This is a genomic window from Clostridioides sp. GD02377 (assembly GCF_045899875.1).
GTDB lineage: Bacteria > Bacillota > Clostridia > Peptostreptococcales > Peptostreptococcaceae > Clostridioides > Clostridioides difficile_A.
On record NZ_JBJODA010000014.1, the window covers coordinates 1 to 57,671 of the forward strand.

At 28.7% G+C, this 57,671-nt stretch carries 54 protein-coding genes (1 of these 54 running past the window's edge); 12 read left to right on the plus strand and 42 right to left on the minus strand.

Annotated elements, in window-relative coordinates; translation table 11 throughout:
- From Q3304_RS13115 to Q3304_RS13130, 4 genes are all read right to left on the minus strand, one after another.
- Positions 1-722: lantibiotic immunity ABC transporter MutG family permease subunit (locus Q3304_RS13115; protein ID WP_407815439.1), on the minus strand; the 722-nt coding region annotated here is incomplete at its 3' end.
- Entirely contained in the window at positions 719-1,489 is a 771-nt protein-coding gene (locus Q3304_RS13120; RefSeq protein ID WP_407813765.1) for a lantibiotic immunity ABC transporter MutE/EpiE family permease subunit, read from the minus strand. The genes Q3304_RS13120 and Q3304_RS13115, both read right to left, overlap by 4 nt.
- Positions 1,486-2,190 (minus strand): lantibiotic protection ABC transporter ATP-binding protein, encoded by a 705-nt coding sequence (locus tag Q3304_RS13125; protein ID WP_219673711.1) that lies wholly within the window; start codon positions 2,188-2,190, stop codon positions 1,486-1,488. Before Q3304_RS13125 ends, Q3304_RS13120 begins: the two co-directional genes overlap by 4 nt.
- Positions 2,191-2,448: 258 nt before the next feature.
- On the minus strand, positions 2,449-2,961 hold the full coding sequence (locus Q3304_RS13130) for a hypothetical protein (RefSeq protein ID WP_407813764.1): 513 nt from the start codon (positions 2,959-2,961) through the stop codon (positions 2,449-2,451).
- A 204-nt stretch (positions 2,962-3,165) separates the two neighbouring features.
- Here Q3304_RS13130 and Q3304_RS13135 point away from each other — a divergent pair, with 204 nt between their 5' ends.
- Together Q3304_RS13135 and Q3304_RS13140 are read left to right on the plus strand one after the other, a co-directional pair.
- Positions 3,166-3,423, plus strand: coding sequence for a hypothetical protein (locus Q3304_RS13135; RefSeq protein WP_054275797.1), 258 nt, complete (start codon positions 3,166-3,168; stop codon positions 3,421-3,423).
- Between the two features lie 119 nt (positions 3,424-3,542).
- Positions 3,543-4,166, plus strand: a complete 624-nt coding sequence (locus tag Q3304_RS13140) for a uracil-DNA glycosylase family protein (protein ID WP_074179994.1) — start codon at positions 3,543-3,545, stop codon at positions 4,164-4,166.
- 231 nt (positions 4,167-4,397) lie between these two features.
- Here Q3304_RS13140 and Q3304_RS13145 read toward each other — a convergent pair whose 3' ends face one another.
- From Q3304_RS13145 to Q3304_RS13155, 3 genes are all read right to left on the minus strand, one after another.
- Positions 4,398-5,177, minus strand: a complete 780-nt coding sequence (locus tag Q3304_RS13145; RefSeq protein ID WP_407813763.1) for an EFR1 family ferrodoxin — start codon at positions 5,175-5,177, stop codon at positions 4,398-4,400.
- A gap of 68 nt (positions 5,178-5,245) precedes the next feature.
- Positions 5,246-5,671, minus strand: a complete 426-nt coding sequence (locus Q3304_RS13150) for a MarR family transcriptional regulator (protein ID WP_074179993.1) — start codon at positions 5,669-5,671, stop codon at positions 5,246-5,248.
- An 11-nt stretch (positions 5,672-5,682) separates the two neighbouring features.
- Positions 5,683-6,435 carry a flavodoxin family protein gene (locus Q3304_RS13155; RefSeq protein WP_407813762.1) on the minus strand — a complete coding sequence of 251 codons (753 nt, stop codon included), beginning with the start codon at positions 6,433-6,435 and terminating at the stop codon, positions 5,683-5,685.
- A gap of 162 nt (positions 6,436-6,597) precedes the next feature.
- Between Q3304_RS13155 and Q3304_RS13160 the strand changes: the two genes are divergently transcribed.
- Positions 6,598-6,984, plus strand: coding sequence for a BlaI/MecI/CopY family transcriptional regulator (locus Q3304_RS13160; RefSeq protein WP_054269009.1), 387 nt, complete (start codon positions 6,598-6,600; stop codon positions 6,982-6,984).
- 2 nt (positions 6,985-6,986) lie between these two features.
- Positions 6,987-8,786, plus strand: a complete 1,800-nt coding sequence (locus Q3304_RS13165) for a BlaR1 family beta-lactam sensor/signal transducer (protein WP_407813761.1) — start codon at positions 6,987-6,989, stop codon at positions 8,784-8,786.
- Positions 8,787-9,212: 426 nt separating this feature from the next.
- On the opposite strand, the gene Q3304_RS13170 is transcribed toward Q3304_RS13165, so the two are convergent.
- Together Q3304_RS13170 and Q3304_RS13175 are read right to left on the minus strand one after the other, a co-directional pair.
- Positions 9,213-11,897 (minus strand): EAL domain-containing protein, encoded by a 2,685-nt coding sequence (locus Q3304_RS13170; RefSeq protein WP_407815440.1) that lies wholly within the window; start codon positions 11,895-11,897, stop codon positions 9,213-9,215.
- 650 nt (positions 11,898-12,547) lie between these two features.
- The gene (locus tag Q3304_RS13175) at positions 12,548-14,569 is read right to left on the minus strand and encodes a penicillin-binding transpeptidase domain-containing protein (RefSeq protein ID WP_407813759.1); all 2,022 of its coding nucleotides are present in this window, start codon (positions 14,567-14,569) and stop codon (positions 12,548-12,550) included.
- Positions 14,570-14,967: 398 nt separating this feature from the next.
- On the opposite strand from Q3304_RS13175, the gene Q3304_RS13180 reads away from it, so the two are divergent.
- Positions 14,968-15,546, plus strand: a complete 579-nt coding sequence (locus Q3304_RS13180) for a TetR/AcrR family transcriptional regulator (protein WP_407813758.1) — start codon at positions 14,968-14,970, stop codon at positions 15,544-15,546.
- Complete coding sequence (locus tag Q3304_RS13185) at positions 15,539-16,198, plus strand: CatA-like O-acetyltransferase (protein WP_407813757.1); 660 nt, start codon at positions 15,539-15,541, stop codon at positions 16,196-16,198. Before Q3304_RS13180 ends, Q3304_RS13185 begins: the two co-directional genes overlap by 8 nt.
- A 118-nt stretch (positions 16,199-16,316) precedes the next feature.
- On the opposite strand, the gene Q3304_RS13190 is transcribed toward Q3304_RS13185, so the two are convergent.
- The 5 genes from Q3304_RS13190 to Q3304_RS13210 all read right to left on the minus strand — a co-directional run bounded on the left by Q3304_RS13190 (position 16,317) and on the right by Q3304_RS13210 (position 20,404).
- A complete protein-coding gene (locus tag Q3304_RS13190; protein WP_407813756.1) occupies positions 16,317-17,366 on the minus strand; it encodes an ABC transporter permease in 1,050 nt (349 codons plus the stop codon).
- A complete protein-coding gene (locus tag Q3304_RS13195) occupies positions 17,366-18,106 on the minus strand; it encodes an ABC transporter permease (protein WP_407813755.1) in 741 nt (246 codons plus the stop codon). Before Q3304_RS13195 ends, Q3304_RS13190 begins: the two co-directional genes overlap by 1 nt.
- 4 nt (positions 18,107-18,110) lie before the next feature.
- On the minus strand, positions 18,111-18,869 hold the full coding sequence (locus tag Q3304_RS13200) for an ABC transporter ATP-binding protein (RefSeq protein WP_167639796.1): 759 nt from the start codon (positions 18,867-18,869) through the stop codon (positions 18,111-18,113).
- Positions 18,870-18,969: 100 nt separating this feature from the next.
- Positions 18,970-19,695 (minus strand): PadR family transcriptional regulator, encoded by a 726-nt coding sequence (locus tag Q3304_RS13205; protein ID WP_054268982.1) that lies wholly within the window; start codon positions 19,693-19,695, stop codon positions 18,970-18,972.
- A gap of 103 nt (positions 19,696-19,798) precedes the next feature.
- Positions 19,799-20,404, minus strand: a complete 606-nt coding sequence (locus Q3304_RS13210; RefSeq protein ID WP_407813754.1) for an MBL fold metallo-hydrolase — start codon at positions 20,402-20,404, stop codon at positions 19,799-19,801.
- A 179-nt stretch (positions 20,405-20,583) separates the two neighbouring features.
- Here Q3304_RS13210 and Q3304_RS13215 point away from each other — a divergent pair, with 179 nt between their 5' ends.
- The 3 genes from Q3304_RS13215 (at position 20,584) to Q3304_RS13225 (ending at position 23,178) form a co-directional block, all read left to right on the plus strand.
- Positions 20,584-21,222 carry a TetR/AcrR family transcriptional regulator gene (locus Q3304_RS13215; RefSeq protein ID WP_407813753.1) on the plus strand — a complete coding sequence of 213 codons (639 nt, stop codon included), beginning with the start codon at positions 20,584-20,586 and terminating at the stop codon, positions 21,220-21,222.
- A gap of 112 nt (positions 21,223-21,334) precedes the next feature.
- Complete coding sequence (locus Q3304_RS13220; RefSeq protein ID WP_407813752.1) at positions 21,335-21,997, plus strand: response regulator transcription factor; 663 nt, start codon at positions 21,335-21,337, stop codon at positions 21,995-21,997.
- Complete coding sequence (locus tag Q3304_RS13225; RefSeq protein ID WP_407813751.1) at positions 21,997-23,178, plus strand: sensor histidine kinase; 1,182 nt, start codon at positions 21,997-21,999, stop codon at positions 23,176-23,178. The genes Q3304_RS13220 and Q3304_RS13225 overlap by 1 nt, the downstream gene beginning before the upstream one ends.
- A gap of 193 nt (positions 23,179-23,371) precedes the next feature.
- Here Q3304_RS13225 and Q3304_RS13230 read toward each other — a convergent pair whose 3' ends face one another.
- The 5 genes from Q3304_RS13230 to Q3304_RS13250 all read right to left on the minus strand — a co-directional run bounded on the left by Q3304_RS13230 (position 23,372) and on the right by Q3304_RS13250 (position 29,340).
- Complete coding sequence (locus tag Q3304_RS13230) at positions 23,372-26,032, minus strand: ABC transporter permease (RefSeq protein ID WP_407813750.1); 2,661 nt, start codon at positions 26,030-26,032, stop codon at positions 23,372-23,374.
- Positions 26,029-26,712 carry an ABC transporter ATP-binding protein gene (locus Q3304_RS13235; protein WP_054275778.1) on the minus strand — a complete coding sequence of 228 codons (684 nt, stop codon included), beginning with the start codon at positions 26,710-26,712 and terminating at the stop codon, positions 26,029-26,031. The genes Q3304_RS13230 and Q3304_RS13235 overlap by 4 nt, the downstream gene beginning before the upstream one ends.
- Before the next feature lie 147 nt (positions 26,713-26,859).
- Positions 26,860-27,366: a GNAT family N-acetyltransferase gene (locus tag Q3304_RS13240; protein ID WP_407813749.1), complete on the minus strand. Its 507-nt coding sequence runs from the start codon at positions 27,364-27,366 to the stop codon at positions 26,860-26,862.
- Between the two features lie 291 nt (positions 27,367-27,657).
- Positions 27,658-28,596, minus strand: a complete 939-nt coding sequence (gene blaCDD, locus Q3304_RS13245; protein ID WP_407813748.1) for a CDD family class D beta-lactamase — start codon at positions 28,594-28,596, stop codon at positions 27,658-27,660.
- A gap of 27 nt (positions 28,597-28,623) precedes the next feature.
- Complete coding sequence (locus Q3304_RS13250; protein WP_407813747.1) at positions 28,624-29,340, minus strand: hypothetical protein; 717 nt, start codon at positions 29,338-29,340, stop codon at positions 28,624-28,626.
- A 331-nt stretch (positions 29,341-29,671) separates the two neighbouring features.
- Here Q3304_RS13250 and Q3304_RS13255 point away from each other — a divergent pair, with 331 nt between their 5' ends.
- A complete protein-coding gene (locus tag Q3304_RS13255; RefSeq protein WP_407813746.1) occupies positions 29,672-31,915 on the plus strand; it encodes an ATP-binding cassette domain-containing protein in 2,244 nt (747 codons plus the stop codon).
- A gap of 261 nt (positions 31,916-32,176) precedes the next feature.
- Here the strand turns inward: Q3304_RS13255 and Q3304_RS13260 are convergent, their stop codons facing one another.
- The 3 genes from Q3304_RS13260 to Q3304_RS13270 form a co-directional block, all read right to left on the minus strand.
- Positions 32,177-34,291 carry a HelD family protein gene (locus tag Q3304_RS13260; RefSeq protein WP_407813745.1) on the minus strand — a complete coding sequence of 705 codons (2,115 nt, stop codon included), beginning with the start codon at positions 34,289-34,291 and terminating at the stop codon, positions 32,177-32,179.
- Positions 34,292-34,369: 78 nt separating this feature from the next.
- Positions 34,370-35,224, minus strand: coding sequence for a helix-turn-helix transcriptional regulator (locus Q3304_RS13265; RefSeq protein ID WP_054268971.1), 855 nt, complete (start codon positions 35,222-35,224; stop codon positions 34,370-34,372).
- Between the two features lie 214 nt (positions 35,225-35,438).
- Positions 35,439-36,335 (minus strand): LysR family transcriptional regulator, encoded by an 897-nt coding sequence (locus Q3304_RS13270; RefSeq protein WP_407813744.1) that lies wholly within the window; start codon positions 36,333-36,335, stop codon positions 35,439-35,441.
- Between the two features lie 120 nt (positions 36,336-36,455).
- Here Q3304_RS13270 and Q3304_RS13275 point away from each other — a divergent pair, with 120 nt between their 5' ends.
- Entirely contained in the window at positions 36,456-37,778 is a 1,323-nt protein-coding gene (locus tag Q3304_RS13275) for an MATE family efflux transporter (RefSeq protein WP_407813743.1), read from the plus strand.
- 64 nt (positions 37,779-37,842) lie between these two features.
- On the opposite strand, the gene Q3304_RS13280 is transcribed toward Q3304_RS13275, so the two are convergent.
- The 10 genes from Q3304_RS13280 to Q3304_RS13325 form a co-directional block, all read right to left on the minus strand.
- Complete coding sequence (locus Q3304_RS13280; RefSeq protein ID WP_219673834.1) at positions 37,843-38,199, minus strand: VOC family protein; 357 nt, start codon at positions 38,197-38,199, stop codon at positions 37,843-37,845.
- 256 nt (positions 38,200-38,455) lie between these two features.
- Positions 38,456-39,877, minus strand: a complete 1,422-nt coding sequence (gene nhaC / locus Q3304_RS13285) for a Na+/H+ antiporter NhaC (protein WP_407813742.1) — start codon at positions 39,875-39,877, stop codon at positions 38,456-38,458.
- Positions 39,878-39,906: 29 nt separating this feature from the next.
- On the minus strand, positions 39,907-40,971 hold the full coding sequence (gene orr / locus Q3304_RS13290) for an ornithine racemase Orr (RefSeq protein WP_231301300.1): 1,065 nt from the start codon (positions 40,969-40,971) through the stop codon (positions 39,907-39,909).
- On the minus strand, positions 40,956-42,365 hold the full coding sequence (locus Q3304_RS13295) for a GlmL-related ornithine degradation protein (RefSeq protein WP_074179984.1): 1,410 nt from the start codon (positions 42,363-42,365) through the stop codon (positions 40,956-40,958). The genes orr and Q3304_RS13295 overlap by 16 nt, the downstream gene beginning before the upstream one ends.
- A complete protein-coding gene (gene oraE / locus Q3304_RS13300) occupies positions 42,355-44,562 on the minus strand; it encodes a D-ornithine 4,5-aminomutase subunit OraE (RefSeq protein ID WP_407813741.1) in 2,208 nt (735 codons plus the stop codon). Before oraE ends, Q3304_RS13295 begins: the two co-directional genes overlap by 11 nt.
- Positions 44,556-44,930, minus strand: a complete 375-nt coding sequence (locus Q3304_RS13305) for an ornithine aminomutase subunit alpha (RefSeq protein ID WP_021382945.1) — start codon at positions 44,928-44,930, stop codon at positions 44,556-44,558. Before Q3304_RS13305 ends, oraE begins: the two co-directional genes overlap by 7 nt.
- 77 nt (positions 44,931-45,007) lie before the next feature.
- Positions 45,008-46,441 (minus strand): 2-amino-4-oxopentanoate thiolase subunit OrtB, encoded by a 1,434-nt coding sequence (gene ortB / locus Q3304_RS13310; protein WP_176702550.1) that lies wholly within the window; start codon positions 46,439-46,441, stop codon positions 45,008-45,010.
- The gene (gene ortA / locus Q3304_RS13315) at positions 46,434-46,742 is read right to left on the minus strand and encodes a 2-amino-4-oxopentanoate thiolase subunit OrtA (RefSeq protein WP_243194156.1); all 309 of its coding nucleotides are present in this window, start codon (positions 46,740-46,742) and stop codon (positions 46,434-46,436) included. The genes ortB and ortA overlap by 8 nt, the downstream gene beginning before the upstream one ends.
- Before the next feature lie 34 nt (positions 46,743-46,776).
- Positions 46,777-47,844, minus strand: coding sequence for a 2,4-diaminopentanoate dehydrogenase (gene ord, locus Q3304_RS13320; protein WP_407813740.1), 1,068 nt, complete (start codon positions 47,842-47,844; stop codon positions 46,777-46,779).
- A gap of 228 nt (positions 47,845-48,072) precedes the next feature.
- Entirely contained in the window at positions 48,073-49,446 is a 1,374-nt protein-coding gene (locus Q3304_RS13325) for a sigma-54 interaction domain-containing protein (protein WP_407813739.1), read from the minus strand.
- A gap of 268 nt (positions 49,447-49,714) precedes the next feature.
- On the opposite strand from Q3304_RS13325, the gene Q3304_RS13330 reads away from it, so the two are divergent.
- On the plus strand, positions 49,715-50,545 hold the full coding sequence (locus tag Q3304_RS13330; RefSeq protein ID WP_407815441.1) for an MBL fold metallo-hydrolase: 831 nt from the start codon (positions 49,715-49,717) through the stop codon (positions 50,543-50,545).
- Between the two features lie 199 nt (positions 50,546-50,744).
- On the opposite strand, the gene Q3304_RS13335 is transcribed toward Q3304_RS13330, so the two are convergent.
- From Q3304_RS13335 to Q3304_RS13380, 10 genes are all read right to left on the minus strand, one after another.
- Positions 50,745-51,068 (minus strand): hypothetical protein, encoded by a 324-nt coding sequence (locus Q3304_RS13335; protein ID WP_243194158.1) that lies wholly within the window; start codon positions 51,066-51,068, stop codon positions 50,745-50,747.
- Between the two features lie 16 nt (positions 51,069-51,084).
- Complete coding sequence (locus tag Q3304_RS13340) at positions 51,085-52,392, minus strand: M20 family metallopeptidase (RefSeq protein ID WP_407813738.1); 1,308 nt, start codon at positions 52,390-52,392, stop codon at positions 51,085-51,087.
- Between the two features lie 62 nt (positions 52,393-52,454).
- Complete coding sequence (locus Q3304_RS13345; protein ID WP_054268951.1) at positions 52,455-52,934, minus strand: L-2-amino-thiazoline-4-carboxylic acid hydrolase; 480 nt, start codon at positions 52,932-52,934, stop codon at positions 52,455-52,457.
- A 46-nt stretch (positions 52,935-52,980) separates the two neighbouring features.
- A complete protein-coding gene (locus Q3304_RS13350; RefSeq protein WP_054268950.1) occupies positions 52,981-53,829 on the minus strand; it encodes a PTS system mannose/fructose/sorbose family transporter subunit IID in 849 nt (282 codons plus the stop codon).
- Entirely contained in the window at positions 53,829-54,584 is a 756-nt protein-coding gene (locus Q3304_RS13355) for a PTS sugar transporter subunit IIC (RefSeq protein ID WP_021383017.1), read from the minus strand. Before Q3304_RS13355 ends, Q3304_RS13350 begins: the two co-directional genes overlap by 1 nt.
- A gap of 26 nt (positions 54,585-54,610) precedes the next feature.
- Positions 54,611-55,099, minus strand: a complete 489-nt coding sequence (locus Q3304_RS13360) for a PTS system mannose/fructose/N-acetylgalactosamine-transporter subunit IIB (RefSeq protein WP_407813737.1) — start codon at positions 55,097-55,099, stop codon at positions 54,611-54,613.
- Between the two features lie 17 nt (positions 55,100-55,116).
- Entirely contained in the window at positions 55,117-55,518 is a 402-nt protein-coding gene (locus tag Q3304_RS13365; protein WP_054268947.1) for a PTS sugar transporter subunit IIA, read from the minus strand.
- 2 nt (positions 55,519-55,520) lie between these two features.
- Positions 55,521-56,018 (minus strand): PTS sugar transporter subunit IIB, encoded by a 498-nt coding sequence (locus Q3304_RS13370; RefSeq protein WP_054268946.1) that lies wholly within the window; start codon positions 56,016-56,018, stop codon positions 55,521-55,523.
- 23 nt (positions 56,019-56,041) lie between these two features.
- Positions 56,042-56,494: a PTS sugar transporter subunit IIA gene (locus tag Q3304_RS13375; protein ID WP_222153459.1), complete on the minus strand. Its 453-nt coding sequence runs from the start codon at positions 56,492-56,494 to the stop codon at positions 56,042-56,044.
- Positions 56,495-56,675: 181 nt separating this feature from the next.
- Positions 56,676-57,671 carry the final stretch of a sigma-54-dependent transcriptional regulator gene (locus tag Q3304_RS13380; RefSeq protein ID WP_407813736.1) on the minus strand. Its footprint extends 1,503 nt past the window's final position, so only the last 996 of its 2,499 coding nucleotides appear in the window; its start codon lies off the right edge, out of view; its stop codon occupies positions 56,676-56,678.

Below are 57,671 nucleotides of genomic sequence, written 5' to 3' on the forward strand. Positions count from 1 at the left end.
AATATAATCAGACCTATTACTACAGCTACAAAATGTATAGTAGCTGATTGTATCATTTCAGAATAAATCACATCATTTGGAATATTCCCAGTTCCTTTAATAAAATAAGTTCCTGGAAGCATACCCAATTTTACTGGCCATGTCCAAGGTACAAATGGGCCAATTTTTGAGCCCACATTTGTTAGACCAAGTATTGCTGCCATTAAAATTCCACCAATACTAATACCAATAGATGCACCCATTCCCCATGCAAAACTAACCCAAAGATGAATAGCTAATAGTGGAAGCATCCCAATCACCACAAGTCCTGCTGCTGACAGAAATAACCTTATTGTTGCTCCATATGGCACTGCAATATTCATACCTATACAGAGTATCAATGTAGCAATAAATGTGCATACAGTTAAGCAAAACAGAAGAAAAAGAAATTTTCCAAGATATAATCTAACACGAGAAATACCTATGCATAAAAAACCATTGAAATTTCCAGCAAGCTCTTCCTCATATACTATAAATCCAGATAAAATACCTACTCCAATAGGAATGATGAATACAGTCCATACGGTAAAAAATCCTTCAAAAGCAAATGATTGTGTACTCCCAGATTTTATTGCAAGATAGGCAACCACACATAATGAAAAAATAACAGGCATAAAAAGAGTAAGCCATCGGACGGCTGTTCTCTTTGTTCGAAGCCATTCTGATAATAAGAGTTTTATCATTTGTCATCCCTCCTACTAAACCAAACTGCAGTAAGTGCTGTTAATACTAGAAAAACAACCAAAGAAACAACAATCCCAATAGGAATTACTGAAGTATTCAAAAGTGGGTCTCCAGCTTCTAATATAGTACCATTAGGATGTAAGTTAAGGATTGGACACACTATCCTAATTGCCCAACTCCATGGTACTGCAATCCAAAATGATTTTGTCGCAGCAAGGACACCCAATATCATTCCTAAAAATCCAACTCCCATGCTTAGGAACATACCTTTCCACGTAGCAAGCAATAACTGAATTGGAAGTATAGCAAGAGAGACAACCCAACATACAATACTTGCCTCTATAATCTGCCCAAAAGGAATTGGTCCAGCTTTCAATATTAAACCAGTTATAATTGTTACAACTATTAAAACTAGTGTTGAAATAAAACTGTAAACTGCCATCGCCATAACTTTATTAATCCAAAGCATCATAGGAGACACATTGCGTGTACGTAAAGCACGATAATTTCCAGCTTTTTTTTCCTGTGCAGCTACCAAAGTAGCAAACAGTGCAAATCCAATAGACAGAAACATAAATGACCACCAATTAAAAATTAATGCTAAAAGACTTTGCCACGCCCAAGAATTTGATTGAGATAATGGATTTTGCATAAGTGTTGATTGCATTATAAGTGCATACGCTGCAAAAGATACTGGGAAAAAAATAATAAGTTTTCCCATAAATGTTCTTTTATACTTTAAAAGTTCTGATTGTAAAGCATTCATCTGTTTTGTCCTCCTTTAAGAATAACATCTGTAAAAAATTCTTCTAGATTTTCATTTGGGTCAGGTATTCCTTGAAATAGTAATCGTCCTCCATTTATAATTCCTATATTATCTACAACTTGAGCAACCTCTGAAAGAATATGGCTAGAGAGAATTACAGTTATACCTTTTTTTGGAAAAGAAGCAATCAACTCACGAAGTTCTTGAATTCCAAAAGGGTCAAGCCCATTAGTTGGTTCATCTAGTATTAACAGTTCTGGGTCACTCAAAAGTGCAATAGCTATTCCTAACCTTTGTTTCATCCCCATAGAAAATTGTGAAGCTCTCTTCTTCCCTGTGTTTTTCAAGTTTACTATTTCTAATACCTCATAAATTTTATCTTTAGGAATTCCCAAAATTTTCGTATGTACTAATAAATTTTCCTCTGCTGTAAGATTCCCATACAAAGAAGGGGATTCTATTAAGGCACCAATTTTTGCAAGAGATTCTCGCTTCCAAAGTTTCCTATCAAAAATAATACGTCCATCTGTTGGACGAAGAAGACCAACAAGCATTTTAAGTGTGGTAGACTTCCCTGCACCATTTGGACCTAAAAGACCATAGATACTGTTTCGCTCAATTTGCAAAGAAACATTGTTAACTGCCATTTGTTCCCCATATCTTTTTGATAAATTTTTTGTTTCAAGAATTAAATCTTTCATATTTATTTCTCCTTTCTTGTAATTCATTAATTTCTGTTACTAAGAGAATACTAACATGAAAAAATAACAATTCTATAACAGCTATCAGTTTTAATAAATTTTAAATAAAAAAATAGAGTTGCCAATTTTATTTTGACAACTCTATCTAAATTTATGTTTAACATTTATATTAGATTTAAACTTAATTGTATTATACTTAAACTTATTCCCTATAATTATACTAGCCTTAAATTTATTCTATAATTTTTAAATCATGTACTAATCTATTAATTCATATTTCTTTAGACATCTAACATAGTTTGCTACTAGATAATAATTATTTATATCATATTTATCTAATCCTCTAAAGGCAGTTATCTCATCATTAAGCTCATCACTACCCTCTACAAATACACATCCTGTTTCAAATTTCATACCCACTGTAATTGGACAACCACTATAGATTTCTTCTTGTGCATCGTATAATTTTTTTGCATTCCCTTCATTTTGAATTGTAAATACAATAGGCTTTAATTCTGCATTATTGGTAATCTTTTCTGAGAAAGGCTTATTTAATTTAATATTATTGATAATTACATCCTTGAACTCTTCTGAATTTTCTTCCTTTACAGTATATTTTTGTTTTAAAAACTCTATTACTTCTGAAATAGGTTTAGAATTTACTTTTAAAGTATCTTTATATTTTTCATATACCGATTTCCATTGTTCAATCTTTTCTTGAGATACTTCTTTAGTATATGTACTTACTTTTTCTTGTGATATTTTTTTCATTAAGATTTCTCCTTTGAGTCTATGTAATCACATTTACATATTTTATTTAAAATTATATATCTGTAACTTATTCATTTTGTTACTAGTATAATACTCTTAAAAACTTTACAAATCAATTTAATTTTGCTACCTTTTATTTATAACAACTTATAGTCCATTTCTCAACTATTTTCAATAACTTACTTTTATAAGGAGGTTTTCTTTATGATTTTAAATAGAATTGAGCTTTTCCGAGGATATTCTTTAGATAGATTTAATGAGATATGCAGTATATTGTCAGTAAATAAAATTAAATATAAGTATAAAGTAAGGAACAATACTTACTCTAAAGGGTCTTTTTCAAATAAAATGATTCTTGGAAATTTAGGGCAAAAAGAAGATTTTTCTTATGAGTACTCAATTTATGTACATAAAGATGACTATGAACAAGCAGATGCTCTAATAAATTCTAAATTTAGATAAGGTTATTAATTAAACATGACATTCTGTTGTCGTATTTGATATGTTATTATATTTTAAAATTATATACTTTAAAACTATTTTTATAGTATTTAAAGCTTTAAACTAAGGAGATACATTATATGAAAATAAATATAAAATCAACTTTAAATGAATTTATTAAGCAGAATAATCTTTTTGATAACGACAAAATAACATCATATCTTCCTAATATAACAATAGACACAGATACCATAAAAACTATCATGATTAATGAAGTTGTACCAAATAACCCTAATGATGATTTTTATAGTATAGATGAAGATGCTGATTACTTAAAAACCACTATCCCTTTATTCAACAATGCAGGTATAGAAGTATCTAATATAAATGATATTTTAGATATGGGTATCTATATAACCAATGCAGTAAAACTCCCTAAATCGGAATATACAATAACTAGTGACACAATTAAATTACACATGCCTATTTTAGAAGAGGAAATTAAATTATTCGATAATTTAGAAGTAGTGATGTTGATGGGAGATGTTGCAAAAAAATCTTTTAACATGATTACTAAAAAACATACAAAAAAGAATGCTATCCCTTCTATCTCAACATATAAACTTCGTAACAATGAACTTTATTATGATAAATTAAGAATATTTCCATCCTATATCATGACTGGTGGAAACATATTGATTGAAAAGTCAAAGTTTGAAATGGCATCAGAGGATATAAAAAAAATGGTTGAGATTATAAAATAATAGATACCAATTTAAATAAACAATAAGCGCCTCAAAAACTTTTATTTATGAGGCGCTTTTATCTTCATGTTAATAATCTTATATATTTATATATCATTCTTTTTAATCTCTACTATATTATATGATTACATATTACTATTTATAATCCTCTCATAAGATTACTGTATTTTTCTCTTTATTACTCTAAAATTTTTATTTAATAAGATAGTTATTAATACAAGTTAAATATATCTACTTATCTAAAAACATCTCCTTAACAGTAACATCTGGATGATGATACTTCTTTCTATCTGTTAAAAACGATTTTTTTATATTTATAGCCTCTTTTGGACACCAGTGAAAACAAGCTAAACATCTTTCACACTCATTACCCCATTTTGGCTTTTTAGCAACTATACTTATATTGTCTACAGGACAAACCTTTTTACATGTCCCACATCCATTACATTTACTCTCTGCAAAAAATTTAGTAGTTGCAATTTGCATATTCTTCCCTACTAAACGAAGCATAACACTATCTATATATGACTTTAAATTATTCTTTCCTTCTATACTTCCATTTTCAGAATTATTGATATACTTTGCAATCTCAGATACTCTATTAGTTAAATTTCTTAATCTCTCTTCTTCAACATCTAAAGGTGTTGTCAAAGCGTTGCCAGGCATATCAATTATAAAACCAGCTGATAATTTTTTGCCCTTTTTCTTAAGCAACTTATCTATAGTAAACAAACTATGTCCAGCTACTCCATTACAAGTGGCAATAGCATATATATGAGTATTACTATTAAAATTTAATTTATCTACAAAAGATTTTACTATATCAGGAGCATTAGCAAAATACACAGGAAAAACGATTATTAGTACATCTTCATTTATATCTATATTTTGCTTTTTTCTATGTATAGCTAATGGTATTACTTCCTTATTTTCATTTAACATCCCTTTTAAAGCCTTTGAAACTACTAAAGAGTTCCCTGTCCCAGAAAAATAATAAATCTTAGAACTCATTCTTATCCCTCTTTCTATCATTTTGTATCATTAATAGTTAAAAAGACTTCTTAAAATAGAGTTTGTATCTACTTTCCAATTCTATCTAAAATCTTAGCAAACAAGGGTAACTCTTCATCAGAAATAGATTTAAATGTCTCTACTGCATACATACTTGCAATTTTATTTAATGGTTCTTCTAATTCTCTACCTAAATCTGTTAAGAATATTTGAAACTTACGTCTATCTTTAGCATCTACTTTACGTACAATCAATCCTTTATTTTTCATAACATCTAAGATTCTTGTAGTATTGGATTTATCCTTACATGATTTTTCACATAAATCTATCTGAGAAATTCCATCTTGTTCCCATAGAAATCTTAATAACGCATAATGATCAGCTGTTATATCATATCCATTTTGTTTAAACATTTTTTTCAAATCATCTTTTACCTTCAATGAAGTACTTACTAGCTTAGTTGTAACTTCATATAGTTCCTCAAAATCTTTCATTTTACCTCCATTTAGATAATCCCTTGCGCCTCCCATCTATCAATTATTCCTTTATATTGCTCAATATTTTTAAAAGCCATTGGCTTTAAAACAACATTCATAGCAATAAAGTTATAGATTTGAGAAAACACAGGCGGATTTTTATTTTCCTCTATGCAATAAATAAATTTTTTAGATACTTTTTGTATCTTTAATTCTACTCTTTCAGTTATAGGATTCTGATTAAATCCAGTTTTTATAGATAAATTACCACAAGTGTAACCTCCAGAATCTAAGACCATCGATTTCATAAAAGAAATTGCTTTTGAACCACGAGCATTTTCATATGTAGTAACTGCTATACATGGCTTACGATACAATAATCTTTCCAACATCATATGTGCTCTATCTGTAAATACCTTGAAAATCCCAGTTACACTACTTCCATAAGTAGGGCTACCAAATATAACACCATCACTCTTAGTAATTATATCATGAATGTACTCTACTTTATCACTTTGATTAATACACTTCCCCATTTTATAACAATTTAAACAACCAATACAATACGATGGATTGACTTCACTTAAATCAAAATAATTAATTTCTACTGTTGGAATTAATCTTTCAATATCTTTGCACAAACAAGTCAAAACCTTCGATGTAGCCCCATTTTTTCTAGGACTTCCATTTATAACCGTGATTATCATTTCTATATCCCCCTTTTTAGTTGTTATGTCAACAATAAGTATATCAACTATATTTTTAGCTGTCAATATACACATTTATTTAACTTAAAGCTATACTTACACAACTCAACTAAGAATTAAATTTAATTATATCTAGTTATTTAGGAGTTATAAATGAGCTATTTTTACTAATTGACAAACTAAATTAATGATAATATACTTTATATATTACAAATGTAAGTATAAGGAGGTATAATCATGAAAAAAGTACCACAAATTTCAGAAGCAGAGTATCAAGTTATGAAGATTGTTTGGAAATATGCTCCTATTAGCACTAATGAAGTAATTGAAAAATTAGTAGAAACAAGTACATGGAGTCCTAAAACTATTCAAACAATGCTATTGCGATTAGTTAAAAAAGGAGCTTTAACATATGAAAAAAATAGTAGAGTTTTCGTTTATACTCCACTTGTTAAAGAAGAAGAATATGTAGCTACAGAAAGTCGTTCTTTCTTAAATCGTTTTTATAATGGTGCTCTTAATTCTATGGTGCTAAACTTTTTGGAAAACGATAAACTATCTGAAGATGATATTGAGGAATTGAAAGAGATTTTAAACAAAAGGGTGACTAAGGAGGATAAGTAAATATGTATGCTCCATTCTTTATACGATTCCTATTCAGTACATTAACCCTATCATTATTAATTGTTGCAATTTTATTTATTAAAAAGATATTTAATAAGCACATTTCTACAAAATGCCACTATAATATTGGATTTATATTGCTTATAACATTAATAATTCCATTTATCCCTCTTAAATACATTAATCTTGGAAATATGCTTAACTATCTATATGGTTTTACTCAAATTGAAAATAATACTGCTAATACTTATATAATAAAAAATAGCTCAAATAGTATTATTAATCACTCAAATACATTAAAGGATTTTTCAGTATCTCTGAATCAATCTAATTTTGATAGTTTAAATATTTTATTATTAACATTATGGATGATTGGTATTTCAATTATGATAGTTATCACGATTCATTGTAATTTTAAAATAAGAAATATGAAAAAATCTGCACATATTTTAGATGATGATGAGATAGTTTTACTATCTGAACAATGTAAAAAAGATATTGGTATAAATAAAGATTTTATATTATGTAAATCCTGCATCATAAATACACCTATTACATTTGGATACTTTAAACCACATATTATATTACCAGATAAGTCTATATCTAAATTATCTTTAAAAGATATAAAATATATTTTACTTCATGAATTACAACATTCTAAAAATAGAGACATATTGATAAATTATATAATGTGTTTTTTCCAAATATTATACTGGTTTAACCCTCTTGTATGGTATGCTCTTAAAGAAATGCGAGTAGACCGTGAAATTGCATGTGATATTTCAGTTCTAAAGAAACTTGATAAAGATGATTATATAGAATATGGACAAACACTAATAAACTTTGTAGATAATATTTCAAAACCCTCTAATCTCACACTTACATCAGATATTGGTGGGTCAAAACAACAAATTAAAAGGCGATTATTGAAGATAACAAATTTTCATACTGAGTCAAAATTTTTAAAACTAAAAAGCCTTTTAATTTTTACATTGATTGCTTTAATTGTATTTGGAAATAGCCCTACATTATCCATTATGGCGGATGTTAATGAAGAATATAAACCTACAAATAGTCAAACTATGTATGAAGACCTAAGCAAATACTTTAAAGGTTTTGATGGAAGTTTTGTTATGTATGATTTAAAATCCAATCAATATCATATTTACAATGAGGAAAAAAGTAAAAAAAGAATTTCTCCAAATTCTACTTATAAAATTTATAGTGCTTTATTGGGATTAGAAAATGGGATTATAACAAAAAATAATTCATACATCCCTTGGGATGGAAAACTTCATCCTATTAACTCTTGGAATAAAGACCAAGACTTATTTTCTGCTATGGAGAACTCTGTAAACTGGTACTTTCATTATCTAGATAAAAAAACAGGGATAAAAGATATACAAACTTATCTTAAACAGATTAAGTATGGTAATTGTGATATTTCAGGAGGTATCTCACGTTTTTGGCTAGAATCCTCATTAAAAATTTCACCTATTGAACAGGTAAAATTACTTAGAGATTTCTATACAAATAAGTTTAATTTTAAAGATAAAAATATAGAAGCTGTAAAAGATTCATTGATAGTATCAAAAAAGGATGGCGTCTCACTTTCTGGCAAAACAGGCACCGCTACTATAAATGGTAAAGATGTAAATGGTTGGTTTATAGGTTATGTAGAAAAAAATGAAAATACTTATTTCTTTGCTACAAATATCCAAAGTAAAGATTATTCTAATGGTAGTTTAGCAGCTAAAATAACATTATCTATATTAAATGACAAAAAAATCTATAACTTCTAATATATTTACTATAAAACCTAAAAACTTCACATAATTTTCATATGAATTATCTATTAAATTCATACACAAGAGTTATTATATAAGCATAGAAGATAGTAAAACTAGCTTAAAAACATAATATAATACCCTATACGAAATAGTGGCAACTCTCCCTCACATCCTCAATTGTTGCCACTATTTTAATTTTTTGTATGATAACATGTGATATGTCTAAAAAAATCAACAGAAAAATCAATATCGTATCTATTCAGAAAAACCATATTATTATAATCTTTTCTTGCTAATTATTTATTCAATTTATTAATTTTTATTTTAATTAATGTGTTCTACTTGATTTTATTATAATTAACCTGATTTTTTATCTAAAACTTGTCCATCAATTTTATCAATAACATGAAAATACATATTCATAATAAAAAAAGTCATCTAACTCAATAGATGACTTTCTATTAGATAATTATTTTCGAATTCGTCGATTGGTATAGGCTTGCTAAATAAATATCCTTGTGCTGTCTCTACTCTACATTGTAATAGCGTAGAAAATTGTTCCTCAGTTTCAATTCCTTCAGCAACCATATAAATATTTAATTTATGACATATTCCTGTAATATATTCCATAATCACCTTTGTTCTAGGATTCGATACAATATTATCAATTAGACTCTTATCTAATTTCAATATATCAAACTCAACTTCAGAGAGCAGTGCTAAATTTGCATTCTCAGTTCCGAAATCATCAATTGCAATAGCAAAACCAACATCTCTTAAATCTGATATGATTTTTTTCACATCAAGATGATTCTCATCATGTACTCTTTCTGTTATTTCAATTTTTATGTATTTGGTAGGAACTTGATAAGCCTGACAGGTTGACACTAAACAATTCACAAATTCTGGTGTTTCTAGTGATTCTTCTGAAAAATTTATAGATATTGGAACGATTGGAACATCATTATCAATCCAATTTCTAAATTTTTTACAAATAGATTCAAATACATAGAAGTCTATTTTACTTAATAGTCCAGATGCTTCTAATATAGGAAGAAAATTATTTGGAGCTACAAGTGAATTAGAATTATCCAAATAACGTATAAGTGCTTCTGCACCCACAACTGAACGGTCTGAGAAAGAAATTTGAGGTTGTAAATAAACGAGAAAACGATTGTTTTGTATTTCTCTTTCAAGAACCTCAGGTTTGCTTAAATGTAACATTTCATCACTATGATGTCGATATCTCTGAGAAACAGAGTGTTTACGATAAAAAGCTTTTTTATCTTCATACATTTCTGCATCTGCATTTTTTATTATTTCTCCTATGTCATCAACTGTATTCGCCCAATATGACCCTATAGCAACTTGGCAAGTAGGTCTTTTTCTAAACTCTCCTTTTAATTCTATTATTTTCTTACTAAAAACTTCTTCTTCAATTTCACGACAAATAATTACAAATTCATCTCCACCTAAACGGTAAAAATCAGAATAATGAAACACCAGTTTCATTCGTCTTGCACATTCTATTAATAACTTATCTCCCATCTCATGCCCATATTTATCATTGATATCCTTTAAACCATTCACATCTAAATAAATAATTCCTATAGAAATATCAACTTTTGTAAGTGATTGCGAATCTTCCATAAATCGATTTCTGTTATAGAATGAAGTAAGTTTATCAATATAACTTAGTTTTGATAATTGCTCCTGAGTTTTAGAATGTTGACTGGCAAGGGAAATAAAGTAGCAAAGTGTTTGAAGTAATGATGCAATATTCATAATTTTATCTGGAGGTGGATTATCAACGCCTAAATAACCTATGAGTTCTCCATTATGTTCTAATGGTGCTACAACAAGACTAGTAATAGATTGATTATGTAATATTTGGTATTCTCCTGGTGATGTAGATTTAATCTCTTCTAAATCTTTTATAACTATACATTCCTTATTATTAAAATATGGAATCCATCGCTCAATAGTAGATAGTGGAAGATCTTGTAGATAGCTTTTTTGCGACAAGATATGCTCATCACACCATTCATAATCATTATACATTAGACCATCTCGAATATAAATAATATATGAACGGTCAGCAGATAGAAAACTTCCTAACTTCTCAAGCACAGATATAGTTGCTTTTTCAATGTCGCTATCTCTATATAAAATATCTACACAATCTGTAATTATTTTTTCAGCCTCAAGTGTAAATCGTAATTTTATTTTCTCTTCTTCTGATTTTGTGGTATCAAACGCAATCTCCATTCTTGCTGGCTTACCTTCCCATTCAATTAAACGGTCTTTTAACAGATAATGACGACCTGTTACTGGATTCGTAAATTCCCAGGTATAATTTTCACTTTCTTTTAAATAAGGATTTGTACAAAACTCACAAGGTTCATCTTTTTCCTGTAGTACTTTATAACATTTCTGCCCTTTTATTTGGTCAACCTTAAAACTTTCAATACCTGCCTTATTTAAAAATAATAAATCATAAGTCTCTAAATCACTGATATATAAAAGCTCTGAAATATCATTCATTGGAGCCTGTAAGTCTTCAGCCAATTGAATAAGACGTTCTCTTTTTCTCTGATTATCCTCTTCTGCTAGTTCAAGTTTCTTTTGTAAAATATCTTGTTTAGTATCATACATATAAATAAAAATAATCAATAAAGCAAATGAAAGATTTAAAACAATCAAAACATTTTCAGCTGAAGAAACTTTACTCTCGCTAAATTTTTCAGCAGATAAAACTGTCTTGTCTGCTAAATCAAAAAAGTCTTCACTATCTTTATAAAGTGTAGTGCTTTTTCCTCCATTACGAACAATATATATTTCTTGCTTTAAACGTTCCCATTCTCTTTCCATTTGAATCATGCTGGTTTGAAAGTCACTATCATCTACATAAGCAATATTATACACACCACTTCTACCTTGAAGTTGCTGAATAATATCATCTAATTTTTTTATCAATTTATCATTTGGCTGATGATTCAATTCTTGTTTAATTAGACGTTGTGTTGCTCCACGTACAATACCAGCATAATTAATTACTCTGGCATTCCCTTGCAAATTGTAGACCAAGTAAATAGATATTAGGCTAGAAAAAAGAAGCCCCATACTTAAAGTGATTAGAAATCTTTTTCTTCTCATACAGTCCCCCCTTCAGTTTCATCTAGGAATAAAAAAGTTTTTTCTAATTTCTTCTGATAACTTTAAATTATTTATTAAAAATATATAATTTCTTTGTATATAGATACCTCTAAAATTAGTTATCATTGTTCATTATACTCCTCTATTTACCTTTCTTCAACAATAAATGCCTCTCTTCTTTTAACAATTTTTTTAATAGTATTAATATTATATAACATTATATATTTGTTATTATATGGAAATAATTATGATTTTTTAATAATGTATTATCTATTTTATTTCTATCTTCATAATCAACTATACTAGGTATTATAATCCATTATTTTGCCTATGGTTAAATTTCTAAAAAAACTTATTTAATGAATCTTTTAATGCATATACTTTATCTTTCATGTTCAAATTTATTCAATATTAAATTTTAAAATATAGATTAAAAAATAATTAATAAAAAGTAACATATAAAAACTAAAAAAAGAAGTTGAACTTAAAATTTGATTAAGAAAAATAATTTTAAGACAACTCCTTTAATTACTTTAAAGTTTACCAAGAGATCATAAAATAATTCACATAAAATACAATTCTTAAGTGAATAAGATTAATCCTCAAATTGAGTAAAATTAATCTTCAAATATTGATTTAACAATAGGTATAACATAATGGCTTCCTCCACGATTCTTTACATCTTCAATCATAGCAATTGCCAGATACTGTTTATCACTATTTTCATCTACAGTAAAAGCATTGAACCATCCAAGTTCTGTCCCTGTAATATCATCTTTAGATGCTTTAATTTCTGCTGTACCAGTTTTACCAGCAATAGTAACTCCCTTAGTCATAGCACTATGACCCGTGCCATTAGGATTTTCAACAACTTGAATCAAATCATCACGAATAATTTTTACAGACTGTTTGGAAAATACACCTTTCTTCCAAAATTCAGCATGTGAATTATCTTTAAATTCAAGGTATGGCTTTATCATATCTCCATTATTTACAAAAGTTGAATACATTGATGCCATATGTACTGGATTTACTAGAACCTTCCCCTGACCATATCCACTATCTGCTAATTGTATTTCAGTGTCAAATTTATCGTCAGTACCAAATCTTGAAGAGGATATTCCAAATTCAAACGGCATACTTTCCTCAAAACCAAGCTTTAACAACTCTTTTGATAATATATCTTCACCTATTTTTAATGCTGCTTTAGCAAAATAAATATTGTCAGAATAAATTAATGCATTCTTCATGTTTACAGTGTTACCATAATCTTTTAATGTAGTTACCTTATAGCTCCCCCAACTAGAATCTTTTTGCCAGCTAAGACCACTGTGTCCAAAGTTTTCATTTGAATTAAGCTTTCCTGTCGTTAAACCAATACCAGCAGTGATTGGTTTAAAAGAAGACCCAGGACATAATCGTGCTTTAAATCTATTGTACATTGGTTTGTTTTCATTTTCATTGACTTCCTTCCATCTATCTTCTGACATCCCTAGTATAAATTCATTTGGATTGTATGATGGGCTACTTACAAGGGATAAGATTCCTCCTGTTTTAGGATTCATAACTACTGCACATCCTTTATCATTTTTCATTTGTTCATATAATTTACTCTGTAGTTTTGAATCTATAGTTAATTTTACATCTTCTCCATCTATTTTAGGCTCAGTTACTAGAGTTTTTTTCTTGTCTCCATATCTATCAGCTATAATAATCTCATATCCATCAATACCACGTATCCTGTCTTCCAGTAAACTCTCTAAGCCAATCTTACCAATTATACTATTAGGATTATATCTCTTACCTTCTTTTTCCTTTAATATCTCTGCATTTACATTTTGAACATATCCAGTTAAATGCCCAGCTTTTTCACTCAATGGATACTGTCTAACTTCTGTATTAGATATCTTAACTCCTGGTATACTAAGAAGTGAGTCTTGTAATGCTTTGTCTTTTATTTTTTCGATAGTTTTTATAGGTACCATTGAATTGTCTTTTACCCAAGATGCATTTAATTTCTTTTGAATTTGTTCAACTGGTATATTTAGTAAAGTAGATAATTTTTTTAAGTCTTCTGTATTATCACTCATTTTTTCAGGAACTAGACCTATCATTGATGCAAGGCCTTGTCCTGCAATCATTACTCCATTTCGGTCTAAAATATTTCCTCTTTTGGCTTTAAGCTTTGATATTCTTATAGTATTATCTTCTTCAAGTTCTGGAAATATAACATCTGACTTCCATCTTATTCTATAATCTCCATCTTTATCTCTATTTAATGGCACTTCATTTGAAAATGAAATTTCTCCTGCTAAGGTATCCATCTTCGAATCGTATTTTATTATTTTGTCACTATCTTTTTCTTTTTTAACTTCATTAATCTTTACACTTATATTACGTGAATTAATTCCTTCATATATTTTTTTATTTCTTAAAATAAATTTTTCTTTTTTAATTTCTGATTTACTCTTTTCATCTAACAAGTCGTACATTTTTTCATATTGTCTTTCATTTGCAAAAGACATATATTGCTTAAATACTTCATCTGGTTTGCTTTTATTGAGTCCCTCTAATATGAATTTAGCTAAAAAACCAACAATAACTACAAGTAAACAAATTAGAAAACCAAAAATTATCATTTTTCTTTTTTTTTATTTTTTCTCATACAAACCACCCTTATTATTTTATATATTACATATGTAAGTTTTATGTTTAAAGGAATCTTATAAACATAACTACTCTATACTTTTGTTATGTTTTTAAGTATATCCTAAAAATATGTAGGTAAATATATAATTGATAGTAACTTATATATTACACACGTAAGTTTTAAAAGTCAATAATATTATTACTATTTAATTACTCTTCATATCAATTTAAAAATAAATCATGCTTCTTGTATTGTCCAACCGTTTTATAAATTAATATTATTTTATTGTACATTCACTTTATAGAGAATAAATTCGGCTTGACAAAACGACACATGTGTCTCATAATTGAAGTGACACTCATGTCGTTAATAAGGAGGTTAAAGCATATGCCAACAAAAGGAGAACAAACTAGACAATTTATTATTGATACATCAATAAGGTTATTTGCTGATAAAGGATATAGTAATGTAACAATGAAAGATATCTGTGAAGCATGTAATTTAAGTCGTGGTGGACTGTATAGACACTTTAATTCAACAAAAGAAATTTTTATTAATATACTAAATACTCATAAAGACGACTCTCAAAATTTATTAGATAAAGGTATCAAGGAAAATATATCAGCTAAACATATGCTGGAATATTTTTTACAGCAACAAAAAAATGATATAAAAAGTAAATATTGTGGTTTGAATTTTGCAATACATGAATTTGCTTTTGTAGAAAAGGACCAACATGATTATATGAATAAAAGATATAATTCAGCTATCACAATGCTTTCAAATTTAATCAACTATGGACAATCTAAATGTGAATTTAAAAAATGCGACTCTAAAACAATTGCAATACACATAATGTTTTTATTTGATAGTATGAAAACATCTTCTCCTGTTTTAAAGATTACAAATGAAGATATTGATAATCAAATAAGTATTATAAAGGATATGGTGATTTCATATGAGTAAACGAGAATTCCATAAAATTGACTTACAAAACTGGGAACGATATACACATTTTTACTATTTTTCAAAAATGACAAATGTAGGATTTGATTTAACTATAGAAATAGACATTACTAATTTAATTAAGGAAACGAAAGAAAGAAATATTAAATTTTACCCAGCATATTTATACATAATAACGACTTGCTTAAATCAATATAAAGAATTAAAAATTGCATATGATGAAGATGAACTTGGTTATTGGAGTACATTAACACCATTCTATGCAATCTTCCATGATGATGATAAGACTTTCTCATCAATATGGACAGAATATGATAAAGATTTTTCGATATTCTATGAAAATTATTTAGCTGATATTAAAGAATATGGAAAAAATTATGGTTTTCTAGCAAAATCAAATCCACCAAAAAACTGTTATACTGTTTCTTGTATTCCCTGGATTAGTTTTAAGAGTTTTACTGTGCATAATCATGGTCTTGAAAATTATTTTTTCCCTACGATTGAAGCAGGTAAATACTATCAAAAAGATGAAAAAATACTTCTCCCTCTTTCTATAACAGTTCATCATGCATCTACTGATGGATACCATGTAAGTTGCTTTATTGATGACATACAAAAAATGTGCTTTGATACTAAGGAATGGTTATACTAAAAATTTATATTTTGGATTTAGAATGTCAGTAAAATGATTAGATACAATAATAAAAGCCAATAACCTTTGAAAATTAGAGATTATTGGCTCTTTTGCATTATACAAAGTTTTATATTAGTCAATTATTATGACTCAAGTATTTGCTTCTTTGAGTAAACTTCATAGCTAATAAAGATAAAACTAATGTCATGGCTATTAAAATGAAAATATAACCCATATTAAAAAAACTTCCTTTTCTCTCCTCCACATAAGTCACAAAACTAATAAACCATCGTATTGGACTTATAATGCTAATATTTTGTAACATTGTTGGCATTTTCTCAATTGGAATAAATGAACCACCAATAAGTGATACTATAAGGGCTATACATGTAGAAAATAAATTTGCATACATTTCTTTATTGAATAAAGAAGATACAAATGTTCCAAAAGAAGTTGCTAAAGCTGATACCAAAATTCCTAAACAAACCAAGTCTATATAATCCATGCCAATATCAACCTTAAATAACTTAATTATAGATATTGAAATTAAGTACTGAAAATATGTTATTGTAAAATTATATAACATATTTCCTAACACATATCCTTTTATATTTTGTGGAGAATATTGTACTCTTGTAAATGTACCTGAGTTTTTATCTTTGATAATCATTGATGCTGTTACAGTAGATGTTATCATCAGAAATAATACGATAAATGCAATTATTCTTTGTAATATACCTAAGGTATTTTCTTCTAGTTCACTTATATCTATAGGAGTTGGGTCTTTTTTATATCTTTCTATTAAATACTTTAATATATCATTCGTATTTTTATCTTTTACAGAATATAACTTAAAATCACTCTTATTAAAATGTATAACAGCTGAATACTTCCCAGTTATAATATCAGTTTTAACTGTTTTAAGGTCTGCAATCTCTACATTGATTCCTTGAGTATTTTTTAAAGCTATTATTGTATTATCATATATTCTTTTTTCAGATTCGCTTAGGAGTTGTTCGTTTTTGTAATCATTTAAAATACCAATATTGAAAGATGGTTTACTTATGTAATTTGCCAATATCCCAAGTATTACTACAATTATAGGGAATAAGATTGTAACTAAGAAAACTAATCTCTTATTCATACTTTTTTTTAAATTATTATTAAAAATATTTATTAAATTCACTATATAAAAACCTCCTTTTTGAAAAATTTAATTGTAAGTATTGTTATAAATATACTTGTGACTATAAATATGCATGATATATTAAAAAGGAGATGCAAGTTATTATCATATATACAAGCAACTATAGCTCTATTAATCCATGTTAATGGTGATATATTTATTATTAATGAAATAGTTGAATTTAATGAGCTAACTGGAAAAAATACTCCTCCTAAAAAGCCAAAAATCACTATTGGTATATTAATGATATTACGTAACATATCTAAATTTTTACAAACAAATCCCAAAAACAATCCCATGGATGATACTACAATTGATTCACATGTCAAAAGAAAAATAACAGCTAAAAATTTTCCACCAAAACTCATATGAAAAATACCTCTTAACAAAAATAAAGTTATCAAATTGCATAGTGAAAGTATTATTGTACAAGAGAAGAGTTTTGAAAGAACTAAGTCTGCTACTGAAATAGGAGAAATCATATAACGATATGATGTATTTGAACCTTTTTCATCCTGTGCTGCATATGAAATACTAATGATTCCCATAAAAACACAAAATGGTATTGTAACAATGGTATAATAATTGTATGATGTAAATTCCTCTCCATAAGATTTTGATGTTAAATATCCTAATAGTATGATGATGATTACTGGAAAAACAATATTATAAGATAAAATAAAAAAATCTTTACTTCTTCGTTTCACTCCTAATTTGAACAATGGTAAAAAATATCTCATCTATTTATTCCTCCAAATCTCTTAAGTCTGTACCTGTAATATGTAAAAAAATATCTTCTAATGTCTTACAACCAAATTTAAAATATTTGCTTTTATATAAGTTTTTATCTAAATCTTCTATAATCACTCCTTTGTCTATTAAAACAATTCTATTACATAAGATTTCAATTTCTTCCATATAGTGACTAGTATATATAACTGTTGTACCATTAGCATTAATATCTTTAATTGCCTCCATAATTTTATTTCTTGATTGAGGGTCAATACCTACTGTTGGCTCATCCATAATAAGGATTTTAGGGCTATGTGAAATTGCACAGGCTATGTTGAGCCTACGTTTCATCCCTCCAGAAAATTTTGAAGGAAACTCCTTATGCCTCTCCCAAAGACCAACAAACTCTAAAGCTTCTTTAGTTCTATTTTTAAGTTCTCTACCTCTAAATCCATATAATGAACAAAAAAATTTAACATTATCATATGCACTTAAATCTTCATATATAGCTAATTCCTGTGGTACGACACCAAGTGAACGCTTAAAATCATTTTTTTGATTATATATATTTTTTCCTTCATAATATATGTTTCCAGCATCAGGTGACACAATCGTTGTAAACATATTTATAGATGTGCTTTTTCCTGCTCCATTTGGTCCAATAAAACCTAAAATATCTCCTTCGAATACCTTGAAGCTTTCTCCTGATATAACTTCCTTGTCCTTATACTTCTTAGATAGATTTTCAATCTCCAATAATACATTACTCATTTATAAACCTCCCAAGTATTTAACCAATATTATATATCCAACATTGTATATATTATTTTTTTAAAACACGAGTATTTTACTCGTGCTATTATAATAAAATTTAATGCTTATTTTTTAATTTTAATATTATTTTATCTATATTCTCTATAGCTTTATCTGGGTTATCAATTATTTCATCTCTAAGTCTCTGGACTTCTAGTAATTCATTTGTTGTCTCAGATGTAAATAAAAAATCATCTTCTATATTTGAAAAATCTATAGATTTAATTATATTTTGCGTCTCACAACCGACAGATATATACTTATCAAGATTATTTAATATTTCTTCATGCCATAGAATTTGATAATTTAGATTATCTATTGTCATATCAAATGCAATCTTTTCTGTTGCAAGACTCTTTTTATCAATTTTTTTAATCTCTTTCCAATTTTCCCAATACTTCTTCTGTTCTATCAAATATTTTATATGCTTTTCAAGATTCTTTTGTAAAATATCCTTAGGTAAGACATCCAAAATATTATGTAATAGGAATTTATTTGAACCTGTTGGTACTATTGGCGTCTGAAGTTCTTTTTGTATTTCTTCCTTTAACTCTAATTTGCCACTTTGGGTAATCTCATAGATTTTACGAATTCTAGCACCAGTTTTTTCTTCTCTTAAAACCCTAACTGCTCCATCTTTTTCTAGTTTTGTCAACGCATAGTATATTGACCCAGACTGTATTTTAGTCCATCTATCTGCACCAGACACCTGTAGAAACTTCTGAATTTCATACCCATGTGTTGGTTTAATATTTAGATAATATAAAATTAAAGTGCGTATCATAAAATTCACCACCTATACTCTATCTTGGATATCATATTATCACCAATATTGGATATAGTCAATAGATAATACAGGATATACATATTATAGATTGTTATTTTTGTTACTTAATGCAAGGAGTTCCATGAGACATACATATCCATTCATATTTAAAATTATTTAATTCTTTTATAGATTTCATCATCTTTTCAGAATCCCAATTCCAAAGATTAGGATAAGGAATTATATTCCCATTCTTATTTTTAACTAAATCTCCTGCAAATAATACATCTTCAAAAACCATACACACATGCCCTGGAGTATGACCTGGAGTATGGATAATTTGTATATTTCCAATCTTCATATTTTCTTCATAAGGCTCAATATCCTTAATAATTCTTCTCGAAATTGTCTTTCCTATAAACTTTTTGAATCCAGGTCTATCCTTCTCTCCTATAATAAAAGGTATATCTTCTATATGAGCCCACACTTTCGCTCTTGTCTGTTCTTTTAGCAACTTAACATTAGATATATGGTCAACATCATGATGTGTTAGTAAAATATGTTTAATATCTGTAAGTTTAATTCCAAATGTTTTTAATTCTTTAATTATGCTCTTCCCCATAAAAGGAAGTCCTGTGTCTATAAGAGTAAGCTCTTTATCAAACACAATAAAACAATTTGAACCACGAGTACTATCTAACATTAATACATTTTCTGTTATTTTCATAAATAAATTCCCCCTATTTAGTCTTTTGCCTATATAATTAATTAGTGAAGTTATAAATATCTATAAGACTTAATATCAATTTTATTTTCATAAAAGTATACCATCAGTATATAAATATATCATAATTACACAAGTATACCACCGGTATACATTATTAACAATAGAAAGGAATAATTTATATGTCAGAATTATCAAGAAGAGATAAAGAAAAATTACAAAAAGAAAACGAGATTATTGATAAGGCAGAAATATTATTTTGCCTTAATGGCTTTGATAATACAACTATGAATGAATTGGCAAAAGAAGTTAAATATACTAAACGTACTATATATAAATATTTCTCATGTAAAGAAGATTTATTTTTTGCTGTCGTTTTAAGAGGATATGAGAGACTTTGGAATAGTATTGAAATAGAAAATGTAAAGGGTAAAACAGGATTTGAAAAAATAAAATTTTCATACTTTGCATTTTATAAATTTTATTGTACTAATCCCTCACTTCTATCTCTTATGGGGATGATTGGTGCTGTACAATCGAGAAACTCAGATACAGAGATACCATTTAAGAATAAGTTTTTTTCTTTTAACAAATTTATGTTTGATGAAATCCAAGCAATGTTTGAAGTTGGAAAAAATGATGGAAGTATTAGATATGATATTGAAATACCTACTCTTATGTATTCATCAATATTTACCCTCACAGGATTTTTTAATTTATTATCTTTAACAGGAAAATCGTACCTAGATAATTTTAATATAGATGAAGAGAAATTTATTGAAACAACACTTTCTCTTTTGATAAATTCACTTAAAGTTTAGAAGTTTATAAATTAAACTTTATATTACTTAAATGATACTTTTCCTATCTTTAATATGAAAAAATATTAAAGATAAAACTAAAAATTTAAACTGATGAAAGGATTAAAAGTAAATGGCTAAAATACTACTTCTAGAAGATGATGATACAATTACATTTGGGATAAAAACTTCTCTTGAAAAGAAAAATCACACAGTATGTTGTTATAATACTATTGCTGAAGCGAAGAAAAACTTTGATAAAACTATTGATTTGGTTCTACTTGACTTAAATTTACCTGATGGTATTGGATATGAATTTTGTCAATATGTTAAAAGTATAGAAGATACTCCAGTAATATTTTTGACTGTTCGTGATGATGAAAAAGACATTATACATGGATTAGATATGGGTGCAGATGACTATGTGGTTAAGCCATTTTTACTTTCAGTACTCCAATCTAGAATTAATGCAGTTCTTAGAAGAACTCATCCTGATATTAACAATACTATTACATGCGAAAATATAAAATTGAATAAAGTTGAAGTCAAAGTATATTTAGATAATGTTGAAGTACTTTTGACAGCAGGAGAATATAAGCTCCTTTTAAGCTTGATGGAAAATAAGAATAAAGCTATGACTCGCACAAAGTTATTAGAAATGCTATGGGACGTAGATGGCAACTTTGTCAATGACAATACCCTTACTGTTACAATAAAACGTCTTAGGGAAAAATTAAAAAATCCACCTTGTATAAAAACATTGAGAGGCATAGGATATAGAATGGAGGATAATTAGTGAAAACTCCAAGAGACATCAATAATACAGCTGTGTTTATATTATTCTGTTTTGCTATAACTGTTTTGTTAAGTGTAATTCTAACAACTATAACTTCTTTTGATGAATATAAAATGATGTCTAAAGCTATTGGTGCATCATATCAGTTCAATCCTAAGTCTACAGAACATATACTAAAATCTCTAAAAGATTCAGGTGATAATAACCTTAACATTGGAAATGAGATTTTATTAAAGCATGGATACTCTAAAGGTACATTTTGGAGTAAAAACTTTTTTTACTTTTTAGTGGTTTCGTTTATTATAATTTCAACAATAGCTCTAGTTGTATATATACTTAAACATAAACAAAATATACAAAAAATGAATAGAATAAACAATCTTACTAGATACTTAGAAGAAGTAAACTCAGGAAAAGAGTCTGTGCTTTTACGATGTGAAGATGAATTTTCTCACCTTGAAGATGAGATATACAAAACAGTAGGAGAGCTTCGTTGTTCAAAGGAATTTGCTTTAAAAGAAAGGCAGACCCTTTCTGATAATCTTGCAGATATTGCACATCAGCTTAAGACTCCAATTACTTCTATGTCACTTATGGCACAACTACTTTCAGAAAGTTGCTCTGATGAGGAAATAGATTATATTCATAGACTTACAAATCAAATCTCAAGACTTGAGAGATTAGTTTCATCTTTACTTATATTATCAAAATTGGATGCAAGTACTTTAATATTTGAAAGAAAACTTATAGATGTACATTCTCTACTCACTTATGCAGTTGAGCCTATAGAAGATTCTTTAAAAGAAAAACATCAAACACTTTCTATAGAAAGTTGCGATTCAGTAGAATTTGAAGTTGATATTAATTGGACTTTAGAAGCTCTTTTGAATATTTTCAAAAATTGTAGTGAACATATAGAAAATGGTGGACATATTATTGCTTACTACAACAAAAACCCTCTATATACTGAAATTATTATAGAGGATAATGGTAATGGATTTTCTCAGGAAGAACTCCCATATATTTTTAATAGATTTTATCGTGGTAAAAATGCTAATAAGGACAGTATTGGTATAGGACTTGCTCTATCAAGGTCTATTATAGAACTTCAAAATGGAACTCTGCATGCAGAAAATTGTCATAATGGTGGTGCAAGGTTCATAATTAAATTTTACACATAAAAGACTGGATTATAGGTAAAATCCTATAATCCAGTCATATTTATATCCTATCTATTATTTAAACAATATATTTCTATTTATATTTCATACTTTATTAAATAAATCAGATTTTATTAAATAAATAATAGAACCATACCTATATTTATCAATAGTCTTAAGGTGTTATCCTTACATTAATTCAGATAACTTTTATTTATATTGTTTCATTTTTTATAGATTCTACTATATTTTCATTCTTTAATTGCTTATATCCTATCATATATGATGATATTACAATAAAAAGTATCAATACAGTAAAACCTATTATTGTAGATAAAGGTGCAAATGGTAAATACTCTATAAAGTGTATTTCATTTATACGTAGAAAAATATACACTATTGCTATTTGTACAGGAATACTGAGTAATAATGGTGTAATTCCTAAAAATAATCCTTCTAAAGCAAGCATCTTTTTTATACCATCTGGTGATAATCCAACAGAACGTAACATGGCAAACTCTTGTCTTCTGCTTCTAAGATTCCCTGACACTGTGGCCAATACATTAGATAATCCAATCATAGCCAACAATCCTGTAATGAAGCTCACTATTAAATTCATAGTCTTTCTTCCACTAGCATCTTTTTCTTCATTTTCTACAACATCCTCAATACTATAATCTCCAGACCCATAAGCTTTATTATAAATAGACTCTAATTTTTCTTTTACTTTTGGGATATCTTCACTATTATCTACTTTAAATAATCCCATCATATTATTTGAACGTAGTCTACCTTCTTCATTATAATTTTTAGATATTTCCTGCACTATAGACATTGGTACTATTTGAATTAATGTATATCTTGAATTGGTATTTATTATTTGAGGAAGCTTATTTGTAATAGCTCCCACTTTCATATTAAAAGTATAATCGCCTTTACCTTCATCAGATATTCTTTCATTTAATTTAAGATTGTCTCCTATTGAAAGATTTAAATAATCTATATATACTTTATCTCTTCGTGTACTACGATTAATATCTTCCTCTTTATTATATACAATTGAAGTTAGGTTTTCTGTATTGTAGAATATCTTCGGGTCTACAGAAATTTGTCTGCAATATTCTGTAAAACTCTTATCATCAAGTCCAATTATAGCTGAGTATATACGAAATTTACCATTACGTTCTATAGGAGAGTATTTTTTAGATGAAACTACACCTTTAAATCCGCCATTTTCTGCAAGTTCTTTCGAGGCATCTTTTTCAGTTAACCAAGTAGCAGCAGACATTTTAAGATAATATAATGAACTCTTTACACCTTCTGTCTTACTTAGTTTTTCAATAAAAGCAGGCTCTACAGATTCTCCATTTGCTAAATGGATTGATATATCCCTTTGTTTTTCATAAGCGTCACTTCCATAGACAACTTCTGCTCCTTCTTGGTTTGCGATTATATGCAAAAAACCTGTAAGCAATAGAAAAGATAGTGTTAAAGATATTGTTGCAGTACGATAGGATTTTTTACGTGCATGAAGTGCATTCATTGCAAGTTCTCCTTCTATACCAAATATCTTTCCTAGCGAATATTTATGTGATTTTTTTATCTTAATACTATCTCCTTGTCGTATTGCTTCTATAGGAGATATCTTTGATACTTTTCGTGCTGGTATAAGTGCAGAAATCCAGACTGTTATTATTGTAAGTAAAACTGCTGGTAAAAAAGCAGGAATACCATAAGTATATACCACACTTTGAGTACCTGTAGAAGAATTGATTGAATTAATATAAATTATGAGTCTATCACACAATAACCAGCCTAAAAATAAACCAATTGGCAGAGGTATAATAGTTAATAAAAAGCCTTCAAATAGCACAGATTTCCTAATTTGTTTTGGTGATGCACCAATGCTAGATAATATCCCTAATTGAGTAAGTCTAGCATTTGCTGATAATGAAAATGCATTGTAAATCACCATTACAAATACTGCTACTGTAAAAATTGCTATTGTAAAGTACATAATTGGAGTTGCAAATTTTTCTATACTATTCATAGATGCTTTCTGTTCTGGAGAAAATACTAACATCTTTAAAAGATAATTACTATTGTATTTAAGATTGTATTTTCCATATTCGTTAGTTTTCCACCCCAATGACTTAGCAAGCTTTGGGAGTTCTTTATATGTATCTCGCATATTTTTAAATCGTAAGTACACAGTTATATTATCATTGGGTTTTATACTTTTTTTGTCCAAATATCCTAAAGCTGTGTATGCAGGTACAACTGATGATGTTGTAACATCCATTTTTCCTACTATTGTTAATGTTATTTCTGAAGTTTTTTTAAAACTCTCACTTTTTGATTTTGGAGCTACAGGTTCAAGAGAATTTCCATTTAAAGTTCTATAACCTATTGGAATAGTAATCTTATCGCCAATCTTTGTACTTGGATTACTTTCAAAGTACTGTTTTGAAAGTGCAATTTCATTAGCATTCTTTGGTTGACGACCTTCTAGTATAGTGTCTTTTTCTGGCATGGAGTTCCAGTATTCTGATGTAGCATTTCTATAAATTATATAATCTCTTTTGTCATTACTAATTTTCCCTACATACCATTGTCCTTTCACCATTACATCATCAACAGAAGAAAAATTTTCAATTAATGATAGGTCACTTCCATAGGTAGTATCAAATAATTCACCATGCCAGTTACCTTCTTTCTCTATTGAAAGTCTTACGAAATCACTCCACATAGTATACAACAGCCCACATAAAGAAGACATCATTGTTGTAGTAAGTAATATGGCTAACATTATGGCTATACTACTGCGTTTATTGCGACGTACAAAGTCTAAGGTGTATTCTTGAAGAATATTCATTTCTTCACCACCTTTTCAGAGACAATCACACCATCTTCCATAGTTACAATACGATTTGCTTCTAGTGCTATTTTCTCATCATGAGTAATAAGAAGTATTGTCTGATTAAATCGTTTATTTGATATATTCAGTAAGTCTACAATTTCTTCTGAATTTTTTCTATCAAGATTACCTGTTGGCTCATCTGCTAATAAAATAGCTGGTCTATAGATTAAACTTCTAGCTATAGATACTCTTTGTTGTTGTCCACCTGAAAGTTGACTTGGAAGATGATTTAATCTATCAGATAATCCTAGTATTGATACAATTTCAGAAAATCTCTCTTCATCCACTTTTCTTTTATCAAGTAACATCGGTAATAATATATTTTTTCTGACATCAAGAGTTGGTATAAGATTATAAAATTGATAGATAAGACCCACTTTTCTACGTCGAAAAACTGCTAGAGCTTCTTCTTTTAAACTTGCTATTTCTGTATCTTCAATATAAATTTTCCCAGATGTTGGTCTGTCTACTCCTCCAAGCATGTGTAATAATGTTGATTTACCAGAACCAGATGCTCCTACGATGGATACAAAATCCCCTTTTTGAACTGATAAATTCACATTATTTAAGGCTGTCACCCTAGTTTGATTTGAACCATATATTTTTGTGAGATTTTCACATTTTAGTATTTCCATATACAATCATCTCCTTTATGGTTAAATTTTATCAACCTAAAATGACATTATAGTGACACAAATCTAAATATAAACAACTATTAAAATGCCTGCTTTAATTAGGCGAATTATATTTTATAAACACATTTATATTTTAATTATTTTTAATTAGTCTAAGTCACTTTTACTCAAAAAATCACTCTTACTTAAGTGATATAAATCATTTTCTTCATCGTATTCAAAATTATTCGTTCTTAAAGAGTTACAAGAAGCAAGATTTTCTTTTTCTGGTTTAACTACTATTCTTTCAGCTTCTGTTTCATTAAATATTTTATGTATAATCAATTTAATGATTGCTTTTCCAATACCTTTCCTTAAATACTCTTCCTCTCCAATTAAATAATCTATACTAAACGTACCTATAATTAGTATTTCAGGGTGAAAGATTTCATTTGCACTAAGACAGTCATAATATTGGCAAAACCCAATTGGCATATTATCATACATAACAATAAAATGTTTTATAAAACTAAATTCCCCAAATCTAGCTTTAATTTCTTTTATCCATTCTTCAGAACTTTTAAACCATTTAAGTATATATTCTTGGTTAATCCAGTTTTCTATCAATTTGACATCTTCATCATATACAGGTCTGATATATAGTAGTCTATCCATAACCTTCAGCTCCTTAAAATATTATTTTATTCTTTAATTACCTTTATATATTTTTATATATTATTTAAGATTATAATGTAAAATAAAAACTATGCAACATATTTTATTTATACTTTTAATATATTGCATAGTCTCTAAGAGCTATTAACATTTATTTTAATATGTATTATGATTTATTTTATTACTCAATAACAAATATTTTATGTACTATAAGATTTAGACATAATCTATACTTAACTTAGTAAAATTATTTAATGACTAAATAGCTTATACATGCAAATAAAATTAAGCTTATTTTGCGATATTATAGTATTTCTTAATTATATTAATTGCAATCTCTTTTACCTTTGGACCTGTAACTTCTTTATTGGGATCATCTGATTTAATAGCAAAATAATAAGTATCATCTTTAATCTCTACCATACCAACAAACCAAGCATCTACATGTTGATTTTTTCCATCATATCCTGTTCCAGTTTTTCCATACAAATTTATGTTTTTGTCATTTACATCTATTTTCATAATATCTTTTAAAATATTAATATGCTCTTTTTTAAAGCTTGTATCTCCTTCAAATATCTTTGCTACTGTTTCTGCTTGCTCTTTTGGAGATATTTGTAATGAAGATTCTAACCAAAATCCATTTAAATGTCCCATTCCATTTTTTAAATCGCCTTCCCATTCACTAATATCGCAGTTTCCATATTTTAAATCATCTAGAATTTTTTGAACAGAATTAGAGTCAACTTTATTTAATAATTTTTTATAGTACCAAACACAAGATTGCTTAAATGCCTCTTCCAAATTAAGATTTCTATTCCAATTTTTATTTTTATAAATTGTTCCATCATATCCCATAACTGATTCTTTGTTGTTTATTACTCCTTTTTCTAGACCAATTAGAGTTGAAACTATTTTAAAAGTAGAACATGGTGACCTTCTTGTTTCGATTAATTCTTTGTTATATATATTATATTCTTTATTTTTAGTATTATAAAAAACAGCTCCTCCACTAATATTTTTAAAACAATCACTATAATCAACTATATTAATTTTTTCTTTTTTATTTTTATCCCTGTTTTCAGTTTTGGAGTTATTTAATTCAGAGTTTATATAAGTCTTATCATGCTTTTGTTTTGTATCGTTATGCTTTTTTCCTACATAATATACTCCCATAGCTATGACAATTAGGAGAATAACTATCCAAATAAAATCATTTTTTCTTTTCATACTTTATACCATCTCCTCTACATAAGCTTATAGCCCACCTTTAAAATAATAGACATTATTTGTAATATACTCCAATCTAGGAGCTTGGATACTTCTGTTTATAAAATCTAACTTTGGTTTAACATCTTTTAGGTCTTTAAAAATTACAATACCATCAATAGACTGTAATTCAGCTCCAAAGAAAAAATAGACTAAATTTCTATCTCCAGAAATTTTAACTACATCTAAATTTCTGTTTAGTTTTTTCATTTTTTTTATTACTTCTTTAGAAAATATCTTCTCCAATTCGTTTTTATCAGATTCAATATAAAAGGTACATTCAGAGCTTAACTTTTTTTCATCATAGACTTTCAAAATAGCTTTAGCTACTACACTATAATCTTCTTCATAAAGTTTAAATCTAAAACTTTCACTTGGACTAGGAATAAATATAGTGCCTATACTTATAAAGATACCAAATATACATCCAATCATTTTTCTTTTATTTAAATCTTTTTTATAGTAAAGCTTAATCATATGTACTAAAATCCATATAAATGCAATTAACATCAATGGTATTGCAAATAAGCCTATAAATAGTAGAATTACTCCTCCCCTATATATGATATTTCCACACAAAAATAAAAAATCACTTACAATAAATAGAATTAAAGGGATAACTATGTCTCTTATATTTTCTTTACCTAATATAATTATGTTGATTGAAGCTATGATGAAGATACTTAATATAACTATTAGTATCATTATGTCCTCCTTTCAGTTAGTGAGGTAATTATTTGTTCTTTATTTAAAACTTACTATTGTAATATTTAAATATTACAATAGTAAGTTTTAAATGTCAAGTCGTTTTAATTGTATAATTATCTTTATATTTATCAAATTACGAGTATCTATTATGTACTTTTTTATCTATTATCAACTAGCATTTATTCAGATTGTGTGAGACTGATTAAACTTAGAAATACTTCCTATAACATAGCAGAATATATCAAGAAAGTAGCTTTTAATTTTATTATAATATGGTTACATAATATAATTGCTTTACTAAAATGTACTCAGAAAGGATTTAACATTCATGTCAAATATTATAATAAAAGGACTTACACAAAATAACCTAAAAAATATATCATTTAAAATTCCTAAAAATAAAATTGTTGTTTTTACTGGTGTTTCTGGCTCTGGAAAATCCAGTATCGTATTTGATACAATCGCATCAGAATCACAAAGACAGATGAATGAAACATATTCTTCATTTATCAGAAATAGACTACCTAAGTATAGAAAACCTCAGGTAGAGCTGATTGATAATTTAACTGCTTCTGTAATCGTAGACCAAACTCCTCTTGGTGGTAATGCACGTTCCACAGTTGGTACTATAAGTGATTTGTATTCATCACTAAGATTATTATTTTCTAGAATTGGAGAACCTTACATAGGAACAACTTCACATTTTTCTTTTAATGACCCAAATGGTATGTGTAAAAATTGTTCTGGGATTGGTAGAGTTAAAGTAATCAATATTGAATCTATTATAAATCCTGAAAATTCATGGAATACAGGATGTATAAATGACTCTTTATTTAAACCTAATTCATGGTACTGGAAGCAGTATGCAGAGTCTGGACTTTTTGACTTAGATAAACCTATAAAGGATTATTCTTTAGAAGAATATAATTTATTGCTTTATGGCTCAAAAAATAAAGATGGCAAACAGGAAAATCCAAAAATAGAAGGTATTTTTAACAAATATAATCAAACATATCTAAATCGAGATATTAGCAATATGAGTAAACACACAAAAGAAAAATCAGAAAGACTTATAACAGATAAAGAATGTCCTATCTGCCACGGAAAAAGATTAAATAAAGAAACTCTTAACTGCACTATCTTAGGATATTCGATTGCAGATATGTGTGATATGGAACTTACTGACCTTTATTATTTATTGTTACAAATAAAAGATAAAAGAGTTGAAACTGTAATAAAGACTCTTGCTGATGGTTTAAAAAGAATGATTGATATTGGACTTCTTTACCTACATCTAAATAGAGAATCATCATCTCTATCTGGAGGAGAAGCTCAAAGATTAAAACTTGTACGCTATATGGGAAGTAGCCTCACAGGTATGACTTATATTTTCGATGAACCTAGTACTGGTATGCACTCACGAGATGTACATCGTATGAATCAGTTATTAAAAAAACTTAGAGATAGAGAAAACACTGTCCTTGTGGTAGAGCATGATAAAGACGTTATCTCCATAGCAGATGAAGTTATAGATATTGGACCGAGTGCCGGTATGCATGGTGGACATGTTGTATTCCAAGGTTCTTATGACAAATTACTTTTAGCAAATACTCTTACTTCAAATGCAATGAATCTATCCTTACCTATAAAAACTAATTCTCGTCAGCCAAAATGTACCCTTCCAATTAGAGATGCTTGTATAAATAATCTAAAACATGTTGATGTAGATTTACCAGTGGGAATTATGACTGTTGTTACTGGAGTAGCAGGTTCTGGCAAGAGTACTTTAATCTCTCATGTTTTCGCACAAAAGTACGAAAAAGATGTTATTAAAATCGACCAAAGCCGTATTACAGCTACAAACCGTTCTATGCCTGCTACATTTCTTGGTTTCTTTGATGAGATAAGAAAAGTATTTGCTAAAGAAAATAATGTTGAAGAAGGTTTATTCAGCTTTAATTCAAAGGGAGCTTGTCCTGTTTGCGATGGTAAAGGAGTACTTGTTACAGAGCTTGTATTCATGGACCCTATTATTAATACATGTGAAGCTTGCAAAGGTACTAGATATAGTAAAGAAGTTTTGTCAAAATTATATAAAGGCAAACATATAGTTGATGTACTATCCATGACAGTCGATGAAGCTCTTGAATTTTTTACAGAAAAGAAGCTTTGTAAAATCTTACAAACCATGAAAGATGTTGGCTTATCTTATATGACCTTAGGTCAACCGCTTAGCACACTATCTGGAGGAGAACGTCAACGAATTAAGTTAGCTAAAAACCTCAACAAAAAAGGTACTATCTATATTTTAGATGAGCCGACTACAGGCCTTCATGGTTCTGATATTGAAAAACTTATGTTGATTTTTGAGCATATAGTCGATAAAGGTAATACTATAATTATAATTGAACATAATTTGGATGTATTGAAACAAGCTGATTGGGTGATTGATATTGGTCCTGATGGTGGCAGAAATGGTGGTCAGGTCGTATTTGAAGGTACACCACTAGAAATGTTTGAAAGAGGTTGCACTATAACATCAGATTTCCTTAGAAAATCAATAAAGGTATAGATAATATAATACTACTATTAAGAGATTAAGAACTATTACATATATATTACTACTTTGTTTTAGTTCATAAATTTAAAGTTTAACTTTATTTTGAAAGAAATTAACATTATAAAAGCTATAAATCATAAAATTTTATTAAATTTCAAATGTAATTTATAGCTTTTATTTTTTATTTGTTTATAAGTATTATTTTTTATTGATTTATTGATGAATCTTTGCCCCAATTCTCATTTATGATAATAAATGCATATAAAATATAATCTACATGCTTATAAGTTGAGTTAATGTACCAACATATGTTAACTTAAGTTTGTGCATAGCTCGTGTACAAGCAATATACAACAAACTGCGGTCATAATCACTATAATATGTTTTATTATTTACTGAAGGTACAATAACTTCATCAAACTCTAGACCTTTTGACATTTTAATAGAAGTTATGGAGACTCCTTTTGTAAAGCTAGAACTTTCAGAAGATATTAAGTGAACACTATATTCTTCCCTTAGCACATCATATATAGCTTTAGCGTCATTATCTGTCTTTAATATAATACCAAGAGTAGCATTATCACTCCTTTTAAATTCTTCAATTTCTATTTTTATCTTATTTATCTCATCTTGTTCGTTATTACATTTTAATAAAGCTGGTTCTTCGCCATGTCGCTCAATAGGCTCTAATGAAGATATGTCTTGAATCTTTTTTGTGAAATTAATAATCTCAAAAGTAGAACGGTAACTCTTGTTCAACATAACTAGTTCCCCATCATCATATAGTTGTTTCATATCATCTAGTGTGTGAGTATGATTGGGATTAACTAATTGTCCAAAATCTCCAAGAATAGTCTTTTTACACTTAAAAAGCAAGTTTATTACAGCATATTGAATAGGTGTATAATCCTGCATTTCGTCAATAACAATATGTCTTATAACCTTATCTTCTTGTAATCCTTCATATGCAGCATGGATATATATAAATGGATATACATCTGACCATTCAAGTGTTTTCTTTTCTGGCATCACAAACATGTTTGATATATTCATTTGCTTAAAGAAATCCTTATACAACAAAAGGGTATTTTTTATTTTCAACATTCCATTTAAGTTCTTAAGTATGCTTTTTACTCTTGGTAAATCTTCTTCCATAATATTATCTGTTTCGAATCTATAACGAATATCTTCAGCTACCTTTTCAAGTCTTCTCTTAACTGGATATTTATTATATGCATCAAATCTACTCTGTATCCAATCACTTTTAGCTATGAAGTCTCCAAAAATATAATCTTCTGGAATAAAAATCTTATTAGGCATTTGTTTTATATAACTATCCATAAGTTTTACAAAATCAAGTGTAGATTTAAAACGCACTCTTTCACTCCATTTAGCATCATTTATTTCTAATGGGTTTCTCTCACTTTCAAAGTTAATTATTCTCTCTAATTGTACTTCTGCTATATTTTCAAAGCTTAATTCACATAATGGTTCTTCTCCAAGTTCTGGTAGAACATTGGAAATATAGTCTCCAAAAACTTTATTAGGTGATAGGATAATTACATTATTTGCTGATATTTTATCTTTAAATCTATAAAGAAGAAAAGCAATTCTATGTAATGCTATAGATGTTTTACCAGAACCAGCTACCCCTTGAATAATCAATGTATTAGCTTTATCATTTCTGATAATTTGATTTTGTTCTTTTTGTATTGTTGAAATAATTGACTTCATTTTCTCGTCTGAAGTATGACTAAGTTCTTTTTGAAGAATATCATCTTGTATATTGATAGAACTTTCTAATGCGTATTCCAATTTCCCATTTTTGATTTTAAATTGTCGCTTTCTTGTTATTTCTCCATCTACCCATCCTATTGGCGCATCATATCCTGCTACTCCTATTTCATAATCATAAAACATACTAGCAATTGGAGAACGCCAATCAAGTATTAACAGTTCATCTTCATAATCAAATGCAAATCTACCTATGTAGTACTTATATTCATCATCCACATCTTTCAATCTAAAATCTATTCTAGCAAAATATGGAGAATCTTTAGTTTTATCAATCTTATCTCGAACTTTCACCATAAAAGCTCCATAGTTATCTATTTGTTTTAGTGATTGTTCATTTTGAAACATTTCATGTGGGTCTATTTCGCCCCTATTTTTTACCATATACATTTTGGCTTCCATATAATCTCTCTCAAGTTTTCCAACAAGATTTTCAGCTTTATTAAAAGCATCTTCTATCTTATTGTTTATATCTATTAGATGTACAATCTCATCTGGAAAAGAAGTCAATAGCTCTGTATCATGTTCATATATGTTATGTTCACAATCAAATACAATAGAATCAAAATTTACTACCTGTTTATTTTTAGACATTTAAATCCTCCTTGTTAATTAAGTACTTATATTGAATCATTATACTTAATTATATTTTGGAGTTTTTAATCATTATTGCTATTTATTGTTCTTTTTATCTACAGAAGTCATGACAAATTTTTGAGTAGGATATCCAAATTCCACAAGCAACTCTGCTTCTGCAAATCCCAACTTCTTTATCATATCTCTATGCCCTGTATCGGCTTTGTCACCCTCTCGAAAGGTAGTAATTGAGATATCTGTATCTATCAAGAAATCTTCAATAACTTTCTTCAAAAACACTTGTGCAATATCTGAATTACGATATTGTGGATGTATACCAAAAAAATCAATACTTCTAGTTTCTCTATTAAATATCATATTTGCAATAGCAATATTATTAAGCTTTAATATCAAGGCTCTTTCTTCTAAAATATACTGTTCCAATTGAGAAATATATTCTTCCTCTTGCAAATTTGGAAATCCATCTATGACTAATCGCACTAAATTCATCCACAATGGTATATCAGACATATTTGCAAGTTTAATTTCTTTTTCCAACTCTAACACGTTTTTTGAAAATAAATCGTCTTTTTTCAAAACAAATCTTAGCTGCAAAGGATAAAATTCTTGTTCTTTTCGATATTTATTTGGAGATTTTTTGTACATAGCTTTAAATATAGAAGTGAATGCTTGTTGACTTTCATATCCAGCTATCAATGCAATTTCAATTATTGGTTTCTTTGAAAATACCAATAGTTTTGCTGCTTCTGTTAATTTTCTTCGCTTTATATAATCATGCATCGTCAAGCCAACAGAAGATGTGAAAGTTCTATGTAAGTGATATTTTGAATAATGAACAGCATTAGCAACTATATCTAAATCCAGCTTATCTGATAAATGCTCCTCTATATAGTCAATAGCTGTTATGACATTAATTACTTTATAAGACATTGCAGCTCTCCTCCTTTTATCCACGCAACATTATATCAATCATCACTTAGTCATATTTAATGAATCTTGCTCTTTTGTAAACAAATTTATTTTTATATGTACTTTATATTTACTATAGTATACTTAATAATTTTTCCAATCCTAATAATAATTGTTTCCAAAATAATATCTTAACCTCATAATAAATTCTTAGTTCAATAGTTTAATATAACTTTTACTTTTTAATTAAAGACTCTAACCCTTTAATTTTCAATAATTTTTCATTTAGTAAATCTAAAAAATTATTTATTATTTCTTTCTTACTAGATTCCTTAATTAAGTAATAAATAAATCTATCTGGAGGTGCATCTTTTATATAATGTATTTCGATATTTGATATTTCTTTAAGATGGTATGCTACTGACACTGGCACAATAGCCCACACATTTTCTTGCCTCATAAAGTACTCCAAAAGTGACATCTGGTCTAGAAATACTTTAGGTTGAAGAGTTGAACGAAACCAAAAATTGTGCCATAAATTATATTCAGGATTCCACGGAAGCCTTATCTCATCAGCAACATCTAAGATAGAAGGATGTAACTCACTTTTATATTTTGAACCATAACTTGTTACTAGTAACATAGCTTCTTTAAATATTGGTATTGTTTCTATATTATTAAAAAACATATCATCAGAAATAAGTGCTATATCTACTTCTCCCTTTGAAATGTAATCATATGCTTCATAAGAATGATAATTGTAAAAGTTTATATTATATTCTGGATATGTGTTCATAAAGCATGAAAATACATCTGGAAGTATATATGAACTTACACTCCCTATAGAGGATATGTTTAGAATTTTACTTCTATCCATTTTAGTTATAGACTTGGCTTCTTGTAAAAGAATTTTATATTTTTCTGCAATTGGTACAAATGCTTTTCCCTCTTCTGTCAACTCTGATATTCGTATACCTTTTTTTCTTCTAATTAACTTGTATCCTAGTTCTGTTTCTAATGCATTTATTCTTCTACTTAATGCTGGCTGAGTAACATACAAACTTTCAGCAGCAGCAGAAATACTACCTAACTTTATAACAGTCAAAAATGCTTGTATCTCAAGTTCTGTCATAACCTTACCTCAATTCATAATATAAATATTTATTTATATTATATGGCTAAAAACGGCATTTTACAATTATTTGATATGACTGTAAACTAATTATATCTTAAAATTTAACGAGGTGCTATTATGAAATATACAACTAACTTAACAGAGGGAAATATAAAAAGAGAATTGTTTATACTTATGTTACCATTGCTTTTAGGAAATATACTTCAACAACTTTACAATACTATTGATGCTATTATAGTTGGTAGATTTGTAAGCCAAACTGCCTTTGCTGCTGTAGGTGTAGCAGGTACTATTATGAATCTTTTTATATTTATATTAAGTGGTAGTTGCACAGGTATTTCAATTATCTTTGCACATTTTTATGGTGCCAATGACTTGTCTTCATTTAGAAGAGAATCTTTTTTAGCAACTATTTTTGGAGCTACATTGACTTTTGTATTAAGTATATGCTCAATATTTATACTATCTCCACTATTAAACATAATTAATACTCCACATGAGGTTGCAAGTATAGCAAAATCTTACTTAAATATTATTTTTTGTGGACTCATTGCAACATATTTTTATAATCTGTTATCAGCAACTTTGAGAGCTGTTGGTAATACCAAATCGGCCCTTATTATTTTAATGTTTTCAATGATAATGAATACTGTTTTAGATTTAGTTTTTGTTGCAGTATGTAATTTTGGAATTCAAGGAGCAGCCTTTGCAACCGTATTATCACAGACACTCGCATCACTTCTTTGTTTCGTTTATATAAGAAAAAATATCTCATTTCTTTTATTTAAAAGAGAGGATATGAAATTTGAATGGAAATTATTAAAATTAACTATCTCTTATAGTCTAATCTCTGCTCTCCACCAATCTAGTCTGTATATTGGAAAACTACTAGTACAAGGTGCTGTAAATATAATGGGAACAGATATGATTACATCATATACTGCTACAACAAGAATTGAAGGGTTTGCTAATTCTTTTGGAGATAGTGGAGCTGAGGCCATATCTATATTTGTTGCACAAAATACTGGAAATAAGGACAGAAAAAGAGCAAAGCAAGGATTTTATACAGGATTTATTATTCTGGTGTGTCTAGGAATTGGATTATCTTTAATAATGTACTTTTTTTCAGAAACTACTGTTGGACTTATGATGAGCAATACAAATAATGACATTATGATAAATGGTGTAGAATATATGAAAACTATTTCTATTTTTTATGTCTTATGTTTTATAGGAAGCGCCTTTGTTGGCTGGTACCGAGGAAGTGGTAAAGTAAACATCCCTGTAATTGGAACTATCTTACATATATCAATTCGTGTAATTCTTTCTTATTTGCTTATTCAAAGATTTGGTCTAAAGTCTGTAGCATTTGCTACTGGAATAGGTTGGGTTTCTGTTGTATTATTTCAATACATTGTTTTCTATATGTCAAAAGAATAAAAAGGTGAACACTATACAAAGTTCACCTTTATGTAATAATCTTCTATTCTATTTTTAACTAATCTTATTTTGTATGTTGAACATACTCTACAATTGTGCCATCTGGATGTTTTACTGTCATATTATATCCTGTAGGAACTTTTTTCTTATCTCTTACCACAACTGCTCCATTCTTTAATAGATAACTTCTCCATTCATCAACAGAGTCAACCATAAAAGTAGATTTTGTTTCTATAAATGGTTTGAGAGCATCATCAGAACCAGATAATAGTAAGACATTTCCTACCTGTGCTAGTTCCAATCCAACTTCTTTATAAGAAAAACGTAGAGAACATTTTTCTTTTAAAACATTCTCATAAAAAGATATTGCTTTCTCTATATCTTGAATATAAAAACGTGTTAATATATCATATATTTCCATGTGTTTCCCCCTGTATCTACTTCTCTTATTTATCCTAAATTATATCACTCTATAAATTGTATAACAACGAGTTAATTATTATCTCTTTACCATATCAAGTACACAATACTCTTCTAACTAATATATGTTTAAAAGACTTGCCTAATTTTAAGGCAAGTCTGAAAATAAATCTCCTTTTTATGAAAAATTTATACAAATAATTTTAATATTAAAAGAATAAGTTAATATAAAAACTGCCAAGTTAAACTTATTAACGTCATACATCAAAATTTAAACAAGTTTCAGGTTCATCTTCTATTTTTGCTATTTTAAACTTACATGCAATTAAAACTAGAGATACCAATGGATTTATAATATTTAATAATGCATATGGACCATATGTTAATGCTGATACACCTAATGTAGCTGTTATATATGCTCCACATGTATTCCATGGCACTAATGGAGAAGTTAAAGTCCCACTATCTTCTAAAGCCCTTGATAACATTTTAGGGTGTATACCTCTTTTTTTATATTCCTTATTATACATTCTTCCTGGTATAACTATAGATAAGTATTGTTCTCCTGCTATTATGTTAGTAACTGTACAAGTTACCATTGTACATAATACTGTTCCAAATACACCCTTTGCTAGTCTTAATAAAGAAGATGCTACTACTTCAAGCATACCTGTTTTTTCTAAAATACCTCCAAGAGATAGAGCACATATTGTTAAAGATACAGTAGACATCATATTCATAATCCCACCTTTAGATAATAAAGCATCTACCTCTTCTATTTGTGTTGATGAAACATATCCATTTTGTGCTGCATCCAATATTGTACTCATGGATTCCCCTTGAAAAACTACTGCAAACAATACTCCTAATACAGCACCTACTATAAGTCCTGGTATAGCAGGCACTTTAAATACAACTAATCCAATTACTATTACTGGAGCTAATAATAATACTGGTGATAAAGTATTAAATGTAGAATCTAATGTAGACCTAATTAATTCTATCTGCTTTATATCTAATGCTTGACCTGAATACTTCATTCCAATTACACCATAAATTACTAAACAAATTAATAATGATGGTATAGTTGAATATAACATATATTTTATATGTGTAAACAAATCTGTTCCTGCCATTGCTGGAGCTAAATTAGTAGTTTCAGATAAAGGTGATAATTTATCTCCAAAGTAAGCTCCAGATATTATAGAGCCTACTATCAATCCAACTGGCATACCTAAACTTTGACCAATTCCTAAAAGAGCTACTCCAACTGTCCCCATTGTACTCCATGATGAACCAGTTGCAAGAGACACTATTGCACAGACTAATGTTGATGCCACTAAAAAAATATTTGGTGATAAAATTTTTAGTCCCCAATAAATCATACATGGAACTACTCCACTTACTATCCAAGTTCCTATAAGTACGCCTATTATAATTATAATTAAGATTGCTTGCATTGCCATCTTTATACTATTAAACATACTTAACTCTAAGTCTTTCCATTTAAATCCAAGCCTATATACAGCTACAAGTCCTGCTACTGCTGCAGCTCCTATTAGTGGCACATGAGGTGATGAACCATATACTAATACTCCTAGGCTTAAAAATAATATCAAACAAGTAATTGGTATCATTGCATCAAACAGACTTGCTTTTCTACATTCTCGCTCTTTCATAAAGTAATTTCCTCCTAATTATTTGAACACTACACTATAATTTTTTTTGAAACGTATTCACTTGTACTAGATGACATGATACCTCCATAAGTTAATAAGAATTCCACATTATCACCTACTTTATAATCATGTTTTGTGTTACTTACATCTAATATCATGTGGTCTGAACTTGCTCCTAATATTTTTATATAAGTGTCTATTGGAATTAAAGAGTCAATATTTATATCCTGTTTACCTATAGCTATAATTGCCCTTTTTAAGATTCCTTTATCTTCATAAACAGGTTTTTTTCTAAAAGCATCAACCCCTATTTCTCCAATGGGAACTGATGGTTTTTCCTTACATTCAATTATTTGGCATACCAATTTAAATACATCTTGATATGCTCCATGTATATTTTTACCATATGCTGTTTCTCTGCCAAGTATAATAGATTCTCCTATTCTTAAATTAGTAATACCCTCTGGCATAGTATTACTTATAATTAGATGCATAGAACTTGAATTTCCTCCAGATACTATTTCTACATTTATACCAAATTCTTCTTCCATCTTTCGTGCTATACTTACTAATCTGCCTGTATTTTCTCTAGATGGTATAACAGCTCCATAACAAGTTAAGTTTGTAGCTATACCAATTATTTTAATATTTTTTAATCTTACTATCTCTCTTACACTATTAAAAAAATCTTCTTCATAAAAGTATCCTTCTCGTAAATCCCCTAAGTCAAACATAAGAACTACCTTATGAATAACATTTTTACTTTTACACAATTCATTTAATTTCTTTATGGTTTCCAGTTCTGAGTTAAGGCTAATATCACAATAATTGATAACTTCTTCTAATTCACTTATCATGGGTATTCTAATCAGCATTTTAGGCAAATTTATATTTTGTAATTTTTTTAGGTTCTGTATCCTTGAATCTGCTATATGGTCTATTCCTTCACAACATACTGATTCTACTACCTCTTTTTGTGCACAAAATGATTTAGTTACAAAAGATACCTTAATATTTTTTTCATGACACTTCTGTGAAATTATTTTGACATTATGTTTTAATTTTTCTATATCTATTTCTAATCTAGGGTACATAATCTTTCCTCCTTGAAGTTTAAACTTTTTAGTAGGAGCTTAAGAGATGCTTCTTCATATTTTTTAGATAAAACACCCATAGATGCCATAATATAGTCATTATCTATCAATATCTTTGTTTTCTCTTTTGGAAATAGTAATTCTTTATTTTTATTGTATTTAAGCATACTGTTTAATATTTTAATTCTACTAGGGAGCCTAGTAAGTGCTCCCCCTGTACCAACTATATATCTTACTTCTGTTAAATCTTTTCCTTCTGCAATTTTGACTTTTCCAGTTGTTCCATAAATATTTCTTATTTTTCCAGAGTGTCTTAACATAGCTTTGATAACAGCTTCTGTTGTCAGTCTCTCAACAAATAGGATTTCTTCTTTTGATTTTGGTATTGGTGGATAATTATCTATTATTGAATCAATATCTATAGATAATTCATTTTGTAGGTTTTCTTTACCTATAACTTCTACTATATTTTTCATATTTACATATACACCTAAATCTCCCTCAACACTTCTCTTCGCTACAGGTTCAGGATTAACTAAGATTTTATTGATATAGTCACTTCCATCTGTAACAGAGTGTACATCAGTAGTTGCTCCACCTACATCTAAAGTTAATAAATCTCCAATATTTTTATATAATAATTTAGATGCTTCCATTACAGCGCCTGGTGTTGGAGTAATATTTTCATTAACCATTTTTTTAATATACTTCATTCCTGGTGCTGTAGTTATGTGGTCTTCAAATACACCTTGAATAATTTTTCTTGTAGGCTCTATATTCAATAAATCTATTTTAGGATATACATTTTCTGTTATATATAGTTTATAGTTTGTATCTTCGAATATTAATTTTACTTCATCTTGATTTTCAATATTTCCAGCATATATAACTGGTATATCTAAATTCATAGAAGCTATCATTTCTGCATTATAAATAGCTGTATCTCTTTCTCCATAATCAACTCCACCAGCTATTAAAATTATGTTTGGATTTATTTCTTTTATTTTATTTAAATCAGTTCTTTTAATTCTACCTGATGTTACTTGACGAATAACAGCTCCAGCTCCTAGAGCAGCTTCTTTAGCTGCTTTTACTGTCATATCATATACTAAACCATGTACAGTCATTTTTAACCCACCAGCTGCACTAGAAGTTGCAAACATATCATTATATTTTATATCCTCTACAGATAATTTATTAGCTAAATCCTTAATAGCACCTGACAAGCCATTTCTTACATCTCCACCTTCAAACACTGTTGTTGGAGCTTGACCTTGACCTAAAAATACAGGATTCTCAGTATCAATATTATGGAAAGCATTTACTACAGTGGTAGTACTTCCAATTTCAGCTACCAACACATCTATTTTCAAAGAAATTTTTTTATTTTCCATTATTCATTTCTCTTCTTTTTTCAACTAAGAAAGTGGCTACATGAATACCTTTACTGTTTCTTCCAAATCCAGCATCTATTCCTTGTTCAACGGCTATTTCAGGTGTTACTTGTGTTCCTCCACATGCTATCATTACTTTATCTCTTATACCTTTTTCTACACAATAATCATGTAATTTCTTCATGTTTTTATAGTGAATATCATCATGACTTATTATTGTAGATGCAAGTATTGCATCTGCATTTAGTTCAATTGCTGCATCTACCAATTTTTCTACAGGCACAGAAGTTCCTAGATAATGACATTCTATACCATACTTTTCAATACCACCATGTTTTATATCTATTATTTCCCTTAAACCAACTGAGTGTTCATCTTCTCCAACTGTAGCTGAAACTATTTTCATAGGTCTTTCTTCTATATCAGCTCTTATTTCTTCATCAGTCAGTACTTTAGGCTCTTCTGGTATTACTAAATTGTTTAAATCTATATCGAATGGAACTCTTCCTTTCACTTCTATTCTAGTACCTTCAGATTCATGCATCACTTCTCTACTTATAACTTCAACTTCTTGCAAGTTCATTTTCTTTACAAATTCCAAAGCTGCAAACTCGGCTGTTCTTTTATCATTAGGTAACATCATAGTTATCATTACAATTCCATCTGCACACCATTCCATTTCAGGCTTGATTTTATCTCCATTTCTGTATTCTTCTGATTCTTTTAGTCTGTTTTCCACATTGTCAAAATCATCAAGCTCATCAATATATATGATTTTATCTGGATTTTCAAATGTGCATCCGTCTATTAATATTGATGGATTATCTATAGCATTTTCATCATACTGAGCTACATTGTTGTATCCAAAGTGAGCAGTTACAGGTGCTAGATAATCTTCTTCTCTTTCATAAACAGTACCTTCTCCAACTCCGCCTTTTATTTTTCTAGATATACCATCACCATTTCTTTCTGGATAATTTCCAGAATCAACGAAAAATTCTTGCTCTACAGACTCAAAATATCCACCAACTTCAAATATTTCTTCCATATATAGTACAGCTCTTTCTTTAAGCTCTCTTGCTTTATCTCTTAATTCACCAACATCTTTAAGTTCTATCATATCCATAAGGCCATCCATACCAATTAAGGCTTGTTTTGCTGTATCACATGCTTCTATGTTGTATATATGCCAAGGTACATTTCTACCTTCATCAGGCGTTATAGTTGATTGTATGTCAGCTCTAGTTAGTACTGATGTTAATAAATTTAATACATGAGTAACTGTTGCTTCTCTAGTTGATGATTCCATATATTTAGTATTCATTTGGGCTCTCATCTTATAATCACTAAATAATTCTCTAAGTGCAACAGCATAAGGTAAGTCTATTCTTAAGCATGGTGCTGGAGGAGCTGTTGGTGGCACTGTTGATAAACATATATTACTTTTATCTATCCCTATTTTCTCAGAGAATATAGAGTTTAAAGCATGTTGAACCATAAGTTCAGGCATTACCTTCCATGCTTCTCTAGCAGTAGCATTAGCATTATGTGCTCCATCTATTTGAGCTATATTCGCAAAAGCCATTATTTTTTTAGCTTCACAAGCATCTACAAAAGACCTTATCATATTTATATTTCTATATAGAACATTGTATTGTGGGTCTTGGTGCGCTCCATTGACTCCTTCTTCAGCAAACATTACTGCTACTTCAGGACCAGCAACACCACTTACATATGAATGGTAATTAATAGGTCTGCCAACTTCTTCTTCTATAAAATCAAGAGCTTTTCTTTGAGCTCTTACTTGTTTTCTTGTTATTGGAACTCCACCTATACCTTGAGGAGTACCTTCTATAAGTCCGTCAAAATGGGATTGCCCAGCAGTTCTAATAACCATTAAATGGTCAGCACCATGATGAGCTGCCATCCTCATTCTTCTTATATCATCTTCAAATCTACCAGAAGCTATTTCAGTAGTAATAATGGGGCTTGGTTGAGGGTCAATATTATTGAAATATTTAGATGATGGTAACCCTACACTCTTCTTTAAAGGTTTTGTACAGTCTTTATATTCAAAAGGTCCCATTTCAAGATTTTCCAGATGTTCTCTCCAAACCCAACCTCTTCTCTTTGGTTTATATTTATCCAAATCTTTTAATATATAGTCTATATCTAGTTTTTTATTTTCCTTTAACATGATTCTACCCCTTCTCTAAATAAACATGTAACTTCATCCCAGTATTCACCATTAACTAATAATAAACCAGCTTCTCTAACTGTTATATTTTTAGATTTAGCCAACTTATAAACTACATGCCCTGCCCCTTTACCTATAAGACCTCTTTCCATAACACCTTCTAAAATAGGTTTTACTTCAAGAGAAGAAAATCCCATTCTTAACAAAACAGACCTTTCTATTGATGGTGTTGTGTTCTTTTTGCCAAGGTCTATCATTGGCTCTACTATTTGGGTAGCTAAACTCCAAAACCTTTCTTTTAACTCATCATCACTTAGTTCTTGAAGATGTTTTCTTCTAACTTCAAAATCATCCTCTCTTTTTTTCATGAACATTCCCCCATCCGTATAATTTTAATTGAATTTTCCGACTATTTATTTCGCATTAAATTAAAAATTAGTAATTATTATAAATTATTTAATGTATCAACAACAAAATCTCTCGAACTTTTTACTTCTTCCATTAAATACTCTATATCTTGATTACTTAAATTATCAACATTCTCAATGTTATTGTTGGATATACAATTTTTTATAAATGATTTTCTTATTTTATTCATATCAATGTCAACACATTTTAATAATTCTGGCCTTTCTGGTAATATTAAGTTTACTCCTGCAATCTCTTCTCTTGGATTTCCAAATTTTATATCTATTCCATTTTCTCTTGCAAAGGTAAGTTGTGGACATATATGTTTACCTGCTCCTGTATACTCTGTTTCTTGTACTACTATAACTTTATCTTCATCCAATTCTTGAGCTAAAGAGAATGCTGCCGCTAAAGATGTATTTCCTGCAGGGCCTCTTTCTATTCCTTCTAGTTGTGCCAATAATTCAGTTGTATAAAAAACTTCTCCTTGCTTTACTAATACATATCTATCCATATATCTAAGCGGCCTAGCTGCAGACCTAGGTACATCTGACCTATCAGGCCACGTACAGAATGGTATACCAAAACCTGTATGCCCTGTTGTAAATGATTTTTTATTAAATTGATTATCACTAGCCATGTGTAATCCTTTTAAGTCAACACTTGCTCCTACTACTTTAGTATTAAGAGAACCAGCTTTTATCAATCCTCTTGCAGTTCCAGTGAGATTACCTCCACCTGCATTTGTACAAACAACTACATCAGGGTCTTTTTTATATTTTTCTCTAAATTGAATAGCCAACTCATACCCTAAAGTCTCTACACCTGCAATTCCAAATGGTGAATATAATGATGCATTAAAATAGCCTGTTTCTTCTAATAAAACTAAGAATGTATAAAATAATTCTGGTCCAACAGTTAATTGAATAACTTCTGCTCCATATGCCTCACATTTTCTAGCTTTTTCTATAATTTCAGGTTGACCTATACCATTAGAATCATAACACTCTTGAACTATTATACATTTTAGACCCTGCATAGCTGCTTGAGATGCTACAGCTGCACCATAGTTCCCACTAGTAGCTGCTATTACGCCTTTATATCCCATTTTTTTAGCATGATATACAGCAGTAGCTGCTCTTCTTGCTTTAAAGCTACCAGATGCATTCATTGCTTCATCTTTTACAAATATTCTAGCTCCTTTACCCTCTGGAGCACATTTTCTAGCTAATTTAGTTAAATTTTTAAGTTCTATTATGGGAGTATTCCCAACAGCATATTGTGACTGAATTACTTCAATATCCTGTAATGTATATCCTGTTTCACCCATCATTTTTTCATAATCAAATCCTATTCCTTCTTGTTCAAAAGAAGAGTAATCCAATCCAATCGCATTTTTCATTATTTCATTATTTCTTCCCATAACAGCTTTATAACTCATATCTTTCATTGATGCTGTATTATTATTCATTATATACACCTCCAAATAATATTTCTTTAGCCTGTATTCCTATTTGGAGTAATTCTGGTATACATTTACCATAATCATGAGTATAATATGGATTTACTTTAAGTAAATTACCTTTTACAAGTCTACCTGTAATTGTTTTAACTTCTACTAAATCACCTATAGAAGCATCCCTTTGTATAAATCCTTTAACCCACATTTCTAAGGATACTTTCTTAGTATCCTCTGGAACTTGTGGAGCTCTTTCTTCTGGAGTCAATACTATATTGTGTATAATAACCCAATCATTAACTTTAGCATCCATTTTTTCATCTCCTTATTAACCAGCTATTATTTTATTAATTGGCATTTGATTCTTCCTCTAATTCAACTTCAATCTGATTTCTTACATCTCCCATTATTGCTCTAGGCACTGGTATATCTAACATAGTTTTAAGACCTGGTCTAGCATTTATTATTAATGGAATAGAGTTTACTATCATTGCATAAGTGCCCACTCCTCCAGGTATCTCAGGATTTATTTGTAAATCAATGTTTGGTATACCTTTTATTGATACATAATCTCCTGTTTTAATACCTTCTGCTTCAGGTATTATCTGTTGTGGATGCTCCATTTCAATCAAAATATCTCCATTTACATATCCATATCCACATTGTCTACAACCAGCAACATTTCCAGCCAATGCCTCTCCATACTTAGATTTTCTATCTACTGTAGTCATTATTGGTTCTTTTGTTTGTTCTATCTTATCTAGTTTCCATCCTAATCCATCAGCTATCATATTTATTGATTCTACAAATCCTACATGACCTGCTATAGTATTATTTTCTACACCTTTTATAAATTCCTCTCTTGTTACTCCTACACCTTGTTCTACCATAACAGATTTTCCAAAAGGAGATAAATCATTTACTCTCTTAGCTTTTATACTAGTAACTTCCTCACAAGTTCCTGAAAGTGCTAATACTAGTAAATCCAACACAAATCCTGGATTTATTCCTGTTCCAAGTATACTTACTCCATTCTCCTTTGCAACTTCATCCATTTTTTTAGCTAAATCTGCATCATCAGCTTGTGGATATGCCATTTGCTCTGCTGTTGATATAACATTTATTTTTCTATTTAACAAGAACATTATTTTATCAAAAGCCTTTTTAGTAAATGAATCAGTTGCTAATAAAACAACATCTACACTTTTTTCTTTAAAAACTTCTTCATAATTTCCATTGATAATAACTTCTGGTCTTTCTCCTCTTTCAATTTCTAAGATGTCATACATACTTTTCCCTGAAGTACTTCTACTACAAACAGATACTATTTCCACACCTTCTTTTTTTAGAATCATATTAGCCATACCTATTCCCATAGCTCCAAATCCCCATATTCCAACTCTTACTTTTCTCATATATACACCCTCCTAAAAATTTATATCTTCTCAATAAATAGTTAAAGCATAAATCATGCCAACTTCAAAATTAAAGTAACTATTTCTTGAAACGTTGAAACTATAATTATTTTGTTATGTGTTTTCATAAATAAAAAATTATATCTATTTTGAAACATAAAAAAAGAGCAAAAAATTTTGCTCTTTTATAATAATTTTGCTCCTTTATTTTTCTTTTTTATTTTTTATTTATAAGATTTTAATATTATATTTTTTTATTTTATATTGTAAGTTTTGCCTATTCATACCTAAGATTGATGCTGCTTTAGTTATATTGTACGATGTTTTTTCTAATGATTCACATATATACTTTTCTTCTATCTCGCTAATAATATTATTAAGTGTCTTGTCCTCCAAATCATTTAAAGAATAATCGTTACTCTCTTTATTCTCTTTAAGATTGTAATAGTCATTTATATTAATCATACTTGTTTCTATTTGTACCTCGTCCTCCATCATACTCATAGTACAATAAATTATGTTTTCTAGTTCTCTTATGTTACCTTGCCAGTCATAATTTTTTAAGGTTTGGATAGCTTCCTCTGAAATTCCTACCACTTTTTTATTTAATTTTTTGTTATACTTTGAAATAAATTTTTTGCATAACAAAGATATATCTTCTTTTCTATCTCTAAGAGGAGGAATTTTTATATGAATTATGTTAAGTCTATAATATAAATCTTTTCTTATTTTATTCTCTTTCAAAATAACTTTTGGACTTTCATTTGTTGTTGCAATAATTCTTACATCAACAGGTATATCCTTAGTTCCACCAATTCTTCTTACATAACCTTCTTGCAAAACCCTTAGTAATTTAGCTTGTAACATAATAGGCATAGAATTTATTTCATCTAATAATAAAGTTCCTTTGTTAGCTTGTTCAAACAAACCTGGTCTATCTACTGCTCCTGTAAATCCTCCCTTGCTAGTCCCAAATAATATTCCTTCAAATAGTGACTCTGGTAGAGCTGCACAATTTTGTGCTATAAACGGATAATTTTTTCTATTACTTCCATAATGAATGGACTGACTAAATAACTCTTTACCCGTTCCAGTTTCTCCATATATAAATACTGAAGCGTCAGACTTACAGGCTTTCTTAGATTTTGTTATTGCCTCTTTAATTAGATTACTTTCCCCTAAAATATCATCAAAGTCATAACCTTTCTTTTGTTGATTATTAACTTTGTTGATTAAATTTTTTTTATAGTTTCTGTTTAATAAAGTTTCTATAGTTGTCATATTTTTTGATATTTCAAGTGCTCCTACAAATTCCCCTTTAATATCAATTGGTATTGTAGTATTGATTGCTGTTATTTCTTTCCCGTTTTTATCTAGATATTTTTGAACATTGTCTTTGATAATTTTCCTTTTTTCCAAAACTTCTACTAGTGTACTTCTATTTATTTTCATTTTGCTGACTATATCAAAAAATGAATTCGTTAAAATATCTTGTCTGTTCATTTTTTCCATTTTTTGTACAGAATCATTGTAGATTATAGTTTTCCCTTCGTTGTTAACAAAATGGACCCCTTCGTCAATATTTTCTAATATTTCATTCATTATTTTAAAAAATATCTCTTGGTTCAACTATATCACCCCAATACTTAAATATATAAAAACCCAAAAAATTAATAAAATAGTATTACTGTATTTATATTATCATATATTTATGATATTTTTTATGCACATTGTATTAATATATCCTTAAGCCTATTCATATATTTCTGTTATTTCATATTTATACATGATATAATCTACTAAATAAAAATTTTGTTAAGCAGTTTTAATTGTAGATTATTCATATAATCTAATATTTTAATAAGGAGGTATGATAACTTTGAAATTAAAAATTATTGGTAGTGGTGGTATGTCAATTATTCCAAGTTCATTTTGTAAATGCAAAATATGTGAAGAAGCTAGGAAAAAAGGTGGAAGATATGAACGCTTAGGCCCAAGCCTATATATTGATGATATAAAAATGTTGATAGACACACCTGAAGATATTGCAGTGGCTTGCAACAGGCAAAAAATATCACAAGTAAAGCACCTTTCGATTTCTCACCATGACCCAGACCACGTTAAAGGCATTAGAATCGTTGAAAAAATTGGCTATGATTTTATTGCAGATAAAAATACTCCTATTGAATTTTATGCGTTGCCTGAAGTGATTGAAGATATAAATCGAATGAACCTTGATTGTCTTAAATATTATGGGGATGTTCTACACTGCATTTCTGTTAATGAAACTTCTCATATAAAGATAGATAATTTTGATATTGATTTGTTTAACAACAACCGAGATAGGAATATAACGTTCTATGTTATCAGAGAGAATGATAAAAAAGTCATATATGCTTGTTGTAATCCAAAACCATTTACTCATAATGATATGTACTTCGATGCAGATGTTTTAATAATCAGTTTAGTTTCTGATGATGGCATATTAAATGATGGAACAGAACTTAAAGATGCACCATTCAAAGATGAAATATTTACTTTGGATGAAGTTATAGAAATTAAAAACTATTACAGAATTAAAAAGGTTATAGTTACACATATTGATGAAATGTGGGGGAAATCCTATGGTTATTATAGTGAATTAGAGAAGGAGCTTGATAATATTTTCTTTGCTTATGATGGTATGGAGATTATAGTTTAAAGTATCAAGTAATAAGCATAATGAATAGTTGGTAAATTTCAATTTAGCATTGTAGTCAAAAGTTGTGATTTCAAAGTGTCACAGCTTTTAATAAACTTGTTCCTAGTTACAAATATTTTGGAAACAAATTACATTTGCTAAACAGATTGTAGTTCTTCTTGCTTTTATTATATTACAAAATTAATAATAAGATACAATTTTACATAATTTTATTATCAACTATTTCGTTAGCCTTATCTAATTTATCTTTAGTAAAATTAGATAATATCTCTAACTTTTTTTCTGATTTTTTAATAATTTTACTAAGTGTTGCTGCTATTTCTATTCCTATTTTCCCAGTTCCAGGCATACTTACCTCTAATGCATCCTTAATTATGTTCGTACTTAAATAAAGTTGAATTTGTTTTATCTCTCCTTTTATCTGTCCTAAAGCACGGAAAATTGCATATACTATAGCTATTGGTTCAGTACACCCTTCTGCAGAAACAACCTCTATTTTTAAGATATCTATATATTTGCACATAATATCTCTTATCCTTTTACAATTCTAATAGTTTTATTAAAGCCAAGGTATATATCTCCATATTCTTTCGTATATGCTCTATCGATACTCTTTCATCTGCTCCATGACCGCCAGTTTTATACGCTAAGAACTTAGGTCCAAACGCCACCATATCTTTAAACCAACTTGCATATGTACCACCACCCATAGCAATTGTATATCCATTTTCATCTGTTATTTCTTCATATGCTTCTAATAACTTTTTAAGTACTAAATTATTCTCATCCACATAATGTAAGTCCTTATGAGTAATAATCTTTATTTTCCAACCATTACAAAAAAACTTTTTGAATCTATCTATTATATTGTTTAAATCTATATTTTTGCCATACCTTATATCTAGTTCACATATGATTTTTTCCTCATTTGCTTTTAATATTCCTAAATTTAAAGTAGTGCTTTTGAATACCTCATCATATTGATTAATTCCCAATGCATCTCCATAATAGTCACTACAAAGGTATTTTGAAATTAATTCTATATCTTCTCTATACTGAAAATCCATATTATCTTCAACTATCTTTATTACCATTTTAGATATAGCATTTTCTCCCTTTTCAGGATTACTTGCATGCGTAGCTACTCCTTTAGTAGTCAACTCTGAAATAATTCCATTAATAATTTTTGCAGTACAATAAGATGGAACAACATTTTCTTTAGTTCCTCCCCTCACTATTATGTAAGGTTTACTTATATCAATTTTAATCTCTTTTTCTATCCTTATATGAACTCTTCCTTTTTCTCCATTAACCACTGGATACATAGCATCTGGAGTAAAGCCCATACTTGGAATTTCTTCACCTTTATCTAGATAATATTTGATACACTCCATACCTGTTTCCTCATTTGTACCAAAAATTAATCTTATTCTTTTATTAATTGTAGGGTACACATCCTCTATGTTTTTCAATACATGTATAAGCATAGATACAGCGCCCTTATTATCTATGGCACCTCTTCCATAAATAATATTGTCAATTACTGTTCCCGAAAATGGATCTACACTCCACCCATCTCCTGGTGGAACTACATCTAAATGCATTGGAATTCCTATTAATTCTTCTCCTTCTCCAATTTCTGCATATCCAATATAATTATCAATATTTTTAATGCTAAAACCCAAACTAGCGCAGTAATCTAAAGTTTTTTCTAAAGATTTTTTAGGTCCTATACCAAAAGGACATTGTGAAATAGGTTCACCTTGTTGTGTATCAATTTTTATTAATTCTTTTAGGAATTCTACTGTTCTATTTAAGCTATTATCTACACTTCTGCTTATATCCATAAATCAACCTACTTTCTGTTTTTTTAAAGCCTGTCCATAAGGACAGGCTTTTACATTAAAAACTATTTTCTTGTAAATACTAATTCGCAAACTTCATCATCATGAGCACATTTTTGAGCAAACTCTAATCTAACACCTCGTGCACAATCAACTCTTCCATAATCACCATAGCAAGCTAATCTACAAATTTCTTTTCTTTCTTCTTTATTTAATCCATATTCTTTCCAAGCAGCATCTAATGGACAGTGATGGAATTTTAAAACTCCATTTTCATCTGTATTTTCTACTAATTCCATTTCAAACACTTTTTGTCCTTTACTATTATATAACATTTCCGCCATTTTTCCTGGAGTATCTGCTACGTTATATTTTTGACCTCTCATTTTACCAAATCCGTATATTGCTTCTTTACATATATCATCTGGATTAACTCCTAATTTTTCAGCTTCTTTCATAAGAAGATAGAACCATACTGCTCTTTCTCCTGTTGCTCCCCTAATTCCTTCTAAATATTCCTTTTCTGTATACATTTTTTCTGACATTTCTTTCTCCTCCTAAAATTAAATTCTATATTTTAATCATTGTAAATTAGAATATTCCAATGAATGATCCTACTAATGCTACTACAACTAAAATTACTAACAGCTTAGTTATTGTCCACTTCTTGTATTTCATTCCCCAATATACAAAGAATACAACACCAAGTGGTAATAAGCCTGGAGCAATCATATTTAATGTATCTTGAACAACAATTGCTTTACCACCAATATTAAATGATAATGGTGTTGAAAGCTTAACTGTAGTTGCAGATAATGCTCCCATCATAAACATTCCTAGAATTGAAGCACCATCAATTATCTTATTGACAATACCACCTGATAGAATTTTCTTAATTGAATCTCTACCTAAAGAATATCCTAAATGGAATAAATAATAACCTTCACAAAATAGTAATATACTAAACATTATTGGGAAAAATGCACCTATAACACTTCCTTCTGCACCAAATGAAGCACCTAAAGCTAGGAATATTGTTTGAAATGTACCAAAATCTAAAGTATCTCCAATTCCAGCCAAAGGTCCCATAAGACCATTCTTAACACCTGAAATAACTTCTCCTGGGATTTTTCCTTCAGTAGCTTTTTCTTCTTCCATAGCTAAAACTGTACCGTGAATTAACCCTCCCCATATAGCTTGAGTATTAAAAAATTGTAAGTGTCTCTTTAATGCATCTACTAAATCTTCTTTTTTCTTATACAACTTTTCTAAAGCTGGAGTGAAACTTGCACAAACTGCTAATGCTTGCATTCTTTCAAAAGAGTTAGATAATTCTGCTGTCCACCACCATCTTAGATATGTTTTTGTTACATCTTTTTTCGTAAGTACTCTTATCTTATTAACTTCAGTTGTACCTTGTTCATTTTTAATATCTTGCATTATACTTCACCTACCCTTTTATCTTCTTTCATAAATGTAACTAAAAGAGCTATACAAACACCAAATATTGCAGCTGCAGTAATTGATATTTTAAAATATTGAACCATAAAAAATCCTATAATAAACATTGGTAAGAATTTATTTTTACCTATAGTAAATATTGTTGTTGCAAAACCTAATGCAGGTAATATACCACCCATTACTGTTAATCCATTCATTAACCATTGTGGTATAACATCTAATAATGATTGAACTAAATCTGCTCCAAAAAAGTTACATACAAAAACTATTGGAAATCTCAAAAAAAATCCAAATATTAAAGAGTAAAGTGTTGCACATCTCCAGATACCTTTTGTATTACCTACTTCAGCATACTTATCTGCCTTATGAACTAATACAGCATTACCAGTTCTTCTTAAGTTATTAACTAATACTCCTATAACACCTAAAGGTACTGCAATAGATACTGCAACTTCTGCATTAACACCAGTTTGAAGTGCTACTGGTATTGCAATAAGAGCAGCTAAACATTTATCAGATGGAATATTTCCTCCTGCTGCAACCATTCCTAGATAAACCATTTCTATACTTGCACCAACAATCATACCAGTTGTTACATCACCCCAAAGTAATCCAAGGCTAAAACCTATAAATAAAGGTGACTTTAGTGTTGAGAAAAGAGTATATCCTGCAAGACCTGCTGCAAACCAATACCATAATCCTGTTACAATTGCCAACATCAAAACAGATTCCATTTATAATTCCTCCTTATTTATAATTTTTATTTAAATTTCTTTAATGCATTTTCATATGTCATAGATGATTCCTCTGGTATAACTTGTAGAACTATTTCAACCCCCTCTTCATTAAGTTCATTTAGTTGTTCTACATCTTCATTTCCTAATGAAACAGCTGTAAATACCATCTTCTTTCCTGCTTCATTTGGAATACCTCCTAATTGAATCTTTTCATATTTAAGTCCGGCCTTATACGCTTTACTTGCCATATCAACGTTCTTAAATAGAATAAATATATTTTTATCTCCTAAAGTATTGTTTTTGAATGCTTGTCCTGCATCTTCTGCTGTTAAAATAGATACTTCTACTCCTGATGGTGCTGCCATTCTATATATATCCGCCATAAATTCATCTTGACCTAAGAAGTCATCAACTATTATTATTTTTTGAGCTTGAGCGATTTTCACCCATTTTGTTATAACTTGTCCATGAATTAATCTGTGATCTACTCTTACTAATGTTATTTTTGACATTATATCCACCTCATAATTTATATTTTTTTAAATTCTTTAATCAAATCTACACAAAGGTTGTTATTCTTTTTCACAATTCTTTCTGGTAATGTATGTACTTTATCGTCTTTGCTTAATTCTTCATCTACGATTAAAATTGTCTGTAAGCTAAGTCCATTTATGGCATCTATACCTCTTCTTATAGCAATAGCTATTGCAACACTTGATGTAGACCCCCCATAAAGATCTGATATTATAATTTTCACATCTTCTTTATCTACTGCTTCTTCAACCTCTTTCATGAATACAGAAACATCTTTTTCAGAGCTTAGTGATAAAACTTCGTATTGATTTGACAATCCAAAATTTTCATTCGCTTCTTCTACTAATACCTCTCCCCAAGTTCCATGGCAGAGTATGATTGCCTTATATTTATTCATTACTAAACAAACTCTCCTTTATAGCGATTAATACTGTGATTTAATTCTACTTCATCATCATCAGGTACCATTTGAATTGATACATTAATATTTTTTTTAATAAATTCATATATTAAAAGAAACTCCTTTTTATTAATGTATACATTTTGAGATATTTTCTTTTTTCCTATCCCTGTAGGTATTCTTCCAATAATAAGTTTTTTAATATCGATTCCTTCCTCTATCATTCTATTTGCAGTATCTAAGTTTTTAATTAATACAAAAACGTTATCATCAGCTTGGTTATTATAAAAATACCTCCTTGATTCACTTACAGTTAATATTGATAAATCAATATTTTTTGGTGCTGCCATTTTTATTAAACCTTTAGAAATAACATCATTGGTTGTTTCATCATCTACTACTACTATTTTTTTAACACCTAGATGCCTAACCCATTTATATATCACTTGACCATGTATTAATCTATCATCACATCTGCAATATTCCACTAAAGACATTTTTAATCGAACTCCTTTTTATATTACATTGAGCTAAGAACTTTATTAATATTGTTTATACCAGTTTTTCCAGCTTCAATACATGCATCTGCTAACTCCTCTAGATTTTTTCCTTCTCTATTAATTAAAGCTTCAAGTAGCATTGGAAGGTTTACTCCAGTAAGTGCATGAAAGTCTCCACCTTTTTTAAGGTTTAAACTTGCGACATTACTTGGCGAACCTCCTAATAGGTCAGCTAATACTAAAACTCCGTCACCTTCATCTAATTCATTTAACTTTTCTACAAAATTTCTATTTAAGTCTTCAATATTATCATTCCTATTTAGTTTAATTGCTGCTGTTCTTTCTGCTGGTCCTGCAATAAGTTCACAGCTTTTTATAATTTCTTCACTAAAACTCCCATGAGTCATAACTATTATACCTATCACCAATCTCACCTCACTTTTTTTGTCACTTTTTATATAAGCAATTGCCATGCCAACGTATGTGTATCAATAACAAGTGGCTATTCTGCAAGATTTAACCAACCCTTTTTGCTTAATTTATTAAAAAAACTTATTCTTTCAATATGTATCAAAATGTTTTTCAGACCTGTATCAAATCTGTATCAAAAAAAGTAAAAAAAAGATAGCCTTTTGGCTATTTTTAAATTTTGTATCAACTTTTAAATTTATCTGTATCATATTGTGATTCAAATATATCTAATATATTTGCATATTCCATATCTGAAATAATTATATCGAATGTCTCTTCTACAAGCTTAAAATTTTCTTTTATAACTAAATATAATTCTTTACTTCTACTAATTCTTTCTTCGTATGATTTATAAACTAAAGACTCTTTTATTATTATTCTTTCAATCATACATGAACAATGAAATATAAACTTTACTAAAAGCTCATCTTGAATTACTAAAGAATAATGTTCACTAATCCTATTAATTACTTCTTTTAATATAAAATAAGCTTTTTCCCCATTTAAAAAGGTCAAGGTCTTGCTAATATTGTCAATTAATAATCTATCAAAATATCTACCACCATTATCTTTTTCAGCATATGTAATTTCCATATCTCCATAATGTTTCTTTATAGATTCTATAATATTAAAATATAATTTATCTAATGTCATTTCAGGAGTTAGAGCCTTTCTAGTTGCTTCTATTACAATAGGTGTACTTACCATATCTATTGCTTTTACTTCTTTTCCAGTAGCATCATGAATAACTTTAGCAAATGTTAAAATAGATCCCATATCAGTTAAAATTAAAACTCCCTTTCCTTTATCAATTTCATTAGCTATTTCTACAGCTTGGACTAAAATATCCTGAACTCTATCTTCTAGCCCCATATTGATTGCCACTGCATGGTTACAATCCAGTAAAGTATTAGCTACATTTACCATGCTAGATGCTGTAGATTCACCATGCATTATAACTAATATTGCTATACTTTCCTCATTTAATCCCACATAAGATAAATAAAGAAACGTTGCTAAAAAAATTGCTTCATCTTCTGGAAACTCAACCCCATACATTAATGACATGTTAGATAGTATTTCTTTTGCTATGTCATATTCATATACTCTTTCCTTCATAATTTCATCTTTATTAGGATGTTTTACTATGTTCCCGATCTTTATTCTTTCAATTAAATT

Excerpts from the sequence above, each read along its gene's own strand:
- Q3304_RS13160 (WP_054269009.1), top strand. The coding sequence starts at position 6,598 with ATGAAAAAAGTACCACAAATTTCAGAAGCAGAGTATCAAGTTATGAAG.
- oraE (WP_407813741.1), bottom strand. The coding sequence starts at position 44,562 with ATGTTAAAGGAAAATAAAAAACTAGATATAGACTATATATTAAAAGAT.
- Q3304_RS13365 (WP_054268947.1), bottom strand. The coding sequence starts at position 55,518 with ATGAATAAATATAAGGCAATCATACTCTGCCATGGAACTTGGGGAGAG.
- Q3304_RS13175 (WP_407813759.1), bottom strand. The coding sequence starts at position 14,569 with ATGATAATTTTTGGTTTTCTAATTTGTTTACTTGTAGTTATTGTTGGT.
- blaCDD (WP_407813748.1), bottom strand. The coding sequence starts at position 28,596 with ATGAAAAGAAAAAATGATTTTATTTGGATAGTTATTCTCCTAATTGTC.
- Q3304_RS13360 (WP_407813737.1), bottom strand. The coding sequence starts at position 55,099 with ATGTCAAAAATAACATTAGTAAGAGTAGATCACAGATTAATTCATGGA.
- Q3304_RS13350 (WP_054268950.1), bottom strand. The coding sequence starts at position 53,829 with ATGCAAGATATTAAAAATGAACAAGGTACAACTGAAGTTAATAAGATA.
- Q3304_RS13220 (WP_407813752.1), top strand. The coding sequence starts at position 21,335 with ATGGCTAAAATACTACTTCTAGAAGATGATGATACAATTACATTTGGG.
- Q3304_RS13135 (WP_054275797.1), top strand. The coding sequence starts at position 3,166 with ATGATTTTAAATAGAATTGAGCTTTTCCGAGGATATTCTTTAGATAGA.
- Q3304_RS13330 (WP_407815441.1), top strand. The coding sequence starts at position 49,715 with ATGATAACTTTGAAATTAAAAATTATTGGTAGTGGTGGTATGTCAATT.
- Q3304_RS13210 (WP_407813754.1), bottom strand. The coding sequence starts at position 20,404 with ATGAAAATAACAGAAAATGTATTAATGTTAGATAGTACTCGTGGTTCA.
- Q3304_RS13375 (WP_222153459.1), bottom strand. The coding sequence starts at position 56,494 with ATGGCAATTGCTTATATAAAAAGTGACAAAAAAAGTGAGGTGAGATTG.
- Q3304_RS13340 (WP_407813738.1), bottom strand. The coding sequence starts at position 52,392 with ATGGATATAAGCAGAAGTGTAGATAATAGCTTAAATAGAACAGTAGAA.
- Q3304_RS13270 (WP_407813744.1), bottom strand. The coding sequence starts at position 36,335 with ATGACAGAACTTGAGATACAAGCATTTTTGACTGTTATAAAGTTAGGT.
- ortA (WP_243194156.1), bottom strand. The coding sequence starts at position 46,742 with ATGGATGCTAAAGTTAATGATTGGGTTATTATACACAATATAGTATTG.
- Q3304_RS13215 (WP_407813753.1), top strand. The coding sequence starts at position 20,584 with ATGTCAGAATTATCAAGAAGAGATAAAGAAAAATTACAAAAAGAAAAC.
- Q3304_RS13170 (WP_407815440.1), bottom strand. The coding sequence starts at position 11,897 with ATGGGGCTTCTTTTTTCTAGCCTAATATCTATTTACTTGGTCTACAAT.
- Q3304_RS13130 (WP_407813764.1), bottom strand. The coding sequence starts at position 2,961 with ATGAAAAAAATATCACAAGAAAAAGTAAGTACATATACTAAAGAAGTA.
- Q3304_RS13180 (WP_407813758.1), top strand. The coding sequence starts at position 14,968 with ATGCCAACAAAAGGAGAACAAACTAGACAATTTATTATTGATACATCA.
- ord (WP_407813740.1), bottom strand. The coding sequence starts at position 47,844 with ATGAGAAAAGTAAGAGTTGGAATATGGGGATTTGGAGCTATGGGAATA.
- Q3304_RS13305 (WP_021382945.1), bottom strand. The coding sequence starts at position 44,930 with ATGAAAAAAAGAGAGGATGATTTTGAAGTTAGAAGAAAACATCTTCAA.
- Q3304_RS13120 (WP_407813765.1), bottom strand. The coding sequence starts at position 1,489 with ATGAATGCTTTACAATCAGAACTTTTAAAGTATAAAAGAACATTTATG.
- Q3304_RS13335 (WP_243194158.1), bottom strand. The coding sequence starts at position 51,068 with ATGTGCAAATATATAGATATCTTAAAAATAGAGGTTGTTTCTGCAGAA.
- Q3304_RS13265 (WP_054268971.1), bottom strand. The coding sequence starts at position 35,224 with ATGTCTTATAAAGTAATTAATGTCATAACAGCTATTGACTATATAGAG.
- Q3304_RS13255 (WP_407813746.1), top strand. The coding sequence starts at position 29,672 with ATGTCAAATATTATAATAAAAGGACTTACACAAAATAACCTAAAAAAT.
- Q3304_RS13325 (WP_407813739.1), bottom strand. The coding sequence starts at position 49,446 with ATGAATGAAATATTAGAAAATATTGACGAAGGGGTCCATTTTGTTAAC.
- Q3304_RS13155 (WP_407813762.1), bottom strand. The coding sequence starts at position 6,435 with ATGTGTATATTGACAGCTAAAAATATAGTTGATATACTTATTGTTGAC.
- Q3304_RS13230 (WP_407813750.1), bottom strand. The coding sequence starts at position 26,032 with ATGAATATTCTTCAAGAATACACCTTAGACTTTGTACGTCGCAATAAA.
- Q3304_RS13140 (WP_074179994.1), top strand. The coding sequence starts at position 3,543 with ATGAAAATAAATATAAAATCAACTTTAAATGAATTTATTAAGCAGAAT.
- Q3304_RS13200 (WP_167639796.1), bottom strand. The coding sequence starts at position 18,869 with ATGAGTAATGTATTATTGGAGATTGAAAATCTATCTAAGAAGTATAAG.
- Q3304_RS13345 (WP_054268951.1), bottom strand. The coding sequence starts at position 52,934 with ATGTCAGAAAAAATGTATACAGAAAAGGAATATTTAGAAGGAATTAGG.
- Q3304_RS13275 (WP_407813743.1), top strand. The coding sequence starts at position 36,456 with ATGAAATATACAACTAACTTAACAGAGGGAAATATAAAAAGAGAATTG.
- nhaC (WP_407813742.1), bottom strand. The coding sequence starts at position 39,877 with ATGAAAGAGCGAGAATGTAGAAAAGCAAGTCTGTTTGATGCAATGATA.
- Q3304_RS13145 (WP_407813763.1), bottom strand. The coding sequence starts at position 5,177 with ATGAGTTCTAAGATTTATTATTTTTCTGGGACAGGGAACTCTTTAGTA.
- Q3304_RS13280 (WP_219673834.1), bottom strand. The coding sequence starts at position 38,199 with ATGGAAATATATGATATATTAACACGTTTTTATATTCAAGATATAGAG.
- Q3304_RS13185 (WP_407813757.1), top strand. The coding sequence starts at position 15,539 with ATGAGTAAACGAGAATTCCATAAAATTGACTTACAAAACTGGGAACGA.
- Q3304_RS13355 (WP_021383017.1), bottom strand. The coding sequence starts at position 54,584 with ATGGAATCTGTTTTGATGTTGGCAATTGTAACAGGATTATGGTATTGG.
- Q3304_RS13250 (WP_407813747.1), bottom strand. The coding sequence starts at position 29,340 with ATGATACTAATAGTTATATTAAGTATCTTCATCATAGCTTCAATCAAC.
- Q3304_RS13125 (WP_219673711.1), bottom strand. The coding sequence starts at position 2,190 with ATGAAAGATTTAATTCTTGAAACAAAAAATTTATCAAAAAGATATGGG.
- Q3304_RS13205 (WP_054268982.1), bottom strand. The coding sequence starts at position 19,695 with ATGATACGCACTTTAATTTTATATTATCTAAATATTAAACCAACACAT.
- Q3304_RS13150 (WP_074179993.1), bottom strand. The coding sequence starts at position 5,671 with ATGAAAGATTTTGAGGAACTATATGAAGTTACAACTAAGCTAGTAAGT.
- Q3304_RS13295 (WP_074179984.1), bottom strand. The coding sequence starts at position 42,365 with ATGGAAAATAAAAAAATTTCTTTGAAAATAGATGTGTTGGTAGCTGAA.
- Q3304_RS13235 (WP_054275778.1), bottom strand. The coding sequence starts at position 26,712 with ATGGAAATACTAAAATGTGAAAATCTCACAAAAATATATGGTTCAAAT.
- Q3304_RS13165 (WP_407813761.1), top strand. The coding sequence starts at position 6,987 with ATGTATGCTCCATTCTTTATACGATTCCTATTCAGTACATTAACCCTA.
- Q3304_RS13195 (WP_407813755.1), bottom strand. The coding sequence starts at position 18,106 with ATGAGATATTTTTTACCATTGTTCAAATTAGGAGTGAAACGAAGAAGT.
- Q3304_RS13370 (WP_054268946.1), bottom strand. The coding sequence starts at position 56,018 with ATGTCTTTAGTGGAATATTGCAGATGTGATGATAGATTAATACATGGT.
- Q3304_RS13240 (WP_407813749.1), bottom strand. The coding sequence starts at position 27,366 with ATGGATAGACTACTATATATCAGACCTGTATATGATGAAGATGTCAAA.
- Q3304_RS13260 (WP_407813745.1), bottom strand. The coding sequence starts at position 34,291 with ATGTCTAAAAATAAACAGGTAGTAAATTTTGATTCTATTGTATTTGAT.
- orr (WP_231301300.1), bottom strand. The coding sequence starts at position 40,971 with ATGTACCCTAGATTAGAAATAGATATAGAAAAATTAAAACATAATGTC.
- ortB (WP_176702550.1), bottom strand. The coding sequence starts at position 46,441 with ATGAATAATAATACAGCATCAATGAAAGATATGAGTTATAAAGCTGTT.